The 55756-nt window shown below is 64.3% G+C and carries 57 protein-coding genes and 2 pseudogenes (2 of these 59 only partly in view); 21 read left to right on the top strand and 38 right to left on the bottom strand.

All coding sequences use genetic code 11. From position 1 onward, the window contains the following. The 9 genes from IWY39_RS19105 to IWY39_RS19065 form a co-directional block, all read right to left on the bottom strand. Window positions 1-656: the 5' portion of a cytochrome P450 gene (locus tag IWY39_RS19105; protein WP_107123863.1), read on the bottom strand. 571 nt of this gene lie to the left of the window's left edge; the window shows 656 of its 1227 coding nt (coding positions 1-656); the start codon lies at window positions 654-656; its stop codon lies beyond the left edge, outside the window. 20 nt (window positions 657-676) lie between these two features. Beyond that, window positions 677-1867 (bottom strand): epoxide hydrolase family protein, encoded by a 1191-nt coding sequence (locus IWY39_RS19100; RefSeq protein WP_107123864.1) that lies wholly within the window; start codon window positions 1865-1867, stop codon window positions 677-679. A 3-nt stretch (window positions 1868-1870) separates the two neighbouring features. Beyond that, window positions 1871-2719: an SDR family NAD(P)-dependent oxidoreductase gene (locus IWY39_RS19095; protein ID WP_107123865.1), complete on the bottom strand. Its 849-nt coding sequence runs from the start codon at window positions 2717-2719 to the stop codon at window positions 1871-1873. 30 nt (window positions 2720-2749) lie between these two features. Continuing rightward, the gene (locus tag IWY39_RS19090; RefSeq protein WP_107123866.1) at window positions 2750-3523 is read right to left on the bottom strand and encodes a tyrosine-protein phosphatase; all 774 of its coding nucleotides are present in this window, start codon (window positions 3521-3523) and stop codon (window positions 2750-2752) included. Window positions 3524-3645: 122 nt separating this feature from the next. Continuing rightward, complete coding sequence (locus tag IWY39_RS19085; protein WP_107123867.1) at window positions 3646-4785, bottom strand: phosphotransferase family protein; 1140 nt, start codon at window positions 4783-4785, stop codon at window positions 3646-3648. After that, entirely contained in the window at window positions 4763-5260 is a 498-nt protein-coding gene (locus tag IWY39_RS19080; protein ID WP_181316619.1) for a VOC family protein, read from the bottom strand. The genes IWY39_RS19085 and IWY39_RS19080 overlap by 23 nt, the downstream gene beginning before the upstream one ends. Window positions 5261-5279: 19 nt before the next feature. Next, window positions 5280-6212, bottom strand: coding sequence for an SDR family NAD(P)-dependent oxidoreductase (locus IWY39_RS19075; RefSeq protein WP_107123869.1), 933 nt, complete (start codon window positions 6210-6212; stop codon window positions 5280-5282). Between the two features lie 121 nt (window positions 6213-6333). Further along, window positions 6334-6915, bottom strand: a complete 582-nt coding sequence (locus tag IWY39_RS19070) for a TetR/AcrR family transcriptional regulator (RefSeq protein WP_181316621.1) — start codon at window positions 6913-6915, stop codon at window positions 6334-6336. A gap of 167 nt (window positions 6916-7082) precedes the next feature. Next, the gene (locus IWY39_RS19065) at window positions 7083-8231 is read right to left on the bottom strand and encodes a CaiB/BaiF CoA transferase family protein (protein WP_107123871.1); all 1149 of its coding nucleotides are present in this window, start codon (window positions 8229-8231) and stop codon (window positions 7083-7085) included. A 240-nt stretch (window positions 8232-8471) separates the two neighbouring features. Here IWY39_RS19065 and IWY39_RS19060 point away from each other — a divergent pair, with 240 nt between their 5' ends. Genes IWY39_RS19060 through IWY39_RS19050 form a run of 3 tightly spaced genes read left to right on the top strand, consistent with a single transcriptional unit; the run spans window position 8472 to window position 12284 of the window. Then, on the top strand, window positions 8472-9791 hold the full coding sequence (locus IWY39_RS19060) for an aromatic ring-hydroxylating oxygenase subunit alpha (protein ID WP_107123872.1): 1320 nt from the start codon (window positions 8472-8474) through the stop codon (window positions 9789-9791). Beyond that, entirely contained in the window at window positions 9788-11437 is a 1650-nt protein-coding gene (locus IWY39_RS19055) for an FAD-binding protein (RefSeq protein WP_107123873.1), read from the top strand. Before IWY39_RS19060 ends, IWY39_RS19055 begins: the two co-directional genes overlap by 4 nt. Window positions 11438-11465: 28 nt before the next feature. Next, a complete protein-coding gene (locus IWY39_RS19050; RefSeq protein ID WP_107123874.1) occupies window positions 11466-12284 on the top strand; it encodes a sugar phosphate isomerase/epimerase family protein in 819 nt (272 codons plus the stop codon). A gap of 104 nt (window positions 12285-12388) precedes the next feature. On the opposite strand, the gene IWY39_RS19045 is transcribed toward IWY39_RS19050, so the two are convergent. The 10 genes from IWY39_RS19045 to IWY39_RS19000 form a co-directional block, all read right to left on the bottom strand. Next, a complete protein-coding gene (locus IWY39_RS19045; RefSeq protein ID WP_107124050.1) occupies window positions 12389-13549 on the bottom strand; it encodes an oxidoreductase in 1161 nt (386 codons plus the stop codon). A 17-nt stretch (window positions 13550-13566) separates the two neighbouring features. Further along, window positions 13567-14130 (bottom strand): VOC family protein, encoded by a 564-nt coding sequence (locus tag IWY39_RS19040; protein WP_181316623.1) that lies wholly within the window; start codon window positions 14128-14130, stop codon window positions 13567-13569. 4 nt (window positions 14131-14134) lie between these two features. Further along, the gene (locus IWY39_RS19035) at window positions 14135-14893 is read right to left on the bottom strand and encodes an SDR family NAD(P)-dependent oxidoreductase (RefSeq protein ID WP_181316625.1); all 759 of its coding nucleotides are present in this window, start codon (window positions 14891-14893) and stop codon (window positions 14135-14137) included. A 19-nt stretch (window positions 14894-14912) separates the two neighbouring features. Beyond that, a complete protein-coding gene (locus tag IWY39_RS19030; RefSeq protein WP_107123877.1) occupies window positions 14913-15767 on the bottom strand; it encodes an SDR family NAD(P)-dependent oxidoreductase in 855 nt (284 codons plus the stop codon). After that, window positions 15764-16597, bottom strand: coding sequence for an SDR family NAD(P)-dependent oxidoreductase (locus IWY39_RS19025; RefSeq protein WP_107123878.1), 834 nt, complete (start codon window positions 16595-16597; stop codon window positions 15764-15766). Before IWY39_RS19025 ends, IWY39_RS19030 begins: the two co-directional genes overlap by 4 nt. A gap of 14 nt (window positions 16598-16611) precedes the next feature. Then, the gene (locus tag IWY39_RS19020; protein WP_107123879.1) at window positions 16612-17805 is read right to left on the bottom strand and encodes a sulfotransferase; all 1194 of its coding nucleotides are present in this window, start codon (window positions 17803-17805) and stop codon (window positions 16612-16614) included. Window positions 17806-17936: 131 nt separating this feature from the next. Next, complete coding sequence (locus tag IWY39_RS19015; RefSeq protein ID WP_107123880.1) at window positions 17937-18623, bottom strand: hypothetical protein; 687 nt, start codon at window positions 18621-18623, stop codon at window positions 17937-17939. Window positions 18624-18692: 69 nt separating this feature from the next. Next, complete coding sequence (locus tag IWY39_RS19010; protein ID WP_107123881.1) at window positions 18693-19247, bottom strand: GNAT family N-acetyltransferase; 555 nt, start codon at window positions 19245-19247, stop codon at window positions 18693-18695. Window positions 19248-19301: 54 nt separating this feature from the next. Then, window positions 19302-20897 (bottom strand): GMC family oxidoreductase, encoded by a 1596-nt coding sequence (locus IWY39_RS24475; RefSeq protein WP_107123882.1) that lies wholly within the window; start codon window positions 20895-20897, stop codon window positions 19302-19304. Then, on the bottom strand, window positions 20894-22075 hold the full coding sequence (locus tag IWY39_RS19000) for a serine hydrolase domain-containing protein (protein WP_107123883.1): 1182 nt from the start codon (window positions 22073-22075) through the stop codon (window positions 20894-20896). The genes IWY39_RS24475 and IWY39_RS19000 overlap by 4 nt, the downstream gene beginning before the upstream one ends. Before the next feature lie 222 nt (window positions 22076-22297). Between IWY39_RS19000 and IWY39_RS18995 the strand changes: the two genes are divergently transcribed. Beyond that, complete coding sequence (locus IWY39_RS18995) at window positions 22298-22756, top strand: MaoC family dehydratase (RefSeq protein WP_107123884.1); 459 nt, start codon at window positions 22298-22300, stop codon at window positions 22754-22756. Between the two features lie 29 nt (window positions 22757-22785). Here the strand turns inward: IWY39_RS18995 and IWY39_RS18990 are convergent, their stop codons facing one another. The 3 genes from IWY39_RS18990 to IWY39_RS18980 are packed head-to-tail and all read right to left on the bottom strand — an operon-like array spanning window position 22786 to window position 24721. Beyond that, window positions 22786-23274, bottom strand: a complete 489-nt coding sequence (locus IWY39_RS18990) for a VOC family protein (RefSeq protein WP_107123885.1) — start codon at window positions 23272-23274, stop codon at window positions 22786-22788. A gap of 11 nt (window positions 23275-23285) precedes the next feature. After that, on the bottom strand, window positions 23286-24179 hold the full coding sequence (locus IWY39_RS18985; RefSeq protein WP_107123886.1) for an SDR family NAD(P)-dependent oxidoreductase: 894 nt from the start codon (window positions 24177-24179) through the stop codon (window positions 23286-23288). Beyond that, window positions 24176-24721 (bottom strand): nuclear transport factor 2 family protein, encoded by a 546-nt coding sequence (locus IWY39_RS18980; protein WP_107123887.1) that lies wholly within the window; start codon window positions 24719-24721, stop codon window positions 24176-24178. The genes IWY39_RS18985 and IWY39_RS18980 overlap by 4 nt, the downstream gene beginning before the upstream one ends. A 186-nt stretch (window positions 24722-24907) precedes the next feature. On the opposite strand from IWY39_RS18980, the gene IWY39_RS18975 reads away from it, so the two are divergent. From IWY39_RS18975 to IWY39_RS18945, 7 genes are all read left to right on the top strand, one after another. Further along, window positions 24908-25891: a thiamine pyrophosphate-dependent dehydrogenase E1 component subunit alpha gene (locus IWY39_RS18975; RefSeq protein ID WP_107124051.1), complete on the top strand. Its 984-nt coding sequence runs from the start codon at window positions 24908-24910 to the stop codon at window positions 25889-25891. Next, window positions 25888-26904 (top strand): alpha-ketoacid dehydrogenase subunit beta, encoded by a 1017-nt coding sequence (locus tag IWY39_RS18970; RefSeq protein WP_107123888.1) that lies wholly within the window; start codon window positions 25888-25890, stop codon window positions 26902-26904. Before IWY39_RS18975 ends, IWY39_RS18970 begins: the two co-directional genes overlap by 4 nt. Window positions 26905-26910: 6 nt before the next feature. Then, window positions 26911-27141: a biotin/lipoyl-containing protein gene (locus tag IWY39_RS18965; RefSeq protein WP_107123889.1), complete on the top strand. Its 231-nt coding sequence runs from the start codon at window positions 26911-26913 to the stop codon at window positions 27139-27141. A 30-nt stretch (window positions 27142-27171) separates the two neighbouring features. Then, entirely contained in the window at window positions 27172-27477 is a 306-nt protein-coding gene (locus tag IWY39_RS18960) for a DUF4286 family protein (protein WP_107123890.1), read from the top strand. Window positions 27478-27506: 29 nt separating this feature from the next. Beyond that, the gene (locus IWY39_RS18955; RefSeq protein WP_107123891.1) at window positions 27507-28253 is read left to right on the top strand and encodes an enoyl-CoA hydratase/isomerase family protein; all 747 of its coding nucleotides are present in this window, start codon (window positions 27507-27509) and stop codon (window positions 28251-28253) included. A gap of 104 nt (window positions 28254-28357) precedes the next feature. Then, the gene (locus tag IWY39_RS18950) at window positions 28358-29368 is read left to right on the top strand and encodes a zinc-dependent alcohol dehydrogenase (RefSeq protein ID WP_107123892.1); all 1011 of its coding nucleotides are present in this window, start codon (window positions 28358-28360) and stop codon (window positions 29366-29368) included. Between the two features lie 75 nt (window positions 29369-29443). After that, the gene (locus IWY39_RS18945; protein ID WP_181316651.1) at window positions 29444-29752 is read left to right on the top strand and encodes a 2Fe-2S iron-sulfur cluster-binding protein; all 309 of its coding nucleotides are present in this window, start codon (window positions 29444-29446) and stop codon (window positions 29750-29752) included. A gap of 32 nt (window positions 29753-29784) precedes the next feature. Here the strand turns inward: IWY39_RS18945 and IWY39_RS18940 are convergent, their stop codons facing one another. After that, window positions 29785-30567, bottom strand: a complete 783-nt coding sequence (locus IWY39_RS18940) for a crotonase/enoyl-CoA hydratase family protein (protein ID WP_107123894.1) — start codon at window positions 30565-30567, stop codon at window positions 29785-29787. Between the two features lie 154 nt (window positions 30568-30721). On the opposite strand from IWY39_RS18940, the gene IWY39_RS18935 reads away from it, so the two are divergent. The 4 genes from IWY39_RS18935 to IWY39_RS18920 are packed head-to-tail and all read left to right on the top strand — an operon-like array spanning window position 30722 to window position 34586. Continuing rightward, the gene (locus tag IWY39_RS18935) at window positions 30722-31861 is read left to right on the top strand and encodes an acyl-CoA dehydrogenase family protein (RefSeq protein WP_107123895.1); all 1140 of its coding nucleotides are present in this window, start codon (window positions 30722-30724) and stop codon (window positions 31859-31861) included. A 27-nt stretch (window positions 31862-31888) separates the two neighbouring features. Continuing rightward, window positions 31889-32989 (top strand): acyl-CoA dehydrogenase family protein, encoded by a 1101-nt coding sequence (locus IWY39_RS18930; protein WP_107123896.1) that lies wholly within the window; start codon window positions 31889-31891, stop codon window positions 32987-32989. Further along, complete coding sequence (locus IWY39_RS18925; RefSeq protein ID WP_107123897.1) at window positions 32986-33783, top strand: enoyl-CoA hydratase/isomerase family protein; 798 nt, start codon at window positions 32986-32988, stop codon at window positions 33781-33783. The genes IWY39_RS18930 and IWY39_RS18925 overlap by 4 nt, the downstream gene beginning before the upstream one ends. Window positions 33784-33785: 2 nt before the next feature. Next, a complete protein-coding gene (locus tag IWY39_RS18920) occupies window positions 33786-34586 on the top strand; it encodes an enoyl-CoA hydratase/isomerase family protein (RefSeq protein ID WP_196871680.1) in 801 nt (266 codons plus the stop codon). 155 nt (window positions 34587-34741) lie between these two features. On the opposite strand, the gene IWY39_RS18915 is transcribed toward IWY39_RS18920, so the two are convergent. From IWY39_RS18915 to IWY39_RS18905, 3 genes are all read right to left on the bottom strand, one after another. Further along, the gene (locus IWY39_RS18915) at window positions 34742-35605 is read right to left on the bottom strand and encodes an enoyl-CoA hydratase-related protein (RefSeq protein ID WP_107123898.1); all 864 of its coding nucleotides are present in this window, start codon (window positions 35603-35605) and stop codon (window positions 34742-34744) included. 46 nt (window positions 35606-35651) lie between these two features. Then, entirely contained in the window at window positions 35652-36638 is a 987-nt protein-coding gene (locus IWY39_RS18910) for a phytanoyl-CoA dioxygenase family protein (RefSeq protein WP_107123899.1), read from the bottom strand. Window positions 36639-36748: 110 nt separating this feature from the next. Next, window positions 36749-37756, bottom strand: a complete 1008-nt coding sequence (locus IWY39_RS18905) for a GlxA family transcriptional regulator (RefSeq protein WP_107123900.1) — start codon at window positions 37754-37756, stop codon at window positions 36749-36751. Window positions 37757-37878: 122 nt separating this feature from the next. Between IWY39_RS18905 and IWY39_RS18900 the strand changes: the two genes are divergently transcribed. Both IWY39_RS18900 and IWY39_RS18895 read left to right on the top strand, forming a co-directional pair. After that, a complete protein-coding gene (locus IWY39_RS18900) occupies window positions 37879-38847 on the top strand; it encodes a phytanoyl-CoA dioxygenase family protein (RefSeq protein ID WP_107124053.1) in 969 nt (322 codons plus the stop codon). Between the two features lie 11 nt (window positions 38848-38858). Beyond that, window positions 38859-39683, top strand: coding sequence for an SDR family NAD(P)-dependent oxidoreductase (locus IWY39_RS18895; RefSeq protein ID WP_229380583.1), 825 nt, complete (start codon window positions 38859-38861; stop codon window positions 39681-39683). Between the two features lie 24 nt (window positions 39684-39707). Here the strand turns inward: IWY39_RS18895 and IWY39_RS18890 are convergent, their stop codons facing one another. Next, a complete protein-coding gene (locus IWY39_RS18890) occupies window positions 39708-40499 on the bottom strand; it encodes an SDR family oxidoreductase (protein WP_181316626.1) in 792 nt (263 codons plus the stop codon). Between the two features lie 173 nt (window positions 40500-40672). On the opposite strand from IWY39_RS18890, the gene IWY39_RS18885 reads away from it, so the two are divergent. Together IWY39_RS18885 and IWY39_RS18880 are read left to right on the top strand one after the other, a co-directional pair. Continuing rightward, window positions 40673-41821 carry an acyl-CoA dehydrogenase family protein gene (locus tag IWY39_RS18885; RefSeq protein WP_107124056.1) on the top strand — a complete coding sequence of 383 codons (1149 nt, stop codon included), beginning with the start codon at window positions 40673-40675 and terminating at the stop codon, window positions 41819-41821. Window positions 41822-41869: 48 nt separating this feature from the next. Continuing rightward, entirely contained in the window at window positions 41870-43093 is a 1224-nt protein-coding gene (locus tag IWY39_RS18880) for a cytochrome P450 (protein ID WP_107123901.1), read from the top strand. A gap of 30 nt (window positions 43094-43123) precedes the next feature. Here IWY39_RS18880 and IWY39_RS18875 read toward each other — a convergent pair whose 3' ends face one another. Genes IWY39_RS18875 through IWY39_RS18850 form a run of 6 tightly spaced genes read right to left on the bottom strand, consistent with a single transcriptional unit; the run spans window position 43124 to window position 47468 of the window. Next, window positions 43124-43534: a VOC family protein gene (locus IWY39_RS18875; RefSeq protein WP_181316628.1), complete on the bottom strand. Its 411-nt coding sequence runs from the start codon at window positions 43532-43534 to the stop codon at window positions 43124-43126. Next, entirely contained in the window at window positions 43534-43983 is a 450-nt protein-coding gene (locus tag IWY39_RS18870; RefSeq protein ID WP_107123903.1) for a nuclear transport factor 2 family protein, read from the bottom strand. The genes IWY39_RS18875 and IWY39_RS18870 overlap by 1 nt, the downstream gene beginning before the upstream one ends. A 12-nt stretch (window positions 43984-43995) precedes the next feature. Continuing rightward, window positions 43996-44829, bottom strand: a complete 834-nt coding sequence (locus IWY39_RS18865; RefSeq protein ID WP_107123904.1) for an SDR family NAD(P)-dependent oxidoreductase — start codon at window positions 44827-44829, stop codon at window positions 43996-43998. Between the two features lie 33 nt (window positions 44830-44862). Continuing rightward, complete coding sequence (locus tag IWY39_RS18860; RefSeq protein ID WP_107123905.1) at window positions 44863-46005, bottom strand: Gfo/Idh/MocA family protein; 1143 nt, start codon at window positions 46003-46005, stop codon at window positions 44863-44865. Between the two features lie 33 nt (window positions 46006-46038). Further along, a complete protein-coding gene (locus IWY39_RS18855) occupies window positions 46039-46809 on the bottom strand; it encodes an SDR family NAD(P)-dependent oxidoreductase (protein ID WP_107123906.1) in 771 nt (256 codons plus the stop codon). Beyond that, on the bottom strand, window positions 46806-47468 hold the full coding sequence (locus IWY39_RS18850) for an SDR family oxidoreductase (RefSeq protein ID WP_107123907.1): 663 nt from the start codon (window positions 47466-47468) through the stop codon (window positions 46806-46808). The genes IWY39_RS18855 and IWY39_RS18850 overlap by 4 nt, the downstream gene beginning before the upstream one ends. Window positions 47469-47615: 147 nt before the next feature. Between IWY39_RS18850 and IWY39_RS18845 the strand changes: the two genes are divergently transcribed. Both IWY39_RS18845 and IWY39_RS18840 read left to right on the top strand, forming a co-directional pair. Beyond that, the gene (locus IWY39_RS18845) at window positions 47616-48764 is read left to right on the top strand and encodes an NADH:flavin oxidoreductase (RefSeq protein WP_107123908.1); all 1149 of its coding nucleotides are present in this window, start codon (window positions 47616-47618) and stop codon (window positions 48762-48764) included. Next, a complete protein-coding gene (locus IWY39_RS18840; RefSeq protein ID WP_107123909.1) occupies window positions 48764-49315 on the top strand; it encodes a nuclear transport factor 2 family protein in 552 nt (183 codons plus the stop codon). The genes IWY39_RS18845 and IWY39_RS18840 overlap by 1 nt, the downstream gene beginning before the upstream one ends. 2 nt (window positions 49316-49317) lie before the next feature. Here IWY39_RS18840 and IWY39_RS18830 read toward each other — a convergent pair. From IWY39_RS18830 to IWY39_RS18810, 5 genes and pseudogenes are all read right to left on the bottom strand, one after another. Continuing rightward, window positions 49318-51624, bottom strand: a pseudogene (locus tag IWY39_RS18830) (CaiB/BaiF CoA transferase family protein). Then, window positions 51621-52691, bottom strand: coding sequence for an acyl-CoA dehydrogenase family protein (locus IWY39_RS18825; RefSeq protein WP_107123911.1), 1071 nt, complete (start codon window positions 52689-52691; stop codon window positions 51621-51623). Before IWY39_RS18825 ends, IWY39_RS18830 begins: the two are co-directional and overlap by 4 nt. Before the next feature lie 2 nt (window positions 52692-52693). Next, on the bottom strand, window positions 52694-53875 hold the full coding sequence (locus IWY39_RS18820; protein ID WP_181316630.1) for an acyl-CoA dehydrogenase family protein: 1182 nt from the start codon (window positions 53873-53875) through the stop codon (window positions 52694-52696). A 95-nt stretch (window positions 53876-53970) separates the two neighbouring features. Then, window positions 53971-54969 (bottom strand): helix-turn-helix transcriptional regulator, encoded by a 999-nt coding sequence (locus IWY39_RS18815; RefSeq protein WP_107123913.1) that lies wholly within the window; start codon window positions 54967-54969, stop codon window positions 53971-53973. Window positions 54970-55069: 100 nt separating this feature from the next. After that, window positions 55070-55756 (bottom strand): annotated as a pseudogene (locus IWY39_RS18810) (helix-turn-helix transcriptional regulator) (it continues 401 nt past the right edge of the window).

Genomic DNA, 55756 nt, shown 5'->3' with positions numbered 1-55756 from the left:
GCGGTCACGATTCGCTCGGTAAGTCCGCCCGGTGCATAACCCCCGCCGCCGATCCGCTCGTGGAAATAAGCGGCCATCTGCACATGCGCCTCGTCATGCTCCTCTTTCGATCCGCGCACCGCCGCCTCGACATAGGGCAGCAGGCGGAAACGATCTTCCTGCGGCAGCCCCATGATCTTCATGAACACGACGATCGGCAGAACCTGACCGAAATCGGCCATGAATTCGCATTCGCCCCTGGGAGCGATCTCCTCGATGATCTCGCGCGCCAGCTTGCGCACGTCGCCGCCGACGCGCTCGATCTCCTTGGGGACGAAGCGCGGCATGATCAGCCGGCGATAGGGCGCCTGATCGGGCGGATCGAGGTTGATCGGTCTTTGGTTCGCCGGGAAATAAGGGATGGCGATGCTTTCGCTCGACATATGGTCGCTGTCCTGAATCAGCGCCTTGATGTCCTCGCCGCGTGTCAGGATCCAGTGACCGCCATTATGCGGCGTCCACACGATATCCGGCCCGTCCAGCAGCCTGCGCCAGCCCAGATGGACGTCGCCGGTGTTTCCCTGGGGAAAACGAAAGTCGAAATCGACTTCCAGCTCCGGCGGGACATGGGCCGGTCGTTCAACGGTTCCGCTCGCGATCGTCGCTTGCGCTCCCATACTTCTCTTCCTTTTTCGTGTCAGTTCGCGGCCAGCCGGTCGCGGCAATATTCAGCGCCAAAGAAGGCGCGCAATTCGTTCACCACCAAGTCTGGCGCTTCGGCCGGTCCGAAATGACCGCCGCGCGGCATGACCGTCCAACGGCGCAGATCGGTGTTTTCCGCCGCGACCGCGCGGGGGACCATCGCCACGTCCTTCGGGAAGATAGCATAACCGGTCGGAACCGGGATCACCGGCTTGCGGTCATGCGACAAGGGCGAGACCAGCCCATCCTTGAACTGCTCCCAATATAGCCGCATCGACGAAGCGATCGAGCCGTTCAGCCAGTATATGGATGCGAGCGTGCACAGCGCGTCACGGTCCATCACGCGCAGCAGGTCGCCGCCGCAATCGCTCCATGCCCGCCGCCGTTCCCATATCCAGGCGGCGGTCCCGACCGGCGAGTCGACCAGGGCATAGGCCAGCGTCTGCGGGTCCAGCCGATGCGTGGTCCAGTGGCTGAGGATCAGCGGCGCCGCCTCGCCCAGCCGCGCCAGCATCCATTGCTCGTATGGCGCGAAGTTGCCGGGATCTATATGCGCGCGATCCATGCCGGGAAAAGTCACCAGCGTGGCATAGACGCCGATCAGATGTTCCTCATGCGCATGACCGAGCTGGGTCGTGACGATCGCCCCCCAGTCACCGCCCGCCGCGCCGAAGCGGGGATAGCCGAGCGCCCCCATCAGCTTGACCCACAATTGTGCGATCGCAGCCGCGTCCACGCCTGTCTTCGTGAGCGGCGTTGAGAAGCCAAAGCCGGGCAGCGAGGGGATGACTAGATCGAACGACATGGCGGGATCGCCGCCATGCGCCGCCGGGTCGGTCAGCGGCCCGATCAGGTCGCGATAGTCCCAGAAGGTCCAGGGCCAGCCATGCGTGAGGATGAGGGGCGTGGGCGAAGGACCTTTCCCCTTCACATGCAGGAAGTGGATCGGCACGCCGTCAATCTCGGTATGGAAATTGGGCAGGGCGTTGATCGCGGCCTGTTGCGCGCCCCAGTCATATTCGTCGCGCCAATATGCGACCATCTCCGCCAGCCAGCTGCGCTCGACGCCATAGCGCCAGTCGGCATTGCCGAAATCATCGGCGATGCGTGCGCGTGACAGCCGGTCGTGCAGGTCATCGAGCGTCGAGAGCGGCACATCCACGCGATAGGGTTCGATGCGGATCACGAATCAGCTTTCTGTCTGGAAACGCACCGCCGCGTCATAAGCGGCCTGGATACGGCCCAGATATTCGTCGGTCAGCGGCTTCATCCCGGCATGAGTGACGATGATCGGATCGTTCGCCTTGATCCCGGCGATCGCGCGCGCCGCGACTTCCTCCGCGTCGAGATAGCCGGGATAACCCGCCAGCGGCTTGGGCGCGTCGGCGCGCATTGCCATCGTGCCCCGCGATCCAGACGGGCCGTAGCGTTCAGGCCGGCTGCGTGCGCCTTCCCGCACATCGGTGCGCGTGGCTGCGGGTACCAGCAGCGACACCCCGACGCCATGCTCGGCTGCTTCAGGCCGCAACGCCACGGCGAGCGCATGGACGGCCGCCTTGGCCGCGACATAGGGGCCGTGGTTCAACACCCAGTCGGGCGCATAAGCGGTTTGCGACCCCGTGATCAGGATATGGCCCGAACCCCGCGCCGCCATCGCGGGATAAAATGCCTGAACGCAATGGGTGACGCCACGCAGCACCAGGTCGATCATCCAGTCCCAATCGGCATCGTCATGATCGAGATAGGAACCTGCGGTCGTCGTTCCCGCATTGGCGCACAGCAGATCGACCGGGCCGAACGCGGCTTGCGCGTCAGCGGCGAGCCGGCGCACCGCCTCCCGGTCGGTCACGTCGCACAGCAGAGCGCGAACCTCGCCGCCGGCCGTGGCGATCTCGGCGGCGGCTAGGTCAAGACGCTCGCGGCTGGTGGAAGCGATCACAACTTTCATGCCCTCGGCCGCCAGAGCGAGCGCCAGCGCTTTGCCTATGCCGGTCGCCCCGCCGGTGATCACCGCCACCTTGTCCTTCAGCCCGTCCATCCCGCTCTCCTCTTGTTTTTTCCCTGCTCTTCAGACCAGCAGCGCGTCGCAAAGCCGCGCGCGCCGCTCCCGGTCCCAGCCCGCCGCCGTGAAATAGGCGTCGGTGGAGCCATATTCTGCTTCGATCGCGGCAAAGCTCGCATCGAGATAGGCGGGATCGACGCCGGTCAGCGCCGCAAGCACGCTGTCGGCAGGCGCCCGCCCCAATCGCTTTGCCAGCAAGTCCCGTGTCATGGCGTTGACCGCCGGATTGGGTCGCGCGCCGCTTTCCAGATAATCGTCGCGCACCGCCTCAGGGGTTATGCCGATCGCCGTCAGCACCGCCGCGACCATGAAGCCGGTGCGGTCCTTGCCTGCCGCGCAGTGGATCAATATCGGTGCGCCGCCATCGACGAGGGCCGAAAACAGCGATCCGACATGCGCCAGCGCGCCGCGGGGCAACGCGCGATAGGTCGCTATCATCAGATCCGTACCGCCCTTACCGTCGGGATCGGTGAAGAAGGATTCCCAGTGCGATCCGGCGTTGCGCGCATCGGCGACCAGATCGATGTCGCGTATATCGGCGCCTTCTGCGCGCCACCATATATTGGGCGCGTCGGCACGCTCGCCCGGCCCACGCAGGTCGAATATCGTGCGGATGCCGAGCGTGCGCAGGATGCGCGCCTCTTCCTCACTGGGCGACAGCACGGCTTCCGATCGGAAGATCATGCCGCCTCGCAGGGCGCGCCCGTCCTGCGCATGAAGCCCGCGCACCTCGCGAAAATTCGGCAGCGCCGGCAGGATAGGATCGATCCGGGCGGTCATCGCGCGCGCCGGATGGGGAGCGCATCGTTCCCCCGCCGTGATGGCGGCGTCGCGGTGCGATCATCGCTATTTTCGCGCTTCACCATGCTCACCATGAATATCTCCCGCCGTCTTGCGCGCGCCTAAAGATCGTCGAACAGGCCATGATCGACCGCCGCCATGCCGAAACGGGGGGCGACAGACGCATTATTCGCCTCCACCTGGAAGGCGACCGGATTGGTCAGCCAGAAAAATAGGCCGTAGACGATGTGGATGCGGAACACCTCCATCGCGTCGGCATGGGCCGGGACATCGGGGACGCCGTGCGCGCCAAGGCGCTCCAGATAATATCCCATCAATTCCTCGACCCATTTGCGCCGGTCGACGACATCCAGCGCCGAGATCAGGAAATAGGTGACATCATGTGCCCAATGGCCACGGGACCAGGTTTGCCAGTCGAGCGCGCCGGGCTTGCCGTCGGAGGTCAGATAGAGATTGCCGATGTGGAAGTCGGCATGGACGATGCACCAGGGCTGGCGGTGGCCGAACAAGGTCACCCGTTCCAGTGCGGCGGTCATGCGGCCATGATCGTGCAGCATCTGGGGCAAGGCACGGCCGCGCGGCAGGTCCAGATAATGGCGGAAGGTCGCTTCTTTGAGCTGCCCGCGCTGATAGGCGCCACGCGGTCCGGCCGGCAGTGCTTCCCAGTGGTTGATCGTCTCGAACCGACCGCCCGCCGCAAAGGCGTCCGAGTTCCAGAAGGCGGCGTGCAGCCGGGCCAGCATGTCGAGAAAGGCTTGCGTGGCGGCGCGGTCGAAGGGCCGCTCGACGCGGCAGATCTGCGCACCGGCGAGATTGAGGTCTTCCAGCAGCACGATATATTGCCGCGCTTCGGGGTCTTCCCCCGTGCCGAAACAGGCGGGAACGCGAATGTCGATCAGCGGCGCAATCTCGCGGAAGAAGCGGGCTTCGTGCGCGTAGATATAGCTCATGCGTTCGCGGTGCGCGGAAAAGCCGCCCTTGACGATGATGCTGGCGGGTCCAGTAAATCCGGGCTTCCAGCTGAGCGCCATGCGCGCCTTCGTCGCGGTGCCCTCCATCGGTTCGGACAGGGCCGCGTGCGCCAGGCCCGGCAGACCATTTTCCGCGAGCGCGCTCGCGAGCCAATGATTGGCGATACCCTCGATATTGGTCGGGACTGGCTGCGGGCCGACGGGAAGCAGCCCCTCGCCGGCGAGCCGGAACGGCGGCGGGGTGGCTTCAGTTGACGGGGATGCGGGCATTCATCACCTCCCAATATTCGGGCGGAAACCAGACATATTCGAGATAATGGCCCAACGTCTCGCGGGTATCGACGTAGAAATAATGGACGCCGTTGGGCGAATGATAGTTGATCGGCAAGGCTAGGCCATTTGCACGCGCACGCTCGCGCAGCGCGTCGAGGTCGTCTAGCGTCGCCATACGCTGCGCAATATGGTGATGGACGATCTGCAATCCCTCGCAATCGGGGGACAGCGCGCCGCGATAGATCGCGTCGTCGCCCCCCGATGGTGCGATCAGTTCGATCTGCACGCCGCCGGCCATCGCGAAGCCGACATCCATGCGCAGCCGCCGGTCGGCGTCCAGTCCCATGTCCATGTCGCGCACTTCCAGCCAGCGCGTGACGCCATAATCGTTCGCGAACCGCGCGATCGCTTCGTCGAAGCGGTTCGTGACATAAGCGACTTGGGAAAAGCTATTGGTGAAAAATCCAATCATCGCAGAACCCTTTTTTGATTCAGTCGGTCCGAACGAAACGGTTCTTGATATCGCCCAGCAGATATTCGGTGACCCCCGGATCATCTAGGCTCTCCAAGTCAAAGCCCTGCGCGTCGAACACGGTGCGGATCATCTCCACTTCGGGGAGCAGGCCGATTTCATCGCCCTGAACAAAGAAATCGCGTCCGGACACATGCGCCGCCGTGTCGGAACATAGCCAGACGGCAAGCGCCGCGACCTGATCTGGGGTCGGCGACAAACGGCGCAGGGCCATTGGTCGGTTCCAGTTGAGTGGCTGCCCCAGTTCGGCGGTGCGTTTTACCGTTTCGGTGACACCTGGCGTGCGCGTGCCGGTGATCGCGGAGATTGGGCGCAGCGTATTGCAGCGGACGCCGAATTCTCCCAGATCGCGCGCCACCGAGCGGCTGAAGCCGGACACGCCTTCCTTGGCGGCTGAATAATTGCTCATGCCGTAATGGCCAAGGCCCGATGTCGAGCCGGTGTTGAGGATCACCCCGCTTTTCTGCCGGATGAAGTGCGGCGCGGCCGCACGCACCGTGGCAAACGTCCCTTTGAGGCTGACATTGACGACGAGGTCGAAATCCTTTTCCTCAAGCTGGTCGATCCGCCCCGCGCGAACGATGCCGGCATTGTTGATCAGGATGTCGATCCGACCCCAGGTATCGATCGCCTTCTGCACGATCGCCGCGCCGCCTTCCATCGATGCGACGCTCGATACCTCGGCGACCGCCTCGCCGCCCGCAGCGACGATCTCATCGACCACCTGCTGCGCGAAGGAGGCGTTGCCCGGCTCGTCGCCATTGGGTCCGCCGCCCAGATCGTTGACGACGACGCGCGCGCCCTCGCTGGCGAGCAGCAGCGCTTCCGCCCGCCCGATATTGCGGCCCGCGCCGGTGACGACCGCTACCTTGCCCTCGAAACGCCGTGCCATATCCTCTCCCGCTTTTATGTCGCGGCAGATGATGGGGATCGCGGTCGTATGCCAGACTAAAAAGCGTGGTGGATCATGTTCATCATGGATGTGCTGGCGTCATATATGTGATGGATCGCGGTCAGCGGGCAATGCGCGGGCTTATCCCGCCCAGGAACAGGGCGAGCACGTCATCTTCCCAGGACTGGCTGTTGGGTTCCTCGCTGCCGATCAGTTTCAGGAAGCCGCCAACGGACATGGATTGCAGAATAAGCCCGCGCCGCGTCGCTTCCTCCTTCGTCGCCGCCGCGCCGATCTGGAGAAGATAATCGGCCACTGGTTCGTTGATTTCGATCGTGTCTTGCAGCGTGGCTTCGATCATTTCGGGGAAATTATAGAATTGGGAAATGGTCAGGCGCAGGATCGCATAGCTGCTGGGATTGCTGCGCTCCTTGCTCAAACGGATGATCGCGCGCAGAACCTTCTCAGGCGGGCCGCCTTCGTCGATCGCCGCCTGATAGTCGGCACGCAGGCTTCCGACCGCATCCATCGATACTTTTCTGAACAAGGCGACCTTGCTGCCGACCTGACGATAGACCGTCATCTTGCTGATGCCGCTTCGTTGCGCGATCCGGTCGAGGTTCGCGCCTTCAAAACCCTTGGTGAGAAACTCTTCGCGGGCCGCGTTTAGCAAACGGCGTTCCCGCACCTCTGCATCTTCCATTGGCGGCCGGCCCCGCCGGAGCGGCGTCTTTCGCTGCGAGGTCATGCCCGTCATTATACCCCTGATCGGCCCCTGAAATATCCAGACGCAATCATGGCGGGGAAAAGACGGGCGCTCAAGTCAAACCATGACCGGCGCATGTCGGCGGCTTGCCCGGCGGTCGTAAGCTAACTCGAGGCGAGCGAGAGGCCCGCAATCTCCGCCGGATCGAGCCATGCAGCGAGCGCACGCAGATTGTCGGGCGTGACCGGGCCATGCGGCGCGGCGGGCGGCGTGCGGCTGAAACGCGGAGCAGGCGCGGGCTGTATCACGCCGTCAATCTCGACATAGGTATGGCGCGCGGCCAGATGCGGCTCTTCCACCGCCTCGACCAGCGTAAGGACGGGCGAGGCGCAGGCGTCCGTGCCGTCGAACGCGCGCTCCCAATATGCGCGGTCCTGCGTCAGAAAGGCGGCGGCGACGATCGCCTTGCCCCTCGGCCATTGCGCGCGATCGTCGCGGGGTGGCATGGTGGCGGGATCAATCCCCAATATGCGCAGCATGTCCGCTTCAAAGCGGCTTTCGATCGGACCGACGGCCATATAGCCGCCATCGGCGCACATATAGACGCCATAATAAGGCGCGCCGCCGTCAAGGATATTCTCACCGCGTTGCGTCAGATGGATGCCCGCGGCGTTCATGCCGTGGAAATTGGTCATGAGCGAAGCGACCCCGTCGCAGATCGCGGCATCGACCACCTGGCCTTTGCCAGATGTCCGCGCCTCGATCACGGCCGCCAATATGCCCATAGCGAGGTATAACGCGCCGCCGGCATAATCGCCGACCAGATTGAGCGGTGCGATCGGCGGGCCGGCTTGCGGTCCGATCGCATCGAGCGCGCCGGTGATCGAGATATAATTAATGTCGTGACCGGCGGTGAGCGCGCGGGGTCCGTCCTGCCCCCAACCGGTGATACGGCCATAGACAAGCCGCTGATTGCGCGCGAGGCAGTCGTCAGGGCCAAGCCCCAGCCGCTCCATCGTGCCCGGCCGAAACCCCTCGATCAACGCATCGGCGCGTTCGACCAGGGTCAGAACCAGCGCCTTTTCCGCCGGGTCTTTCAGATCGACTTCCAATATCTCGCGATTGCGATTGAGCAGATTGAACCGCGCCGGCCGCTTTATGCCCAGCTCGACCTTTTCCCGGCGATCGACGCGAATGATCGTCGCGCCCAGATCAGCGAGCAGCATCGCCGCCATCGGGCCGGGGCCGATGCCCGCCATCTCCACGATGCGCACGCCCGCCAGCGGCCCTTTACGTTTAACCTGTTCGCCCATCACATGTCTCCGATTCCCGTCCCTGCTGTGCGGCGCGCGCGCCGCTGGCAAGAGCGCAGGAGCATCGATCAGGTCCGTGCTGAAGATGAAAAGACACAGTGCGCCGGAGCACCGACCTTTTTCTGCGCCATGCCATCACATATATGGAGGGTTGCGCCGCCGCTGGCATCCTTCATGGATTCAGGGCTTAACGGATAGTCGAGACAGACATGCGCATGACGCCGGAGAGAGTGGCTCGAAATGACCGAACATAAGCTTGTTACCAAGGGCGTACGGGACGATTTCATCCCCGGCGAGGACTATGTGTCGCCGCAATTCGCCGCACTGGAGAAAGCCCGGCTGTGGCCGCGCGCCTGGCTGATGGCCGGCCGCGTCGAAGAGGTCGAGAATTCGGGTCAGTTTTTGACATTCGACATTTCCGACGAATCCATAACGGTGGTGCGCACGTCGAAGGGCGAGCTGAAAGCCTTCTACAATGTCTGCCCGCATCGCGGCCGGCGGCTGACCAGCGGCTGCGGCAAGATGGGCCGCTTCTTCTGCAAATATCACGGGTGGAACTGGACGCTGGAAGGCAAGCCGGTGGGTGTCGTCGACCGGGACGACTGGGACGGCCAGTTGCCCGACGACGAAATTTCGCTCGTGCCCGTTCGCGTGGATAGCTGGAACGGCTGGGTGTTCGTGTGCATGGACGATGCCGCGCCCGAATTGCGCTACTGGCTGTCGCCGGCGCCGGACTATCTTGACGTGTTCGATGTCGGCTCGATGCGCTATAAATGGCGCCGCCAGACCATCCTGCCCGCCAACTGGAAAGTCGCGCTCGAAGCCTTTACCGAGGGCTATCATGTGCAGACGACGCACCGGCAGGTGCTCGACTGGTCTTCGGATTACACGATCAGCGCCAAGCATGGGCTGCACGGCAATTTCGGCTATGCCGCCGGTCGTCCGCTGGGCCTGCCGTCGCCGCGCCTGGGCGAAATGGGCGACATCGACGTGCGCGAGGGCATCATCCGCTTCTATGAAGAGATGCGCGACACGCTCGACACGACGATGACCGACCATACGATGCGCGCCGCCCGGCGGCTGCGCGAGGAAACCACGGCTGAGGATAAGCCGATGGATGTCATGATGAAATTCATGCAGCTCAATCGCGAGGAGCATGAAGCGGGCGGCGTGCCGTGGCCCGCCGAGCTGACGTTGCCAACGATGTCGAAGGCGGGGACGTCCTGGCACATTTTCCCCAACATGGTTTTCCTGCAAGGGCCGGGTCATCTATTGGGCTATCGCGCGCGTCCCAACGGCGATGATCCCGATACGTGCATTTTCGACGTCTATGCGCTGGAACGCTACCCGCAAGGGCAGGAGCCCAAGCCCGAGGTCAAATTCCTGCCGGACATTCACAGCGTGGAGGATTGGGGGCTGATCCTGACTCAGGATTTCCAGAATATGGCCGATATTCAGCAGGGCATGAAGAGCCGGGGATTCAAGGGTGCTCGCCCCAATCCCAAACAGGAACTGGCAGTATCGAACTTCCACGCCGCCATTCATCAGTTCATCGCATGAGCGGTTTCGACAGGACGGTCGATTTCGTCATCGTCGGCAGCGGCGGCGGATCGATGGCCGCGGCGCTGGCGGTGAAGGAAGTGGGCCAGGAGCCGCTGGTGCTGGAAAAGACCGATATGGTCGGCGGATCGACCGCCATGTCGGGCGGCGTATTGTGGATACCGGCCAATCCGCTGCTGGCGCGCGAAGGGATCAAGGACAGCCTCGACAAGGGCTGGGAATATATGATGAACACCGTCGGCGACGGCGGCAAGGGTTCCACGCCCGAGCGCAAGCGCGCGTATCTGGAAACAGGCCCGAAACTGGTGACCTGGCTCGAGGGCAAGGGCGTCAAGTTCCGCCGCTTCGATGGCTGGTCCGATTATTATGACGACCGGCCCGGCGGCCTGCCGCAAGGGCGCTCGGTCGGCATGACGCTGTTCGACACGCGCAAGCTGGGCGAATGGGAGTCCAAGCTGCGCAAGGGGCCGTTCCCCTACCCGTTCAAGCGCAAGGAGATGCACCGCATCGGCCTCGCCAAGCGCACTTGGGAGGGGCGGCTCGCAATGATGGCGCTGATGTTCCGCATGACGCGCGCGCGCTTTACCGGCAAGCATTGGGCAAGCGCGGGCGCGGCCATTCAGGCGCAGATGCTTCATGCCGCGCTCAAGAATGACGTGGAAGTCCATGTCGATGCGCCGGTGACGCAATTGCTGGTCGAGGACGGCAAGGTCGTCGGCGTCGAGACGCGGATCGACGGCCGCGTGCAGCGTATCGGCGCGCGGCATGGCGTATTGCTGAACATCGGCGGATTCGCGCGAAACCAGGCGATGCGCGACCGCTATCACCGCACGCCGACGCAGATCGAATGGACCAATGCCAATCCCGGCGACACCGGCGAACTTCTGGAGCAGGCGATCGACCTCGGCGCGGACACCGACAATCTGGACAAGGCCGTCTGGATTCCCGGATCGCTGGCGCCCGGCGCGGCCGCGCCCTTTATGCACCCGCAATGCATCGCCAAGCCGTTCGTGATGGTCGTGGACAGCGACGGCAAGCGCTTCATGAACGAGGCCGGCAGCTACATGGAAGCCGGCGAGCGAATGCATGATGTGATCCAGAAGACGGGCAAGCCGGTCTGGGCGATCCTGGATGCGCGCCATCGCAGCCATTATGCCTGGGGCAAGCAGCCGCCGATGATGACGCCGCAAAAATGGTTCGACGAGGGCTATTTCTTCAAGGCCAACACGCTGGCGGAACTGGCCGCGAAGATCGGGGTCAATCCGGTCGGGCTGGAGGAGAGTGCCGCGCGGATGGGCCGCTTTGCGCGATCCGGCGTGGATGGGGAGTTTAACAAAGGCGGCCGTTTTTATGACCGGTTCGCTGGCGACGCCTCGGTCAAGCCCAATCCCAATCTGGGACCGATCGATCAGGCGCCCTTTTATGCCGTGCGCATGTTCCCCGGCGACGTGGGCACTTATGGCGGTCTGGTCACCGATATCGACGGGCGCGTGCTGAAGCCCGACGGATCGCCGATCGAGGGGCTTTTCGCGACCGGCAATTGCACCGCATCGGCGACCGGAGGCGTCTATCCGGGCGCTGGCGCATCGATCGCCGCTTCGTTCATTTTCGGCTGGCGCGCGGCGCAATACGCGACCGCGCATTGACGCTCCATAAGCAAGCGGGGAGGCGAGGATGGCGTTCGGGATCGATCATCTGACATTGGGGCATTTTTCGCCGCCCGATTTTGCGCGCATGGCGGGGGAGGCGGGCGCCGCGACGATCAGCCTGTTCCTGCATCCCAATCCCAGCGTCGGCGGCGATCCCGCCAATTCGCCGCTGGAGCATCTGTCCGTCCGGCGCGCGGCGATCGACGCCGTGCGGGCAGCGGGAGTGAAGGTGGCGGTGGCGGAGGGATGCCGAATCGCGCCCGACTTCTCGCTCGATGAACAAAAGCGGCGCATGGAAACGGCGGTCGATCTGGGCGCGCCGCGCCTGAACGTGCTGATCACCGATCCGGAGCAGGCGCGCGCGGACGAAAATTTCGCATTGTTCGCGGCGGAAGCGGCCAAGGCCGGGCTGGAACTGCTGATCGAGTTCACACCGCTGACCGAGGTGCATGATCTGGTGGCGGCGGATGGCTGGGCGCGGCGGCATGGCTGCGGCATCATGTTCGACACGCTCCATTATGAGCGAACCGGCGGTACGCTCGACCAGCTTGCCGCCTATGTCCGCGATCGCCCCGGCATGATTGGCTATGTTCAGGTCTGCGACGGACCGGCGGGGCGCTACGGCGATTTCAAGGCCTATGCGCGCGAAGCGGTGCGGCATCGCTTTCTCCCTGGCGCGGGCGCGATCCCGCTGCGGGAAATATTGTCGATCCTTCCCGCCGACCTGATCACCAGTGCGGAAACGCCAAATGCGGGCGTCTACAAGGGTGAGGTCGCGCCGGACGCGCATCTCGCCGCGACGGCGATAGCGATGCGCGCGCTGCTGGAGGCGTCCGGCCGCTGATCGGCGGGCAGAGTGATTTCGAGCCAGATGGAATCATCTGGCTCGAAATCAGGACAAACAGGGAAAATCAGAGTCTGTCCGGTTCGATTTGAACAGGACAGACTCTAGGGGAATTCGGCGAGATTGGCGTTGGAATAGGGACGAATCCGGTCGGTCGCGCCGCTGCGGATCAGCTGCGGCCAGTCCGGATTGGGGATCAGCATCCGGCCAAGGCCGACCAGATCATATTCGCCGCGCTCCAGCCGTTCGATGACCGGATCGAGGCTGGCCGCATCAGCGGAGCTGACCGAATGCGCGTTCGCGGTATCCCAACTCGCCTTGTCCAGCCCGACCGATCCCACCGCCATCGTCGGCCGCCCGCTCAGCTTGCGGGTCCAGCCCGCAACCGACAGATCGCTCCCGGCAAAGGCGGGTTCCCAGAAGCGTCGCGTCGAGCAGTCGAACAGGTCGACGCCGGCATCGACCAGCGGGGCAAGAAATTGTTCGAGTTCGGCAGGTGTTGCGGCGGGCCGCGCGCCATAATCCTGCTGCTTCCATTGCGAATAGCGGAAGAAGATCGGGAAGTTCGATGGCACGGCGGCGCGACATGCCGAGACGATCTCCGCCGCGAACCGTACCCGGTTGGCGATCGACCCGCCATAGCCATCGGTCCGCCGGTTCATGCGCGGCCACAGGAACTGATCGATCAGATAACCATGCGCCGCGTGAATCTCTATGCCATCCGCACCGATCGCAACCGCATCCGCGGCCGCGCGCGCGAAAGAGGCGACGACATCGGCGATATCCCGCTCCGTCATGGCAATGCCAAGCGGACCTTCCGCCTCGATCGGTGACCCGATCGGCTGGGGATGGACCAGCGGAACCGCCCAGCCGGACGGCCCCATCGATTCCAGATGTTCATTGGGAAAAGCACCCGGACGATTGGGGCCGCGCAGCAGTCCGCCATGCCAGAGCTGCGGCATGAACGCCCCGCCCGCGCCATGCACCGCATCCACCACGTCCTTCCACGCCTGCAACGCCGGGTCGCCGTGGAAGAAGGCATGTTTGTCCGAACTGCACGCCACGGCATGATCGACGGCCACCGCTTCGCCGATCAACAGGCCGACGCCGCCGGCGGCGCGCTTACGGAAATATTCGGGATAGGTCGGCCGCGGCAGATTATTGTCAGTCTGCAACCGTCCCATCGGCGCCATCACAAGCCGGTTGGGCAGCGACAGCGATCCGATGCGAAACGGTGCAAACAATGCGTCAACGGGTCGTGTCATGAGATGCGTCCTTCTGATCACAAGGTCTTGCGCGCCGGTGGCGGATACGCGCGCATAGGCCGACTGCCGTTCCATGCGGCGTGAGTCTGCCGAAACTCCTCGACCAGATCGGTGATCGCAGTGGGATAAGCGCCGAATTCGAGATAGTAGCCAAGCTGGTCCAGCGTATCGACGAAGAGCGAGCATCCGAAGTCGGCGCTCTCGCTGCGTGAGACCGTGCCGCAGCCCGCCGCCGCATAGCGCGCGGCAGCCGCGTCCGGATCGGCGGTATGGAGTTGCAGGTGATGCAGCCCTTCACCGCGTGCATCGAGATATTCGGCGTAGATGTTGCGATCGCCGCTGCGCGGCTGCACCAGTTCGATCATCATGTCGCCATGATAGCCCACGGCGAGCGATACATCAGACGTCGCCGGTCGCCCCCGAAAAATCGAGCGGACGCAAAGGTCGGCGCGGAAAAAGGGACCGGCGCCGACCGTCGCGCTCCAGTGTTGTACCGCTTTGGCAAGATCGCGCACGACGAAAGCGGTCTGGACGATCACGCCCTCCGCCTGCCTGGGGTCGCCGAACGAAAGCCCTGCCATCGCGTCAGAATATTCCGCCCGGTTCGAACACCGGGGCGGCGACATGCTGCCCGCCATCCGCCAGCACCTTATGCCCGACGATGAAGCAGGCTTCGTCCGAAGCCAGGAACAGCGCCGCGCCGCCGACATCCTCGACCGGATCGGCCATCCGGCCCATAGGCAGCATGTCGATCAGGTCATCGACGCCCGTCCCCTTATCCTTACGGAATTGCTGGAAAGCCGGAATATCGGGGGCAGCGGTCTGGAGATAATTGACGTTGATCTGATCGCGGCCCCATTCCAGGCCAACGCCGCGCGTCAGGGCGATCAGCGCGCCGTCGATTGTCGCGGCGTCGGTCACGTCGCGATGCGATGCGATGCCGTACATCGAGCCGAGATTGATGACCCGGCCTTGCCCGCGCGCCTTGAGATGGGGGTAGGCCGCCTTCATCATGTACACTGCGCGCATCACCACGGCGTCAAAGGCGCTACGGAAATCCTCCTCCGCTTTTTCCGCGAAGGGCGACCAGACCGGCGGCGGCTGGGTCGCGTTGACCAATATGTCGATTCCGCCCTCGGTTTCGGCGATGTCGTTCACTAGCGCCGTGACGGCAGCCGCGTCGTCGAGATCGGCAGCGACAAAGCGCCCCGTTTGGCCCTGTGCCGGCGCTCCGCTGCCGACCAGCACGACCTGCGCGCCCTCGGCCGCGAATTTGGTCGCGATACCCAGCGACAGGTCGTTGACGTCCGCGACGATCGCGACCTTGCCTTCCAATATGCCCATTTTCTGTCCTCCCGCCGGTTCAGGCTGCTGTCTGCGTTCGACCGGCGTGAATTTCGGTCCCCGCCTTATGCTTTTGCCGCGAAGTCGAGAGCCATGCGCCGCCATCCACGCCGAACACCTGCCCCGTGATGAAGCGGGCATGATCCGAGCACAGACCCAGAACTGCGGCGGCGACGTCGCGCTCGCAATCGCCCATCCGGCCCATCGGCCGCGCGGCGTCGCTCTTGGCGGCGAGCGCAATATTTTCAGCGCTCTGATTCTTGTAGGTCTTGTAGGCGCGGCTGTCGCCGGCGGGCAGGATGCAGTTGGCGGTGATGCCCCAGCCCCCCCATTCCTTCGCGGCCGAGCGGGTCAGCGACTCGATCGACGCCTTCGTCGTGTTGTAATCCGACGAAAGGAACTGGCCGAACAGGTTCCAGTGCGACGAGAAAGTGACGATCCGGCCATTGCCCGACTGCTTGAGATAGGGCAGCGCCTCCTTCATGCACCAGAGCGTCTGATAGAAGCCGGTGCGATGGACCATTTCATAGTCGCTATCGGGCTTGTCCTCGATCGATCGCAGCTGTGCTATGCCTTGCGCATTGCAGACCAAAATGTCGAGCTTGCCGAAGCGCGTAACTGCTTCGCGCACCACGCCGCGCACTTGATCCTCGACGCCGACATCCGCGACGATGAAATGCGCGCGCTCCGCCGCGCCGGGAATGTCGGCGACGATGATCGCTTTGTTTTCGGCGTCCGCGCCCGGTGTGCGCGAGCAATAGACGACCTTCGCGCCTTCGCGCAGGAAGCGCAGGACGATGCCCTGGCCGATGCCGGCGGTCCCGCCGGTGACGACCGCGACTTTTCCCGCCAGTCGGTTATGCGTTTTCATCATGATCCTTTCGGGCTGGGAACGACATCGTCGCGATGGGCGGCGGCATCCGTCGCCCGGCCTGCAAGGTCCGCGAAAATGCCCAGATGCGTAGTCTGGCCGCCATCGACGGTGATGAGCTGACCAGTGATGTAGCGGGCCTTGTCGGACGCCAGAAAGGCGACGGCATGGCCGATATCCTCGGGCGCGCCGATGAAGGGCAGCGCGTTGTGCTTGAGCGTGAGCGCGAAGAATTCCTCGCTCATCCGGCTGGTCGTCGGCGTTTTGATGAAGCCCGGCGCGACCGTGTTGCAGCGGATGCGGCGGGCGCCAAATTCAGTGGCGATTGACCGGCTAAGTGCGTGCAGCCCCGCCTTGGACGAGGCATAAGCGGGCAATGCGCCGAGCGACAGGATCGCGGCGGTGGACGATATGTTGACGATCGACCCGCCGCCGCGCGCGATCATGGACGGGATGGCGTATTTCGCCGCCAGCATTGGCGCGCGCAGATTGATGGCAAAGGTCCGGTCCCAGGCGTCCGCCGTCATTTCCGCGATCGATCCAGCATTGGCATGGCCGTCCCCGGTCATGGCGAGGATGTTGGCGAGGATGTCGATGCCGCCGAAGCGCGCGACCGTGCGATCGATGAGAGCGCGGATCTGCGCTTCGTCATTACCGTCGCAGGCAAAGAAGTCGGCTTGTCCACCAGCGGCGATGATCGCGTCGGCCACGGCCCGCGCGCCATCGCCATCACGGTCAGCGACCATGATCGCGGCGCCGTCCGCCGCGATCAGCCGCGCACTCGCCGCGCCGATGCCGCCAGCGCCTCCGAAGACAATTCCCACCCGCTGCATGACGGGATCTGCACTCACAGCGAGAACCGCTGGCGATAAACAGCGAAAATCTCGTCAATTTCCTCCTTCGTGATGCCGAAGGGGGCAAGATCATAGCTGTGCCGGCCATAGCGGTCGGCGCGATTGCCCGGATCGGCAAGCCAGCCCTGCATTGCCTCCTGGAACGCCGGGCGGACGGGCATGTCCCACGCCTGATAGGCTTTCGCTACCAGCGCGGCGGGATCTGCGCTCAATTCCTTGAACGAAACGTGCAGCACGCGCGGATCATCGACCATCGGACTCGCGATCGCGCGCTCCAGTCCGGCGGCGGCGCGTTCCAGCACGGTGCGGCCGACGCTCGTGAAATCCTGCGTCCAATTGGTCATGGACCCGTAATAGGATGCCACCATGTTCAGCATCGAGGGATAGACTTGCGAGGGCGCGCGGTGCGGCCAGATGCAGAGCGCGTCGGGATATTCGGCCAGCAGAGCCTCAAGTGCCCATTGATGATAGACGCCCTTGCACACCCAATGACCCGTCGGCTGCCGCCATTGCATATGTTGCAGGAACTGGCGGTGGAAGCGGTAGGCCCCGGCGGCGTCCTTCGCGCCGACCCCGGCCGTCACGCCCGGCACGCGGTAGAGCAGCGTCGGGTAGCAATTCTGAAAATCCAGCGCGAAGACTTCCTCATCCTCGATCAGTGTGTCTTCATATTTGTCCCAATAGGGGTGAAGTTTCAGCAGACCGGGCGACACCTCCAGCATCTGGATAAGGTCTTGGCGCACACGATCGATCCGCATCTGCGTGACCGGGCCGGCGCCGGGAGGCGGGGAGGGCGAGCGGGTGTGCAGCGCCAGCGGTGTGCGTGCGCCCTCGTCCAGCGCGAGCAGCGCTTGCAGGATCGTGGTGCCGGTGCGTGGTGCGCCGACCACGAAGATCGGTCGCTCGATCCGCTCCGCCTCGATTTCGGGATACGCGATGCGGTCCGCTGCCATTTCGATGCGGCTGGCGATGAGCTGGCGCACCTGGCGCATCCCTTCGATCGTCGCGTCGGCGCGGGTAGGGATGATCGCGCGGACCAGTGTCGCGATCCGCTGTTTCAGTACATCATCGACCAGACCGAAATAGCCCGCGGTCATTTCCGCCGTTTCGATCAGCCGGACAATCGCGCTGTCGGGCCATTCCTTGCCGGGATGGCGGTCACGCGCCGCAACTGCACTGGCAGACATCGATACCTCTTCCGAATGCGGACCGGTATTCGCACTGCGCGTCCGATCTGTGGAACCGGCTTACACCCTGATACCAATACAGGACAAATGTACTCTATGGATCAGTACATATGTGATGATGCTGCGAGACGCTATTCCGAAGACGATTCCAGCCTGTGCCGGACATGCCCAATCACGCGCAGCAGGCTCAATCGGTCACGAACGCCCAGCGAGTGTAACACATCCAAAGCCGGGGAGGGCGACGACGCGCGCGCCTCGGCAAGCGCGCGGCCCTTTTCCGTGAGCGTCAATGCGGGCGCATCCATGTTTGCGTCGATCAGGCCCGCCCGCACCAGCGTTGCCACGACCTTCTGGAACATGTCGGGCGAAAATCCGCCCAGGCGACGCAGCGCCTCATGTTCTCGCGATTCCGGCCGATCCAGACCGGCAAGCATGTCCAGCAGCATCAGCTCCGCAAAGCTAGGCGTTTCCGACCGGCGATCGCCCTCCTCGGCCGCACTCAGGACCGCGCCGGTGCCGGCGATCATCAATGCCAGCGCGCGCACCTCCACTGCGGTCGGCAGTGGATCGCGGGCGGTTGCGTCGTTTCCCTCGACGTCCGCAGGCTTAATGTCGAAGCAAGGGCCTGGCGCCAGCCGTCCATTGGCCCGCCTGACCAGAAATTCTGTCTCCACCAGGCGCTTGGCAACGCGATCGGCCCAGGCGCGCGACCTGTATCCCCACAGCTCGGCGAGACCTGCCCGGCTGGGGATTTCGCCAGTGTCGGAATAATAGCGCAGCAGCGCCGACATGGCGGGACGCAGGTTCAGCGAGTGCATGGCGGCACGCTATGACATGGCGATGACTGGGGCAATCGCCGGGTATTTTCTTGATCACAAGCCCGCACGTCAGGTCGCGGGCCGCGTCATTGACCAGAAATGCGGGCCGCCGTCCGCCACATCCCACTCCTCAGATACGTGAAAACCCATCGCGCGATAAAAGGGGAGGTTGGCAATATTGGCGGTTTCGAGATAAATGGACTTCCTGGCGGTGCGGGCCAAACCCGCACGGATAACGGCAGCCCCCCACCCGGCACCCTGATGGGCTGGCTCACATGCCGTTACATGCAGATACCAGAATTCTCCGAGTGGTTTATGCATGGCCAGCGCGTGAGTCAGCGCAGCGGTGCGTGAGATGTCGGCCGGTGTCTTTTCGGTTTGCGCCGGGCGATCGCCATGAGCGAAAAACTGCCAAAGACTTGTGGCTTCACAGCCCGTCGTCGTCAGTCTTATGCCTGTGACGTTCTGATCGAACAAAAAGCGGAAGCTGTTCACTGCGCTCACGCTCCGCGCGTTTCGCTCGGGGTAGAGCCACGTCATGCAGGGATCGTCGGCGAATGCTCTGCTGAACATACCCGCCAGCATGTCCCGATCAGCGTCTTCAGCGTCCCGAACATCGCGCATGGCGATCAGCTCCTATAAAGCGTGCGGGCCAAATCGTAGCGCTTCATCACGTTATCAGATGTTCCGCCCGGCCAGGATCAGATTGGCCGCGTGCCAGGCCGACGCCATGACCGGCCCATTGGTGTTGCACGACACCATCGCGGGCATGATCGACGTATCCATCACGCGCAGGCCATCGACCCCCTTCACCCGCAGGTCGGAATCGACCACCGCGTCAGGGAAATCGCCCATGCGGCAGGTGCCGCAGGCATGATAACCGGCATTGCCCTTCGCCCTGAACGCATGGATGATGTCTTCATCCGACTGCAACTGCTCGCCGGGGTCGATTTCCTTTTCGATCAACGCTGCGATCGCCGGCTGGCGCATCCATTCGCGCACATAGCGGAACATGGCGACCGTCACCTTCTGGTCGTAGGGGTCGGTCAGATAGCCCGGCCTGATCAGCGTCGGGCCGTTCGGCGCAGAAGGATCCAGTGCGATCGAACCTTCGCTCTTGGAGCGCAGCGGATAGCCGAAGACGTGAAAGCTTTCATTATCGTCCGGGACCATCGTGCCGCGCGCATCGCGCACGACCACATAGGGCGCCATCAGCACCTCTATGTCAGGGGTTTCCGCATCTGGCAGCGCTTTGGCGAATCCGCCCGCTTCATAGGCGCCCGCCGCCATCGGTCCGGTGCCGAACAGACCATAGCGCAGCACGTTGCGGATCAGGCGCGGCCCGCGGAACTGGCGGTTTTGGCTCAGGGGCCGGGTCAGGCAGTAGCGCATCATCAGCAGCCGATGCTCCAGCATGTGCCGGCCCACGCCGGGGCTGTCGGCGATGACATCAATACCCGCCGCGCGCAGATCGGCGGCCGGCCCGACGCCCGACAGCATCAGCAGGCGCGGAGACAGCAGCGCGCCCGCGCTCAGGATCGTCTCGCGCGCGTGGAAACTCTTTCTCTCTCCTTGGACGGTCGCTTCGACGCCCACGGCCCGCCGGCCCTCGAACAGGATACGCTCGACCGGGGCGTCGGTAATGACGGTCAGGTTGGCGCGCCGGCGCGCCGGCTTCAGGAACGCGCGCGCCGCGCTCATCCGCCGGCCCTTGCGGATAGTGCGGGTCGCATAGCCGACGCCAAGCTGTTCCGGCCGGTTGAGGTCGGCGACGCGGGGCAGGCCGAGTTGCTCGCCGGCGTGAATGAAAGCTTCGCTCAAGTCACTGCGGTCTGGCGCGACCTGTACGCCCAGCGGACCGCTGCCGCCGCGCACCTCGTCCTCGCCCAGTTCATGGCCTTCGATCGCCTTGAACGCCGCGCCTATCGCGTTCCAGCCCCATCCCTTGGCACCCATCGCTTCCCAGCCGTCATAATCCTGGGGCTGGCCGCGGAAATACATCATCCCGTTGACCGAGGAGGACCCGCCCAGCATCTTGCCGCGCAACCATGTTTCCTCCGGCGTGTCCCCATCGGGCTGGGTCTTGAAATACCAGACATGGCGCGGGTCGGTGAAAAGCTTCGCCGCGCCCTTGGGCATGTGGATGAAGGGTGATTTGTCCTCTGGCCCCGCTTCGATCAGCAGCACTTGGTTCGCCGGATTTTCGGACAGCCGATAGGCAAGCACGCAGCCCGCCGACCCCGCCCCGACGATGATATAATCCCATGTCTTCACTGCGCGGCGGCTTCTGGGACTTGCGCGGCCTGACCCAGCGCGGCGCGGATCGTATCGCCCACCAGCGTGCGATGGTCCTGGGCCACTTCGCGCGTGTCGAACATGCGGTTGTGGCAGAAAGCGACGGCGAGGCCGCTGTCCAGATCGGCCCAGCCGATATTGCCGCCCATGCCCGGATGGGACAGCGCGCGCGGATTGCGCGGCGCTGACACTGGGGGATTGTCGCCGCCCAGCCAATAGCCCGACCAGGCGATCGGCACCTTCATGCCGAAAAAGACGGGATCGGCATCGTCGAAATGCGGGCGCGGCTGCGTGAAGCTTTCGACGCGGTCCGCCGAGAGTAGGCGCACGCCCCCCAATGTGCCGCAATTGGCGAGCATCGCCCACAGCCGCGCGCAGGAGCGGGCATTGAAGATGCCGCCGACCGCGCCGATGGTCGCGCGGCGCACGAAGGGAAGCTCGAACACATGCGGCATCAGGTCGACCTGAAGCGGAGTTGCCTCGCGCATCGCATTGCCGTCGGGCGCGACATAGACAGATTCGGGATCAAGCGTGGCGACGCGCGGCTCGACCGCATCGTCGATGCCGACCCACAAGTCGTCGGCGCCGAGCGGCAGGGCGATCTCATCACGGATGAACTGGCCGAACGGGCGGCGCTTGGGATCGGTGCGGCGCACGATTTCGCCGGTCAGCCAGCCGAAGGTCATCGCCTGATAGGAGGACCGGCTGCCTGCCGGGTAGCTCGCCGGCATCTCGGCGATTCGCCGGCACATCCAGTCCCAGTTCGTCATCAGTTCGGGCGTGACGTCCGGCGGCATCCGATAGACGCCCGAAACATGCGACAGCACCTGGCGGACGGTGATGTCGCCCTTGCCGGCGGCGGCGAATTCTGGCCAGTAGGTCGCAACCGGCGCGTCATAGTCGACCAGCCCGCGCTCTACCTGCATGTGCACCGCGGTGGAGCACACCGCCTTGGTCACGGAAAAGACGTTGAAGAGCGTGTCCGGCGTCACGGCGACATTCCCGCCCTTTTCCGTCACGCCCGACCAAGCGTCCACAACGCAGGTTTCACCCTGATAAGCGCAAACCTGAATGCCGATTTCGCTGCCTTCGGCCACCAGCCGGTCGAGCAGGGCCTGCACCGCGTCTTGCGCGGGTCCGGTCGCGAGCGCTTCCATTCACACCTCTCCATATATAGTAGCGCTATATAGCCATGCCTGCCGGTTCCGGGCAAGGCGTGCGATCGAACAGATAGTGGGGGAATATCCCGCGAAGCGGCAGGCCCCGAAGCCAATTCGGCAGCGGATCATATATATGATCGGGCACGGCCGGACTAGCCACGCCCCCGCGCGCGCCGATAACGCCGGACATCGCAACAGGCGGCTTATTCAGGAGGCATTATGATCGAAGTAGAAGATCCAAACGCTCTGGCGGCGCATATCGGCCAATGCCTGGGCAAGAGCGAGTGGCTGACCGTCGATCAGGCGATGATTACGGGCTTTGCCGAGAATACCGGCGATGACCAGTGGATTCATGTCGATGTAGAGCGCGCCGCGCGCGAATTGCCGAGCGGCAAGACCATCGCGCACGGCTATCTATTGGTGTCGCTATTGCCGCGCCTGAACCGGCAGGTGTTCCGCGTCAAGAATCGCAAGCGCAGTCTGAATTACGGCCTCAACAAGGTCCGCTTTCTCGGCCAGGTGCAGAGCGGCGACCGGGTTCGCCTCAGCCAGGAAGTGAAATCGGTCGAGGCCACCAAAGGCGGGCAGTTGGTCACCTTTTCCGCCACCATCGAGATTGAGGGCAAGGAAAAGCCTGCGCTGATCGCCGAGACCATGACGCTGATGTTTGACAGCTGATCGCCGCCTGGGTGGGACCGGGGCAGCGATCAGGCCCCGGTCGCCAGGAAGCTGTCGATCCGGGCGTTCAGCCGCTCCACCATCGGCCGTTCCGCCAGTTCGACGAAATAGCCCAGCTGATCGACGGTATCGAGATGCACGACCGCGACTTTGCCGTCGGTCGTGGTCGATTCGAAGCAGACTTCCACGCCGGCAGGACGCTGGCCGATATCGTCGGTCACAAAGCCCAGGTGAAAAATGCCTTCGCCTCTTGTTTCAAGCCATTCGCGGGCATTGGCAAGGCCCTCACCCGGTTCGATCATCTCCAGATAAAGGTCGCCCCAGCGCGTGAAGGCGTTGCGGTTGGCGATGGTGCCGGTCCAGTCGCGATAGCGGCCCTGATAATGGGTATCGAGCCGCCAGAATGGGCCAAGGCCGAGCAGCGAACGATAATGCGCCATGCCCTGTTCGAGGTTCCGCACGACGACGCCGATCTGATAGAGTTCGGCCTTGAGGCCACAGGGTGCGGGGCTGGTCATGCTGATCTCCGTCAATCCGTGCCGAACAGCCGGGGCAGTGACCCGGCGAGCGGGGTCGGCACATGGCCATCGCCATGCGGCCAGTCGATAAAGCCCGATGCCGCGCTGGTCCCGCCATCGACATGCAGGTCGATGCCGGTCACCGCCGAAGCAAGGCCGGACGCCAGGAAGAGGACGCCGTTCGCCAGCTCCTCAGGCAGCGGCGAGCGGCGCATCGGCACGTACATGTCGCGGCCCGCCGGCTGTATTTCAGCGGGCAGATCGCGCAGGCGCGCCACCATTTCCGGACCGAGCGCCGTCATATTGCCCCGTGAAGGCGTGGTATCGGGAACGACGCAGTTGCACCTGATGCCTTCCGCGCCCAGTTCCACCGCCATCGCCTTCGTAAAATTGGTCGTGGCGGCCTTTGCGCCGGCATAGACCGAAAAGGTCGCCGCGCCGCGGTGCGCCTCGATCGTGGTGAAGCTGATGATGCTGCCACCGCGCCCGCCACGCCGGATCAAGGGGATCGCGCGTCGATAGGACTGGACGACATAGCCATAGTTACGGCGAATATCGCGGGCGTCCTCTTCCACCGGGCGATCGAGCAGCTTGCCGCGCCGGGTGCCGCCCGCCAGATTGACGACGATGTCGAGGGTGCCGCTCTGCGCCTCTACCAGCGTATAAAAGGCATCGACGTCGGCTTCGCTCAATACGTCGCAACGCTGGCCGGTGACGGTCCGACCCAGTGCGGTTGCGGCCGCGCAGGTCTCGGCGAGTGATTCCTCGTCGACATCGGCGATGAACAGATCGACGCCCGCTTCCGCCAGCGTCAGCGACACGGCGCGACCGATGCCGAACGCGCCGCCAATGACCGCTGCCGTGCGACCGCGCAGCGCCATGCGGTCTTCGAGCGATGCCATCATGCGCCGCCCTCGCGCCGGGCGAGCAACGGGCGTTCGTAAGAGGTGTCGTCAGTGTCGCGCGTGCCGGGGCCTGAGGCGTAGAAGACCTTGCTGTAATTTTCGGTCATTTCCCGCCCGGTAAAATATCCGCTGATTTCGTTGATGCAGACGCGATAGGCGATCGCCCAGCGCCCGTTGCGGCGCTCGAATTGGTCGATATAGCGGCCGAAGGCGAGGGTCGGCGGCCCTTCGATATTCTCGCCCCAGAAGCAATAATAGGATTCGACATGCGCACTGTCCCCATCCAGCTCGATCGTCTCGTTGCTGATGCGGTGCTGGTGGCGCAATTGCACGCGCTGATGATAGCTGCGCGCCCAGTCGACGAAGGTTTCGCGGTCGCCCTGGGTGACGCCATGATCGTCATACCCGTCGGGATGATAGGCCGAAAGCATCAGGTCGCGATCCATGCGGTCGATGCCCCGGCTGTAACGGAGCAGGCAATCGCGAATCGCTTCCTTGTCGAGCAACTGGCGCAATTCCGCATCACTGGGCCGTGTCGTCATATCCTGCTCCCTTAACGCTTGCGCGGCGTTCGATGCCGCGTCGTCGCATTGATATTTATCCGTGCCGGTCTGCCGCTCCGCCAGACAAACTTCGCCTGATGCGGCAAATGTTCACGTACCTGATATGCGGGGCGGGGGGCGATCCGCCATTTGAACCGGTGCATGGTCGTGAGATAGGTGATGGATATGAGCAACAGACCGATACCGGATGCCGCGACGCAGCTCGCCATCTATCGCAAAATGGCCCTTATCAAGGCGAATGACGAGCGGAGCCGCAAGGTGATCCGCGCCGGCAAGCTGGTCATGCCTTATTATAGTCCGCGCGGGCAGGAAGTGATTCCGAGCGCAGTGTCGTCCTGCCTGACCGACGACGATTATATCTGCACTATCTATCGCGGCACGCATGACATGCTGGCCAAGGGCGTTCCGCTGAAGGAACTGTGGGCCGAACTGGCGGGGCGCGTCACCGGCACCTGCAAGGGCAAGGGCGGGCCGATGCACATCACCCATCCCAAGTCGGGCGTGATGGTCACCACCGGAATCGTCGGCAGTTCGATGCCGATCGCCAACGGCCTTGCCTGGGGATCGCAGCTGCGCGGCGACGGGCGGGTGACGATCGCTTATTTCGGCGATGGCGCAGCCAATATCGGCGCGTTCCACGAGGCGCTGAACCTGGCCTCCGTCTGGAAGCTGCCGGTCATTTTCGTGTGCCAGAATAATGAATGGGGCGAGCATACCGCTTACGAGAAGACCAGCAATGTCCGGGTCGCCGATCGCGCCGCGTCATATGGCATTCCGGGTCACCGGGTCGATGGCAATGATGTGTTTGAAATGTATGCCGCGGCGCGCACCGCGTTGGATCGCGCGCGCGCCGGGGAAGGGCCGACGCTGATCGAGGCGATGACCTATCGTTTCTTCGGCCATGTGTTCGGCGATGCCGATGGCTATATGGACAAGGATCGCAAGGCGCAGGCGATGGCGAACGACCCGGTGCCGCGCTTCCGCCAGATATTGATCGAGACGGGGGTCGCGACCGAGGCGCAGCTGGCCGAGATCGAGGCCGGTTTCGAGGCCGATCTGGACGAGGCGGTCGAATATGCGATCGCCAGCGATTTCCCCGACATCAGTGAATTGCAACGCGATGTGTTCGCGCAAGGAGTGACGGTATGAGCCGCGGAGCAGCGATACCCGAGGGTAAGTCGAACATCCTCAAGTCGGTGAATGCCGCGCTGGCGGACGCGATGCGCGAGGATGAGTCGGTCCTGGTCCTGGGCGAGGATATCGGCGACACCGAAGAGGGCGGCGTGGTCGGCGTGACGCGCGGACTTTCGACCGAATTTGGTGATCATCGCGTGCGCACGACGCCGATTTCGGAGCAGGCGATCATCGGCGCGGCGATCGGCGCGTCACTGGTCGGTTTTAAGCCGGTGGCGGAGATCATGCTGATGAACTTCACCACCGTCGCGATGGACATGATCGTCAATCACGCCGCCAAGCTGCGCTTCATGTCGGGCGGGCAGACAAATGTGCCGATCGTCATCCGCACGATGACCGGCGCGGGTTTTGGTTCGGGTGGCCAGCATTGCGATTATCTGGAAGCCTGGTTCGCGCATACTGCTGGCATCAAGGTCGTCGCGCCGTCCAGTCCCGCCGATGCCTATGGCCTGATGCGCTCGGCGATCGACGATCCCGATCCGGTGCTGTTCATCGAAAATCTGCCGACCTACTGGAACCAGGACGACGCGGCCGATGCGGGCCATCGTGTGCCGATCGGCACGGCGAATGTGCTGGCTCAGGGGTCGGACGTCACGATCATCGCTTATGCCCGCATGATTCAGGAAGCACGGCCCGCGATCGCCAGGCTGGCCGAGAACGGTATCAGCGCGGAACTGATCGACCTGCGCACGATCGCGCCTTGGGATCGCGAGACCGTCATCGCCTCAGCGCGCAGCACCGGGCGCGTGCTGATCGTGCACGAAGCGGTCACGCCCTTCGGTGTGGGCGCGGAAATCGCCGCAGTGCTGAGCGAGGAACTGTTCGGTAGGCTTAAGGCGCCGGTGAAACGACTTGGGGGCGCATTTTGTCCCGTGCCGTTTTCCAAGCCGCTGGAAACCGCGTTCGCGCCGCGTACCGACACGATCGTCGAGGCCGCAACGGCGCTGATGCAAAATAGTAAGGGGTAGAATCAGATGGCCACCGAAATATTGCTGCCGAAGATCGGCTTTTCGATGAATGAAGGCGTGCTTGCCGAGTGGCTGGTTGCCGATGGCGGGCAGGCGACCGAGGGCGAGCCGCTCTATGCGTTGGAGAGCGACAAATCGACGCAGGAAGTCGAAAGCCCCGCGACCGGTACGCTGCGCATTTCAGCGGTGCCGGGCGAAACCTATCAGGTCGGCGATATTCTCGGCACGATCGAATAATAAACAGGGCATAAAATAGAGGAGAGCGGGATGCTCTATCATCTGCATGTATTTTCGTCGGCCAAGGACGGTCAGGACGAAGCGTATAACCAGTGGTATGACAGCACGCATTTGCCTGACGTCACCGGATTGGACTGGGTGAACAGCGGCAAGCGCTATCGCTTGGGTGCGGGAGACGCCGCGCGCTACCTGGCGATTTATGAGGTCGAGGCCGATGCGCCGGGCGACGTCGTGCCGAAATTGCGTGGCGCAGCTTCAAGCATGAGGATGAGCGACACGCTCGATCCGTCGACCGTGTCCTTCCGCGTGTATGAGGCGCATATGCCAGTCGCGTGAATGCGACGGGCATGAGTGGAGGGCGGGCCATGCCAGCATCGGGGACTTATGAATCGGTCGTGCTCGACCGGATCGGGGACGGCGTCGTCGTGCTGCGTATGCACACACGCGGCGGACCCGCGCTCTGGTCGTTCGTCGATGGCCTGCATCTGGAACTGGGCGACGCTTTTGCGGAGCTGGCGGCCGATCCCGATTTGCGCTGCTTGATCGTCACCGGCACGGGCGAAAGCTTTTGCGCCGGTTTCGACATGACCGGCTATCCGCCGCCGGCGCTCACGCAGGGCGCGTGGAACGAGACGGTGCGTCAGGGCCGCGCCTTGCTCGACAATCTGTTGCGTATCGAAGTGCCGGTTATCGGCGCGATCAATGGCCCTGCGACGATCCATGCCGAGATCGGCCTGCTGTCCGACATCGTGATCGCGGCCGATGACACACTTTTTCAGGACAAGCCGCATTTCCCGTCGGGCGTGGTGCCGGGCGATGGCGTGCATATCGTCTGGCCGCTGTTGCTGGGGCCGAACCGGGGGCGCTATTTCCTGCTCACCGGGGAGACGATCGACGCGGCCGAGGCGCATCGGCTGGGAATCGTCGGCGAAGTGATGGCGCGCGACGCGCTGATGCCGCGGGCGATCGAACTGGCGCGGCAGATCGCGCAGCGGCCGGCAGCGACGGCGCGCTTTGCCCGGCTGGCACTGACCCGCGACCTCAAGCGCCGCCTGTTCGAAGATCTGGAATATGGCCTGATGCTGGAGGGCATGGCGCTGCTCAGCCGCTGAACGGCGGACGAAGCGGGCGCGATACGCGAAGCATCACAGCATGTTTCGCTTTTCCCTTTGTCGCGGGCCGAGCGACCTTCACAAAGACGCTAGGGAGAGTGTCCATGCGTGCAGCGGTATTTAACGGCGTCGGTCGTCCTTTCGACATCGAGGATCGGCCCGATCCGACGCCCAATGCGGGCGAAATCATCGTGAAAGTCGAGCGCTGCGGCGTGTGCGGCAGCGACCTGCACATGACGTCGGGTCATGGTGGAATGACGTATCAGCCCGGCAGCGTGATCGGCCATGAATATGCGGGCGAAATCGTCGCGCTGGGCGCGGAGGTCGAAGGCTTCAAGGTCGGCCAGCGAGTCACATCTATCCCGCTCGCCGGATGCGGCCGGTGCGAGGCCTGCGTCGCCGGTCACCCGGCGCTCTGCCCGCAGATGAAGGGCTATTCGGGCGGCTATGCCGAATATGTGCGTTGCGCCGCGTCGGGCACGATCCTGCTGCCGCAGACGCTGTCGATGGAGGACGGCGCGCTGTGCGAGCCGCTGGCGGTCGGCCTGCATGGCGTTGCTATGGCGCAGATGCCGCCGGGCAGCCGGGTTGCGGTACTGGGCGCGGGATCGGTGGCGCTCGCAGCCATTTTCTGGGCGCGGAAACTGGGTGCCGGGCGGATCGTGGCGGTTTCGCGCTCCGATCGCCGCGCCGCGATGGCGCTGGAAATGGGCGCGAGCGCATTCGTGCAATCCGGCGAGGGTGAGATCGAACGGGTGACCGAGGCATTGGGCGGCCAGCCTGATATCGTGCTGGAATGTGTGGGCGTACCGGGGATGCTTGATCTGGGCGTGAAGATGGCGCGGCGCAACGGAAAGGTAGTGTCGCTTGGTTTCTGCACCGCGCCCGATCCGATCAATCCGGCAATGGCGACGTTCAAGCAGGTGAGCCTGCATTTTTCGATGCATTTCACGCTTCGCGAGTTCCAGCATGTGGCCGACACGCTGGATGCCGGCCATGTCGAACCGCGGTCGATGATCACGACGCGCGTCGGTCTGGACGAACTGCCGGCAGCGATCGAGCGGCTGCGCGGGGCAAATGAGGACACGAAGGTTCACGTCGCGCCCGGCCAGTAATTGACAGGAGCGTAGATGCGTTCCTAATTATGATATTTGCATTAACATTATTCGGAAGGTCCGACCGTGGTAGACATGACGATCATCAATCGCGCAGGCGACGAGACCGCGATTTCGGTGAATGAAGGCATCACCCTGATGGAAGCCATTCGCGATAATGGCTTTGACGAACTGATGGCGCTGTGCGGCGGCTGCTGTTCTTGCGCGACCTGTCATGTGCACGTCGATCCCGCCTTTGCCGACCGGTTGCCGGCGATGAGCGAGGATGAGAATGACCTCCTGGACAGTTCGGACCATCGCGACGCCAATTCCCGCCTGAGCTGCCAGTTGCCGGTGACAGAGGAAATCGACGGCATCCGCGTCACGATCGCGCAGGAAGACTGACAACTCCCGCCGGAAAGTCTCGGCAAACCCGGTTAGCGCCCGCTGAAGCGGGCCGGACGGCGCTCCTGAAAACTCGCCAGTCCTTCCTTCGCGTCGTCAGAGGCGCGAAGGAAGCTGCGCACTTCGTCGAGCCGGGCCACGGCGGCCTCGAAGCCCTCCATCTGCGCGAGACGGGCGTTGGCGCGAGTTTCGATGACCGCGAGCGGGGCCGCCGCGGCGATGCGTGCCGCGATTGTCATTGCGCGTTCACCCTGCGCGCCAGGCGCCACGACTTCCTGCACCAGTCCCATCCGATATGCTTCCTCGGCGCCGAACTCGTCACCGGTCAGCAGCCAGCGCATCGCATTGCTCCAGCCGGCTGCCGCCGGCAGGCGGAAGGTCGCACCCGCCGACGCCATGATCCCGCGCGTCGTTTCGAGCACGGCAAAACGGCAGTCGCTCGCTGCAATCACCACATCGGCCGCAAGCATCATTTCGACGCCGAAGGTGAAGCTGATCCCCTGAACCGCCATGACCAGCGGCTTGCGCCGATAAGGCGGGCGAATGTCGCAAATATGCGGCAGATGCGCGGGATAAAGCGTACCGCCCGCGTCCCACAGCGCCGCCGCCTTTGCGAGGTCGAGACCGGCGGTGAAATGGTCGCCCTCCGCCACGACCAGCGCGCAGCACGCTTCGTCGTCGGCGTCATAATCCGCCAGCGCCTGGCTGTAATCGGCGATCATCGCGGGGGTGAGCGCATTGCGTTTCGCCGCGCGCGCGATGCGGATGACCATGACGCCCGCGTCGCGCTCGATCAATATCCGGCCGTCGTCCATCGCGATCCCCTTCAGACACTATGCGCCGACGAACTAGCACATCCTGCACCGGACCGGGGCTTACGACCAACGATTTCATATTCCTGATGATGTCGGTGCGGCTGTTCGGTTTGCCGCCCAACCCATCTAAGGCAGGGGCAGGAGATTGAAGTAGATGCGTGACTGGAATGCGATGAGCGATGAGGCGTTTCGCCAGGCGGCGATCGACTTCATCGAAGCGGAATGTCCTCCCTCGATCCGGTATCGGGAAGAGCGGCCGCCGTGGACCGAGCTGGATCCGTGGTATCAGGCGATGTCGCGGCATGGTTGGCTCGCGCCGGGCTGGCCGGTCGAGCATGGCGGCATGGGCCTGTCGCCATCCAAGCGTATCATCCATATGGAAGAATGGCTCAAACAGGGCGTGCCGCGCGCAATGGAGCAGGGCGTGCTGCTAGCTGGGCCGGCGCTGATCGCGCGCGGAACGCAGGAGCAGCGCGACTATTTCCTGCCGCGAATCCTGTCCGGCGAACATCTGTGGTGCCAGGGCTATTCGGAGCCGGGCGCGGGGTCAGACCTTGCCGGGCTGCGTACCGAAGCGCGGATCGAGGGCGACGAGTTCGTAATCAGCGGTCACAAGGTGTGGACGTCCGGCGCGCTCGACGCCAATTATATCTATGTGCTGGCGCGCACTGACAAATCGGTGCCCAAGCAAAAGGGCATCAGCTTCATTCTGGTCGATATGAAGCAGCCCGGCTTCACCGTGCGGCCGATCCCGACGATCGACGGTGGCGCGGAATTCGGCGAAGTCTTCATGGACGAAGTGCGTGCGCCGCTCAAAAATCTCGTCGGCGAACTCAACAAGGGCTGGGGCGTCGCCAAGGGGCTGCTGGGGTTCGAGCGCATGTGGGCGGGATCGCCGCATATGGGGCGAACCGCTTACGCCTATCTGCTCAAGATCGTGCGGGCGCGCGGGCTTGAGGATGATCCCGTGGTGCTGGACCGCGTGGCCGAACTGAAGCTGGAGCTGGAAGATAATAGCGCCATGTATGAAGCGCTGTCGAAGGAGGTGGGCGGCGGCGCGGCGATCGGCCTGGAAGCGTCGGTGCTGAAGATTGCGTCGACCGAAACCTATGCCCGCATCGCCGAACTGACGGTTGAGCTGGCGGAGGAATATGGCGGCATGGACGGCGAACCGATCGGCGGGGTTCGCCTGTTGCACAATTATCTGAATTCGCGTCCACCCACCATTTATGGCGGCACCGTGCAGATTCAGCGGAACATCCTCGCCAAGGGCGCGCTCGGCTTGCCCAGCTGATCACATTGACGAAAGCGGAAGATTTCGATGTCCAATGCCGATAATTCACTGGCCAACGAACTGCGCGCAAGCGCGGAACGTTTCGTCGCCGACAAGTCCGATCATGCCCGCAACCGCGCTCTGCGCAAGTCACTGCCGGGCCATGACGCCGCCCTGTGGGACGAGATCGTCGCGATGGGATGGCTGGGCATCGTCGTGCCCGAAGCGGATGGCGGCATCGGTCTGGGGCTGCCGGAAATGGCCGCGATCGTCGGCAGCCTGGAAAAGGGGCTGTTGTCCGGCCCGTTGATCGAACTGGCGGTTCTTGGTCCCCGCGCGTTGGTCCATGCGCCGACCGGCGACATGCGATCCACTTTGCTGTCCGGCGTCGGCGACGGTTCGGTGCGCATCGCACTGGCGATGGGAAGCAATGGCGCGCTTCCCGTCGTTACGGGCGACGAGGGCACGCATATTTCGGGACAATGCGCAGAAGTCGCCGGTGGCGCGGCGGCGACCCATTTCCTGATCCCGGCGAAAATCGGCGACGTGCTGCGCCTGGTCGCCGTGTCGGCGGATGCGCCCGGCCTGTCGCTGGCACCGCACTGGCGCGCGGACGGCACGCCTTTGGCGGCGCTCAGCCTGGATGGCGTAGTGATCGACGATGCCATGCTGATCGCGCGCGGGGCGGATGCGCACGCGGCGATTGCGCGCGCGCTGGACGAGACACGGATCGTCGCGGCGGCGGGCCTCACCGGCCTCAGTGAACATATGCTCGCCATGACCATCGATTATATCAAGGTCCGCCAGCAGTTCGACGCGGTGATCGGCAGTTTTCAGGCGATCCAGCATAAATCGGTCGATCTCTATATCCAGAAGGAACTGGCGATCGCGACGCTGGGCCAGGCGCTGGGAGCGGACGCCGGCGATGCTGCCGCGCTGTCGCTCGCCGCGATCCGCGCCAAGGGCAGGGCGAGCGCCGCAGCCATGCGGATTGGCCGTGAAGCGATCCAGTTGCATGGCGCGATCGGCTTTACCGAGGAGCATGATCTCGGACTCTTTGTGAAGCGGGCAATGGTCTTGTCCGCATGGCTGGGCAATGCGACGGTCCAACGTCGCCGCTATATCGAAAAAGGGCAGGTCTTCGCATGAACATAGAGAACCCCATCCTCGTCGAACGGGACGGCCATATCGCGATCGTCACGCTCAATCGGCCCGACCGCCTGAACGCGGTCGATCACGAGTTGCACATCAAGCTTGCCGACGAGCTGCTGGCATTGTCCGACGACCTGTCGGTGCGCGCGATCATCCTGACCGGCGCGGGCAAGGCCTTTTCCGCCGGCGGCGACATCAAGGCGATGGCCGCGCGCGCGGGGACGGAGCAGGGCATCCGGCACGCGCTGGGCGTCCCGGCGCTGGGGCGGCGGTTGATCCACGCGATTTTCGACGTGGAGACGCCGATCATCGCGGCGGTCAATGGCGACGCGATGGGTCTGGGCGCGACGATCGCGGTGTGCTGCGACGTCAGCGTGATCGCCGAGGACGCCAAGTTCGGCGATACCCATGTCCGCGTCGGGCTGGTCGCGGGCGATGGCGGTGCGGCGATCTGGCCGCTGCTGATCGGGGCGAACAAGGCGAAGGATTTCCTGATGCGCGGGCGCGTGATCGACGGCACGGAAGCCGAGCGGCAGGGCATCATCAATTATGTCGCACCGCGCGACGGCGTGATGGACAAGGCGATGGAGATCGCCCGCGACATCGCCAAACTGCCGCCGCTCGCCGTGCGCTGGAGCAAGGCGTCGGTCAACAAGAGCGTGCGCGCGCAGATCAATCAGGTGTTCGACCTCTCGATCGCTTATGAAGCGCTCACGATGGTCAGCGCCGACCATTGTGAGGCCGCCAACGCCTTTGCCGAAAAGCGCAAGCCCAGTTTCGAGGGGCGCTGATTATGGGCGAAGCGATGGGCGCCGCCGCGATCGGTCAGGTGCTGGTCGAGGATCATGGCGATGGCGTGCGCGCGATCGTCCTCAACCGACCGGAAAGGCGCAACGCCTTTACCAGCGGCATGACCAACCGGCTCCACGACCTGCTGGTCGAGGCGGTCAATGACGACGACGTGCGGGTGATCGTGCTGCGCGCCAATGGCGATCATTTCTGCGCCGGCGGCGACCTTGACGAGATGCTGGCGCGCGGCGCGAAGGACGGGCTGGGCCGCAAGAATAATGTGTGGAAGGAAATCGAGCGCATTCCGCTGCTGCTTGAACGATCTGACAAGCCGATGATCGCCGCCATGCAGGGCGCCTGCCGGGGCGCGGGCGTCGACCTGGGGCTGATGTGCGACATTCGCATCGCCGGCAAGTCGGTTGAATTTGCCGAAACCTACGTCAATCTGGGCATGTTGTCGGGGGCTGGCGGCGGCTGGTTCCTGCCGCGTATCATCGGCGCGGCGCGGGCGCTCGAAATGTTCTGGACCGGCGCCTCTGTTCACGCCGAGGAGGCCGAGAAAATCGGTCTGGTCAGCCATGTCGTAGACGACGCGGAACTGGCCGATCGCGCGATAAAATTGGCGCGCAAGATCGCGCGGCAACCGGTTGAATCGGTGCGTTTCTTCCGCCGATCGGTCTATCAGGCGCTCACCATGCCGCTCTATGGTTATCTCGATATGGTATCGTCGCATATGTCGGTGTTGCGCGACACCGACGATCATCGCGCCTGCATAGAGGCGCTGATGAAGAAGATTGGCCGCTGAAGGACAAGGAAGCAACATGACGGGGATAGTCGGCAGACGATAGGCCGACAGGGGGGCTGGCAGTTGACGCGCAGAGGCTGCTGGGCGCATAACGTGACCGATGCGATGGTCACCGCGCTTTCGCCGCCGTCGGCTGTGCCTGACGGGCGTTATGTTTACTCACCTTTGAATTGCGGTTTGCGCTTTTCGCCGCGCGCCGCCAGCGCTTCCTTATAGTCGAAAGTGGCGTGGGTAGCATTGTTCATCTCAACTTCCGCCTGAAGCTGGCGATCATAGCCATTTTCAAGACCTTCCCACAGGAATCTGCGAACGCCTGACAAGGCGACGGTCGGGCCGGTGGCGAGATCGCGGGCGATCGCTTCGGACTTTGCCCGCAACTCGTCATCCTCGAACATGTCGTAGAGCATACCCCATTGCAGCGCGGTTTCCGCTGTGACGCGGGTGCCGAACAGCAGCATATGCTTGGCCCGCGCCCATCCGATGATGCGCGGCAAAATCCAGGAAATGCCGCCATCGCCCAGCGCCGCGAGATTCTTGGTGAAAGGCAGGACGAAGAAAGCCGAGCGCGCGGCAATCGTGACGTCGCACATCAGCGCCAGCGTCACGCCGATCCCGGCCGCCGGGCCGTTGACTGCGCAGACGGTGGGGAAGGGGGCTTCCTTCAAATGCCGCAGCATCGGGAAGAAATGGCTGTTCATCAACGACACGGCGGGCCGCTTTTTCGTCACCATGTCGGCGCGCTGCTTGAGATTGAGGCCGCCGCAGAAGCCGCGTCCTTCGGCGCGGATCAGCAGCGCCCGGATATGCCGGCTGCGCAATGCATCGATCGCTTCGCTGATGCCGAGCACCATCGGCAGGCTGAGCGAATTGAGATTGTCCGGATCATCGAGGGTCAGCGTGGCGAAACCGCCGTCGTCGATGTCCACCATGATGCGGTCGAATTCGAGATGTTCCATCGCTGCCGCTCCCGCCGTGATTGCCGGGGAACTTTCGCCCGCCTTCGCCATGAAATCCAGCATGACAGGGCGCAGTCAGACACCCATCATCCCTATGATATCGCCGCATTCAGCCCTCGGCAGCCTTGCGCAGCATGACCGCCCGATCGCCATCGCGCACCACGACCAGCCGCATTCCGGCCTTGGTGTAATCGGCAAAGCTGTCGAACGGCTCACGGCGGCCGGGATGAAGCACGCGGATGAAGGTATCGGCATCGACGCTGAACGTCCGCTCGCCCTGACCCTCCACGTCCACAGTAACCGATGCGGGCGTCACTGCCTTCACCGTCGCAGCGATCGCGCTGGGGTTGCGGGCCGACTGCACGCGGGAATCGAAGGTCACGCGCAGGCGATCGGAGCGGTTGGCAAGGCCGCAATGCGGGGTGTGGGGATGCACGATCAGCACGTCGCCGGGCATGTAATCGGTGGTCGCCCAGCTATCGTCGGGCACAGCATCGCGTGGAAAGGGATAAGGCGCGGGCTTTCCGAGATTATGGAAATAGCCGCGATGATTCTGACCGACGGCGACCGCCAAGCCGCCCATCTCGCGCGCGCAGGGGGTCAGCGCCACCCAGACCGGCTTGTAATCCTGGATGCCCGGGCTGTAGAAACCGTCCTGATGCACCGCGCCGACCGCGCCGCCGGGGGGATAAGTGCGATATTGCACGAGCGGCACGGCGCAGGCGGGTTCGCCCAGCACCTTTTCCAGCAGCGCCTGATTGGCGGAATGCTCAAGCAGGCGGCGCGCTATACCTTCATATAGCGGGCTTTCCTCAAGACCGCCCTGCGACGGCTTGCCCGTCCATTTACCGGTGATGTCGCCGGCTTCGACAAGCCCTAGCGTCGCGGCGGCGGACAGCATCGCGTCTCGCGCTTCGGCCACCGATGCGGGATCGAGTACGCCCCGAAGCAGGATATAGCCATTCGCCTTATAGAATTTCTCGAGCGCGGCATGGTCGTCGAGCAGATGATTGCACGCCTGCAACTCGCCGGCGGGATTTACGTCCGTAGGGGACAGATCCTGCGCGTCGGGGCGATTAATGACCTGGCTTATCATATGTTCTCTCCATCGGCCGCAAAAAGCGCGGCGTCTTGGTGAATATGATAATCCCGGCCGCGCACCGAGTCAGGGATGAAATCGATCGAACAGCGGATGGAAATACGCGATCAGGCCGGGTTGCCGTTGTCCGGGGTCGCGCGCGCGGCGGGACCATCCTCGCGGGCCTGCCTGCGCCACTGCATGGGCGACATGCCAGTCTGCCGTCGGAACATCGCGCGAAAGAGCCGGCTGTCGGAATAGCCGACCAGTTCGGCGATCCGATCGACCGATCGCGGCGTCCGCTCCAGCATCCGGGTCGCGGTTTCAAGGCGTAACTTTTGCTGGAAAGCCTTGGGCGACATGCCCAGCGCAGCGCGGAAGCGGCGGTTCACCGTCGCGGTGCTGCACGCCATGATCGCCGCCAGCCGGTCCATACGCACCGGCTCGGTAAAATGCTGTTCCAGCCAGAGCTGGGCCTGCGCGACCGAAGGCTCGGCGGCCTCCAGCCGCTGTTCTTCCTTGTCGATACCGACAACCGAGCGCAGCCAACGGGCGATTTCCGGCGAGAGCGCGCGCTCCATGACGCGAATGATCAATTGAAGATCGTTGCCCAAGCCATTGGCGATCAATATGTCGCCGCTGTCGCCCAGACCCAGCCGGTCATCGAACGCCTGCCGTGGAAATAGCGAGCGGAGCAGCGGATGCAGCGCGCGTGCGATCGGCACGGTCAGCCCACGGGTCAGGCCGGCGGCCATCAGCAGGGTGGACGCCGCGCCGCTGGCCCCGATCACCGCGCCAGCCTGTTGCTGCCGCTTCAGCCAGTCGACCAGTGGCTGATTGTCGGCAAGCCGTTGCTTGAGCTGGCGAAGGCCGCCAACCCGGAAGGCGGGCAGCCAGATGAAGCCGAAAAGCACTTCACCATCGGTCGCGCCATCGGCCTTCAGGCTGGTGCCGTCGCTGAGCATGACCGGTCCGCCATCGATTGACAGGATGCGCAGCCGCGTCTCCATGCCGCCCTTCACCTGGTCGCGATAGATATGGTCCACCCTGTCGCGCGCGAGCAAATAGCTGTCGGAAAAGGCGCCGACGCTGCTGAGATAGGCGCCGGGAAGCGCGATAAGGGCAAAATCGGGCATCGGACGAGCTGGATGAGAAAAAACAACCGATAATGGCGCGTAAATATCCTGTCAACGTGCCGGGAGCGGGGCCAAGATGGCGGCCAACAGGTGCCTGGCTTCCTGACGAAATGGAGAGCGGGATGAGCGCGATCGCTGAGCCACTGCTGCCGGTCATGGGCGAATATCATTGTTCCAACCATCTGATCGGCGATCACGATGCGCTGCGGGCGGCCTGGGCGCGGGACGGCTATTGGTTTTTCCGCGACGTGTTGGACCGGCACGCGATAGCGGACGTGCGGCAGGTCTATATGGATTTCCTGGGCGAAGCGGGAGTGGCCGATCCCGCCGATCCGGAAGGGCGCTATAATGGCGCGGATGTTGAGGGACGCGCCATCCATCATCTGGAGACGCCCCTGAGCGAACGGCGGATCGACCGGATGATCCACGATCATCCGCGCATCAACGCCTTCTTCGACACGCTGTTCGGCTGCGCACCTTGCTGGATTCCCTTCACCTCCCACCGCCATGTCGCCCCAGAACCGGACCGGACGAAGCGCCGTCTGGAATTCATCCATCAGGACGCGACCTATAATGACGGCTTGGACTTCATGGTCTGCTGGATTCCGCTTGCCGAGATTGACGAGGATATCGGCGGTCTCGCCTTGATTGAAGGCGTGCATTGCAACGGCGATCTGCATCGGCATGAAGGCATGAAGATCCTGCCGATTCCTGAAGCCGAAGTCGCGATGGCATCCTGGAAACGCACCCATTACCGCCCCGGCGACGTCCTGCTGATGGACCCGGGTACGCCCCATTCGGGCGTGCGCAACCATTCGGATCGCTTTCGCCTGTCGATGGATACGCGCGTAATTCCATCGAATGGCAATATTCCTGTCATGGGGACAGTCGAAGCGGCCGATGTGGACGGCATATTGTTGAACATCGGTGCCGAACAACGCCGCTTCCGCTTTGACGATCGAAGCTTCGTTCGGGGGCAGAAGGGCGATCAGATGCCGCTGTCCGACGTGCCCGCACGCTATGGTCGCGGGATCGAAGTGATCGCTACCACCGATGGCGACACCATCCGCAACTTGCGCCCGTTGCGCTGACCCAAGGATCAATGCCTGTGACTGAACCGACCCTTCACTGGAACCGCCTGGCCGACAAGGTTGCGATTGTAACCGGCGCGGGGGCCGAAGCCAGCGACATCGGCATCGGCAGGGCGATCGCTTACATCATGGGACGCGAAGGCGCGTCGGTGGTGTGCGCGGACTTGGACCTCAGCCGCGCGCAGGCGACCGCCGCGATGATCGAAGAAGCGGGCGGGACGGCGATTGCGCTCGCCGGGGACGTGAGCAGGCCCGGCGACTGCGAAGCCCTGGTCAAGGCGGCGATCGAGCGGTTCGGTAACCTCGACATCTTGATCAATAATGTCGGCGTGTCGGTCAGCGTCAAGCTCGCCGAGGTGACACTGGAGCAGTGGAACCGGACGCTGGAGATCAACCTGACCAGCGTCATGCTGATGAGCAAATTCGCGATTCCGCAAATGGCGCGTCACGGCGGCGGCGCGATCGTCAATATCTCGTCGATCGCGGGGATGCGCGCGATGGGATCGCTGGTCTATGGCCCGTCCAAGGCGGCAATGGCGCAATTGTCGCGCGAACTGGGCGTGCTGCACGGGCGTCAGGGTATCAGGGTGAACACGGTCGCCCCCGGCCATGTCATGACGCCCCATGCGATGGCGAAAGTGCCCGCGCCGATGCGCGAGGCGCGGCGCAAGGTCGGTCCGCTCGGCATCGAAGGCGACGCCTGGGACATTGCGCAGGCGGTGCTGTTCCTCGCGAGTGACGAAGCGCGGTTCATCAACGGCGTCCATCTGGCCGTCGACGGCGGGGTGGAGGGGATCGGACCGCTCACCGGCCACGCTTTCGTCACCGAAGCCTGACCCCCCGCGCTGGCGCCGGCCCTTCTATCCTGAACCGAGCGCGGCGAAGGCCACGGCCTTGGCCGCGACGGACGCACGCACATCATCGCCCACGACCAGGCGCAACGGCGGATCATCGCTCTCGATCGCGGCAATGATCGCCTGCGCGACCGTTTCGGGGGGTGCGCCGGCCGTGGCATAATAAGCGTCCAGCGCGTCCTTCCCCGCGCCAGAGAGAAAATCATATTCGGGCAGGCGGCGCGTGGTGGCGCGCGTGCCATGACTGATGAAGCGGGTGTTGATCGCACCCGGTTCTACCAGCATGGCCTTGATGCCGAAGCGCGCGACTTCGCGCACCAGCGCCTCGGTAAAGCCTTCGATCGCGAACTTGCTGGCGCTGTACGCGCTCAATCCCGGCGTGCCGTTGATGCCGCAGCCCGACGAGACATGCACCAATATGCCGCCGCCCTGCGCGCGCAGCCGGGGCAGCACCGCTTCCGCCACGGCCCATGTGCCAAAGACGTTGACGTCGAACAGCGCCTTCACTTCGTCCAGCGCGGTTTCCTCGAATGCACCAAACAGGCTTCGGCCGGCATTGCTGACCACGATGTCGATCGGCCCGCCGTCGAAGGCGCGAGCGATCGCGCCGGGAATGTCGGCATGGATGGCAATGTCGAGCCGCAACGCGATCGCCCGCCCCGGTGCGATCGCCTCGAAAGCGGCGCAGGCCGCCTCGTCGCGCGCGGTGCCGATGACCGCATCGCCCCGATCGAGCGCCGCGCGCGCCAGCGCCGCGCCGATGCCGCTGGAAATGCCCGTGATCAGCCAGCGCTTCATAATCGTCTCCTCAGTTCCCGAAGAAGCGGTCGCCTGTTCCACCGACGCCCCCGAACGAATTGTGACGAATTCCGGCGACGCTGGCGACATTGGGACAAATTGGGACAATGAGCGATCACATGGATGATGGCATGGCCGTTTCCGCCGCGCCGGGGCGGTGCTATGCAAGGGCCATGTCTATTCAGCCGCACACATTGGACGATGACGCATTTCGCGCCCTTGTCCGCGACTTTCTCGCCCGCAATTATCCCATTGATCTGCACTTTCCGAAATATCGGCTGCACTGGGACGAAGTGAAGCCGTGGTACATGATCCTGTCGCGCGAAGGCTGGCTCGCGCCGAACTGGCCGCGCGAGCATGGGGGCCTCGGCCTCTCGCCTTCGCAACAGCTGATCCTGATCGACGAATATGAGAATTATGGCGTCGCGCGCGCGCCCGACCACGGCATAACCCTGCTTGGCCCGCTGCTGATCCGCTATGGATCGGAAGCGCAGAAGGCGGAATTTCTGCCGAAGATCCTGTCGGGCGAACATATCTGGTGCCAGGGCTATAGCGAACCCAATGCAGGGTCGGATCTGGCCAATGTGCGTACCGAAGCCGTGCGCGACGGCGACGAATGGGTGATCAACGGCCAGAAGACGTGGACGACGCTCGCCACCGACGCCAACTGGATGTTCGTCCTGTGCCGTACCGACAAGAGCGTGAAGAAACAGCTCGGCATGTCCTTCCTGCTGGTGCCGATGGACCTGCCCGGCGTCACCGTGCGGCCGATCATCAACCTGGAAATGCATGACGAGTTTTGCGAGGTATTTCTCGACAATGTCCGGGTGCCCGCGGAAAATCTGGTCGGCGAGGTCAATCAGGGTTGGTCGATGGCCAAGGCGCTGCTAGGGTTCGAGCGCATCTTCTTTGGATCGCCGCGCCAGTCGGCGAGCGCGCTGGTCAAGCTGCGCGAGATGATCAAGACGCTGGGACTGGGCGACGATCCGCTGGTGCGCGACCGTTATGTCCGGTTCGAGCTGGACCTGGAGGATCACAAGGCGTTGTTTGAAAGCTTCGCCGACCGCGTCCGGCGCGGCGAGACGCTGGGTGCGGACGTGTCGATGCTCAAGCTGAACCAGACCGATCTTTACCAGCGGATCACCGATTTCATGCTGGAGCTGGCCGGCGAGCAGGCGGCGCTGACCGGATCGATCGCGGGCAATGCCGACATCGCGCCGGGGCATAGTTTCCTCCAGTCGCGGCCCACCACCATTTATGGCGGCACGAGCGAAATTCAGCGCGGCATCATCGCGCGCGAGGTTCTGCGCCTGCCCAGTTGAAAGCCGGTTCGGATAGGACGGCACAGATTGCAGGAGAGAGTAACCATCATGTCGTCAGCAAGTGTCGGACTCGCGGAAAAGCCCGCCCATGTACCCACCGAACGGGTGGTCGATTTCGATTTCGGCGCGCCGGCTGGCGCCGGGGACGGCCCGATCGCGGCGTTCAACCGCCTGCATGACGGTCCCGACCTGTTCTGGACGCCGCGCAATGGTGGCCACTGGATCGCGACCCGCGCCTCCGACATCGAGTTCGTGCAGAAACATAGCGATCCGTTTTCGATGCGTCGGGTAACATTGCCAGAGGAGGGGCGTCCGCCGGTGCTTCCGCTCGAACTCGATCCGCCAGTGCACAGTCGCTATCGCACCATCATCAACAGCTTCTTCACGCCGCGCGCGGTCAAGGGGTTGCAGGATGAAGCGCGGATATTGGCGATCGACCTGATTGAAGGCTTCAAGCATAGCGGCCAATGCGAATTCATCGGTGAATTCGCGCAGCGGCTGCCGATCACTATCTTCATGAAGATGGTCGACCAGCCTGCGGACGACACGGCGGAATTGCTCGGCTGGGCCGAGGCCGCCGTCCGCCCCAAGGCACCGGGCGACCGGGTGGCGGCGCATCAGAAAATGCAGGCCTATCTTCGCAACGTCATCCAGGAGCGGCGGAGCAATCCGCGCGACGACCTGCTGAGCGCGGTGATCGCGGCGGAAGTGAACGGCGAGCCGATCGCCGAGAATGAACTGATGGGAATGCTCACGACCATCATGTTCGGCGGCCTGGATACCGTCGCATCGTCGCTGGGGGTCGCCGCGCAATATCTGGCCGAACATCCCGACCAGCGCCGGCAGTTGATCGCGCGGCCCGAATTGATCGCCAATGCCGCCGACGAACTGATCCGGCTTGCCTCCCCGTCTTCGACCGCGCGAACGCTCACCAGCGACATCGAGTTGAGCGGCGTGCTGTTAAAAGCCGGCGACAAACTGTGGGTGAAGCCGCTGCTGCACGCACTGGACAAGCGCAAGTTCGATAATCCGCTCGAGGCGGATTGGGAACGGCCCGCGCTGGAGCGCAATTATGCCGCCTTTGGCAACGGCCCGCATCGCTGCCCCGGCGCGACGCTGGCGCGAAGCGAAATACGCATCTTCCTGGAAGAATGGCTGACGCGCATCCCCGACTTCCGCGTCGATCCCGATCAGTCCTGCACTTATGGCTTTGGCATGGTCACGGCGTTGCTGAAGCTGCCGTTGATCTGGGATCCCGCTTCGGTTCGCTGATCCGGGCGGGCGCAGGGCCCCGCACGCCGATCATCGGGCTTCGCGGAAATTCAGTTCGAACAGGACGCCATCGACCTGCGCGACGAAGATTTGCCGCAGGCTGATTTGCGGCACCTCGGCTTCGCGAAACTCCAGCCCCGCCTGTGCCAGGCGATCGCGCACTTGCGCATAATCCTCACAGGTGAGCGCGATGTGATGAATGGCGCCGCTGCCCGTCATCGTGGGGGCCGGCAATGTCTCGCCGGGTTCGTAACGCGCGAAGGTGCCGGCTACATGGATGACCGCCACCCGGTTCCGGTCGAGCACCCAACCGCTTTGCTCGGTCGAGGTCCGGCCCGGCGGTGGCACGACTTGCATTTGCAGGATGTCGCGGAAGAATGCGAGCGACGCGGATGGGTCGGGCACGCGCAGATTGACATGTTCAAGCCCCACGACAGCCATTAGTCCCCCTCCCATACGCCATGATCAACGCGCAGGCGCACCAGCTTCAAACTCTGGATGCGCCAGCCGCCGTCCTGCTTGACATAGGTTTCGTGATAATGGCCGTAGCCGTGGAGCGTGCGGTTCGGTCGCGCCGATTGCGCATCCCAGCGCAGCATGTCCTCCATCGCCCAGATGCCGGTCGCCGTCGTTTCGGATATGACCTCGATCTCAGGGCAATGGCCATGATGGATGCTGATGCAGCCCGTGAGCGGGGTGCTGGCGGCTTCGGCGATGCTGTCCGGCCCGATCAGGATGCAGCCGGGCCGGTCATTGCTGATGTCAAACGCGGCATCGGCCGCGAAGACGGCCCGGAATCCATCCCAATCCTTGCCGTCCACGCACCGGAAATAGCGCGCCTTGAGCTGCTTGATCTCCTCGATCGCGACCAGCCTGTCGATCGGCGTCACCGTCGGCGCGTCCTAGTTGATCGAGCGGACGAAGCCGCCATCGACGCGATAATTGGCGCCGGTCATGTAGGAAGAAAGCGGCGAGGCGAGAAGGGCGACCATGCGACCGATATCCTCCGGCCGACCGAAATGATCGACGGCGAGGCCGTGGATTTCGCGCGCGAATTTCGTCTCGATGGCGTCCCAATCATCCGGGTCCATACCCATTTTCCCGGCCATGTCGGTGAAGGTGCGCTTTACCGCGGGCGTCAGGATGGTGCCGGGCGTTACCGTATTCACGGTAATGCCGGTAAAGCTCAATGTGCGCGCCAGCGACGTCGTCATATTGACCATCGCGGCTTTCACCGCCTGATATTCCGCAAGGTCCGGACCGGTCTGGGTCGCCGAACTGCTGCCGATATTGATGATGCGTCCCCAGCCGCGCGCCTTCATGGCCGGCGTCAGATGCTGGATCAGGCGGACGGCTGCGCCGATATTCTGTTCAAAGGTCCAGAGCCAGTCGGACCAGGGCGTTTCCAGCCAGGGCGGGTTGAGTTTCGCGCCGCCGCGCTGCGAGCTGGCCCGCCCGCCGGTATTATTGACCAGGATGTCGATCCCGCCAAGCCACGCGGCAACCGCCTCTGCGACAGCGGTCGTGCCATCTTCGAGGGCAAGATCGCCCAGGATGAAATCGGCTGTCCCGCCTGCTGCGCGTATCTCGGCGGCGACCGCCTCGCAGCGTTCGCGATTGCGTCCCTGCACCATGACGTTCGCGCCTTCTGCGGCCAGGATGCGCGCGATGCCCGCGCCAATGCCCGAACTGCTGCCGGTTACGAGTGCGCGCTTGCCGCTGAGCTGCAAATCCATCGCTTATCCTTTCTCGTCGCTTGTCGTGCGGCTCTATTCGGAAAGACGGACGTGCCGGCCTTCGCGCGCCGAGACGAACAGCGCCTCGACCGCGCGATGCACGGCAGCGGCTTCGGCAAAGCTTGGCGAGGCTTGTTCAGCGCCCTTGACCGCCTGGAGCATGTGGTAGAACATCCAGTCCATCGCGACGTAGGGCTGATCGGCGCCGGCCTGGCTGTCCGGCACCGCCTGATAGTGCGTATCGAGCGGCACGGGCGCGCAGATGCGCTGTCCATAAGGCATCAGGCGGCTGTCGCCGGCATAGAGGGTCTGGCCGATGCCGTTGCCGAAGCTTGGGTCAGTCAGCAACAGACGCCCCTTGTCACCCCAGATCTCGATGCGCATCCCTTCGGTGTCGGGCACGCACCATCCCGCCTGCACGCTGCCGATCGCGCCGTTGGCGAGACGGATGGTCGCCGATCCCAGATCTTCATTTTGCGGGTTCAGCGTCTTGCCGTTGGGCAAATCCCAGACGTCCACGCCCTTCGCCACCATGCCGCTGACGGTATCGATCGGTCCGAGAAGATGAGTGAGATAGAGCAGCGAATGGGTCGCGAAATTGCGCCATCCGCCCGCGCCTGTACCCGCGTCGGCCAGCCAGTAATAGGGATCGACCGAAGGCGAAAAGGCACTGAAAGCATAGGTTTTGCCTTCCTGGCTCACAAGCGGCAAGAACAGCTGGACATTGAAGCCGAGCGGCTTGCCGATGAAGCCATCGTCGATCATCGCCTTCATCTGCTGCGCGGCGGGCACCCAGCGGAACTGCGCATCGACGACACCGACCACGCCTTTTTCCTGCCGCAGCGCGTTCAGCTCGTCCGCCTGTTCGGTGCTGCACGCAAAGGGCAGGGCTGAATAGACATGTTTGCCGGCCGCCAGCGCATCGCGCACGATCGGTACGCGGATCGAGGGGCGGGTGCCGACGTCGACGATGTCGATGTCGGGATCGGCGCAGAGTTCGCGATGATCCCAATAGGCCTTGGCGATGCCATGCGCTTGCGCCGCCGCGCACGCGGTTTCCTCATGCGCGGTGCAGATCGCCACGACTTCGACATCCGGACGGCGACGCCACGCGCCGCCATGCACCTTGAGGCTCCAGTTGGCGCTAACGATGCCTACGCGCAGGGGCTTTGCCATATTGTCTCCGATGCTGTGACTGACTGCCCTGCTTCAAAGGGCGGTGTAGTTTCCGCCGTCCAGACAGACTGTCTGGCCGCTCATATATTGAAACTGGTCGCCCGCGATCGCGAGCACGCCGGGCGCGATGTCGACATAGGGGTCGCCCATGCGGCGCAGCGGAATGGTCGGCCGGAACCCCTCCCACGCTTCGGGATGGATCTCGAAATAGGTCTTCGTGCTCTCGCTCATGCTGGCCGGCGAGAAGAGATTGACGGTGATGCCGTCATCGCCCCATTCCTTGGCGAGCGACTTGGCGAAACCGCGCAACGCGCCCTTTACCGCCGCATAGATCGGGTTGCTGCCGTCGCCCGACAGGCCGTAATTGGAGGTGATTGCGATGTAGCGGCCATGACCGCTGCGCGCGAGCAGCGGATGGCAGGCCCGCGCCAGATTATAGCAGCCGCGTAGCGTTACCGCCGATTGCGCATCCCATTCGGCAAGGTCGAGGGTCGCAAGGTCGATTGGCCGGTTGGAACGGCCGTGCGCCGCGACCTGGATGGCGATGCCGACGCCCCCGAAAGCGTCGTCCGCCGCCGCGACCGCCGCCTGCACGTCGACCATGCTGGTCACGTCGCCCTGCACCGTCACGGCCTTGCCGCCGGCGCTGCGAATGGCTTCAGCCGTCGCCTCCTGCACGTCCCTGCTGCGTGCCATCGTGACGATATTGGCGCCCTCGCGCGCGAATATGGTGGCGAGCGCGCTGCCGATTCCGGTTCCCGCGCCGGTGATGAGCGCGGTGCGCCCGGCAAGCAATCCAGTCATGGCGTCATCCAATCTCCGCCATCGGCGACCAATGTCTGACCCGCGAGCGCCTGACCCGCCGGTCCGGCAAGCGCCATCACGAGCGGGGCGATGCTGTCGGCGGTGATAAGGTTGCGGCCAAAGCCGCCCACCTCGAAGCGGGTGAGGTAAGGCACCTCCGCCAGCTGCGGCGTCAGAAAGGCGGGATGGACCGCGATCCAGTTGACCGCGATGCCCTGGCGCAGCGACTGGCGCGCCGCTGCCTTGACGAAGCTGCGCTGCCCTTCGACCGCCGTGGCCAGCGCCGCCACTTGCGCGCCGCCGACCAGCGACAGCGCCGGGCCGAGGCCGATGATCGCGCCGCCCTTGCCGGTCGCGATCATCGCCTTGCGCGCGGCGAGCAACGTGGCGACGGTGCGGCGCAGCGGCGCTTCGCACTGCGCCTGCCAGAGATCGTCGTTGACGTGCGCGAACAGGCGTGGCGCGATCGCCGGGGTCGGCATATGCGCATGGACCAGAGCGCAATGGCCCTTGTCTGCGATCAGCCGGGAAAGCGCTTCGCCTTCGTCGTCATGAGGGACATAAGCGATCTCCGCCCCTGCCGCCGCGAGCGCATCGCCAAGCGGACCAAGGTCGCATCCGGTGGCGACCAATAAAATATGTGTAGCACGCCCTGTCATGGCGGTTGGCTTCCTCCCCGATCGGGACAGGATAACGAGGGAAGGATGGTACGCAATCGCCCGGCGGCCTCATCCGCGCCAAGTCACATATGCGATGGATGACCCGTCCTGTCGCCAGACCACGAGAGAGCGCTTAAGCCCTAAGCCATGCCCGACATTCTCTATCAGCCGCTCGCGCTCCGCGCCGTCACCCTCGCCAACCGCGCGGTGATGTCGCCCATGTCCCGCTATTTCGCGAAGGAAGGCGTGCCGGGCGCGGACGTCGCGGGCTATTATGCGCGACGGGCTGAGGCGGGCGTGGGCCTGATCATGACCGAGGGCGTCAGCATCGCGCATCCGGTCGCCACCGACAATCCCGGCGTGCCACACCTGCACGGCGATGCCGCACTGGCTGGCTGGAAAGCGGTCGTGGATCAGGTCCATGCACATGGCTGCCCGATCTTTCCGCAGCTCTGGCATCAGGGGCCGATGTGGAATGTCGAGCATACCGCCGGCGGCGACGATGTCGCGGCACTGTCGGCGCTGCGCCCGTCGGGTATCTGGGGACCAGCCGATGGCACCATCTCGCTGCGGCCCAACGCGCGGGAAAAGTCGCTGGAGCCGACCAGGGCGATGAGCGAGGAGGAGATTGCCGACGTAATCGCCGCTTATGCGACATCGGCGGCGAATGCGAAGGCGGTCGGTTTCGACGGTATCGCCATTCATGGCGCGCACGGCTATCTGATCGACAGCTTCCTGTGGAGCTACACCAATCGCCGCACTGACCGCTGGGGTGGCGATCATCGCCAGCGGGCGAGCTTCGGCGCGGAAGTGGTGCGCGCCATCCGCCGCGCGATCGGCGACGACATGCCGATCATGCTGCGCATTTCCCAGTTCAAGATGCAGGATTACAAAGCGCGGCTGGCCGACACGCCCGACGAGCTGGCGATGCTGCTGCAACCGCTGGTCGAAGCCGGGGTCGATGCCTTCGATTGCAGCCAGCGCTTTTTCGACACGCCGCTGTTCGCAGGCAGCACGCTGAATCTCGCCGGATGGGTCAGAAAGTTGGGCGGGGTGCCGAGCATGGCGGTGGGGGGGGTCGGCCTGGACAAAGGCGCTGGCACCGCGCTGCATATCGACCAGTCGCAGCACGCCGCGAACAATATCGGTCCCGCACTCGCCCGGATGGAGCGGGGCGAGTTCGACCTGCTCGCCATCGGCCGGTCGCTGCTGAACGATCCGCGCTGGTTCGCGCGGCTGCGATCGGGAGAGGGCTTTCTGCCGTTCGACCCGGAAAATCTGAAGAGGCTGACCTGATGACCGAGGAACTGCTGCGCCGGATCGACCGGCTGGAATCGCATCAGGCGATCCAGCAACTGCCGATCCGCTATGCGCTCGCCGTCGATTCCCGCAATATCGACGCATGGGTGTCGCTGTTCGTCGAGGATGTGAATTGCGGCAAGGCCGGCACCGGGCGGGAAGCACTGCGCGGGATCATCACGCCGGGTCTCAAGACTTTCTATCGATCGGTCCACCAGATTTGCGGGCATGAGGTCACGTTCATCGACGATGACCATGCGACCGGCCATGTCTATTGCCGGGCCGAGCATGAGGATCGCGGCCAGTGGATCGTGATGGCGATCTGCTATTTCGATCAGTATGAGCGCCGTGACGGAGCGTGGTATTTCACCCGGCGGCGCGAGCGGCACTGGTATTCCAACGATGTCACGGAACGGCCCGGCGTCCCGTTCCAGCGCTGGCCGGGTCATGAGACGCAGCCAAGCTTGCCCGCTGCTTTCCCGAGCTGGGCGGGCTTCTGGCAGGACAGCGATCCTGCCTATATCGCCGAGCTTACCGCGCAGCCCTAGACCTACGCCTTCAAGGCTGCACGCTTGCGTGATGGTCGGATCGTGATCACGCCCGACGCGGCATAGGCTTCGACCTGTTCGGCGAGGCCGATGTCCGCCATGATGTCAGGCGCATCCATCGTCGCGCGCAGCGGGCGACCGGGTTGCAAGGGCGTGCGCGAGAGGCGCGGCACCGGGCCGATCGTCGCAACCGTCCCGCCGTCGGGATGATCCCGATTGAGGAACAGGCCCCGTTCGCGCGCATAGGGATGCGCCATCACCTGATCGATCGCCGATACCGGGTGGACGCCGATGTCGGCCGCGCGCAGCCGGTCGATCTACTCCGCGACGGTCGCTTGCGCGAACGCCTGTTCCAGCGCGATTGCCCGCCGCCCCGGCGGGTGGCTGGCGATGCCGCCCAGCCCCGCGATCTGATCCAGCGCCTGCCAATCGCCGTCGCGCGCGCCCAGGAACAGCCAGCCGTCCACCGCCTGATAGGCACGATGCAGCGCGCTGGTGCCCAGCGCCTTCTGCCCGCGCGGCTGGCGGACCTGCCCGTCAGGTGAAGCGATCAGCATGGCGCTCTGCATCATCGTCGCGGAGAAAGTGAGGGCGGCTTCTACATGCTGGCCGCTGGCCGCGCCGCCCTTGCCGCGCTCATACAGCGCCAGCGCGATGCCGAACGTGCCGAGCAGCGCCGTGCCATAGTCATTGATCGGCAGCGCTTCCTTGGCCGGGCCATAGCCGCCGCCGAACCGCTCCTGAATGCCCGACGCGGCCTGCGCCTGATTCTCGAAGCCCGGCCGCGCCGCCCAGGGGCCGTTACGTCCATAGAGGTTCAACGACATGTAGATGAGCGCCGGGTTGCGCGCGCGCAGCGCCGCATCGCCAAAGCCCAGCCCCTCCGCCACGCCGAAGCGGAAATTCTGGATAAATATGTCCGCCTGGTCGGACAGGCGCAGCAGCATGTCCAGACCCGCAGGATTGGTGAGATCGGCCACCATGCTGCGCTTGCCGCGGTTGAGGTCGGGGTCCGGCCGCTGGCCGAAGGGATTTTCGATCTTCACGACCTTCGCCCCGAATTCGGCCAGCGTGCGGCCGCAGGTCGGACCGACCAGCACCGTGCCGAGATCGACCACCTTGAGGCCGGCGAGCGGCGGGCGATTGTCTTCGGGCGGAAGGGCGCGCGGCTCGCGCGGGGGCAGCGCGGCCAGTTCCGCCAATATCTCCGCGCGATGCTGATCGGGCAGCGGGGCACGCCGGCCCGGCGCGCCCGGCGTGTTGCCGAGCGTCACCAGCAAGCCGGGCTGGACCGTGCGGCCAAAACGCGGATCGTCGCGCTCTATGACCGCTCCGGCCTGCCGCGCCGCCGGAAGCGCGCACCATTCGGTGGTCGTGCGGCACATCGCCACCGGCACCCCGGCGGCGTTGAGGCTGCTTTCCCATTCCAGCGCCGTGCGCGTGCGGAACAACGCCTCCATCTCTTCTAGCAGCGCGGTCGCCTGCTCCGGCGTGGTCAGGAAGGGCTTGCGGATATCGCCAGCGAACGGCGCGTCGAGCCAATGGTCGACGTCGGCCTCATGCACGAACGCGCGCACGAATTTCTCGTGGAAGCAGATCAGATCGACGAAGCGTCCGTCCGCACATTCATAGCTGCGGGTCCAGGGGGTGCCGGGCTTGCCAACCCAGTGTGGCATCCCGATCGCGGTGAAGGTCGCGTCGAACAGCGGCGCCTCGATCCGCTGGCCGCGCCCGTCGCGCTGGCGCGCGATCAGTGCCATCGCGATGCTCATCGCGCCGGTGCAAGCGGCGAACATCGAGGAGACGGGAATCGCGCTGTAGATCGGCCTATCCTCATCGACCTTGGGCAGGGACCGCCCGGCATCGTCGCGCTCCGCCTGAACCTTGAGCAGATAATAGCCAGTCGCTGCGCCCAGCACGCCTTCCCAGGCGGGCATCGCGGCGCGCGGATCGGCGGCGGCGAAGCCGGGGAGCGCGCACCAGATGAGGCCGGGATGGTCTTGGCACAGCTTCTCGGCGTCCAACCCGAGCCGGGTCATCACACCGGGCCGGAAATTTTCGATAACCACATCGGCCGAGGCGATCAGCGCCCGCGCGACCGCCAGATCGTCCGGGTTCTTGAGGTCGAGCGAAATCGCGCGCTTACCGCGATTCCAGATCGCATTGGCGGGCATATCCCAGCGCGGCCCGCCGGGCGGATCGATGCGGATCACATCCGCGCCCTGATCGGCGAGCAGCATCGCAGCGAGCGGCCCGGCAATATATTGCCCAAAGTCGATGACCCGCAGGCCGTCAAGCACACCCGTCATCGCGCGTCCTGCTCCATTCCGATGCGATCCCGCAGCATCCGTGCAATCTCCGCACGATGCGCGCGCACCGTCCCGCCGCTCGCGGCGAGGCGCAGGATGCGGCGCATATAGAGCTGGAGGTCATAGTCCCAGGTAAAGCCGATCGCGCCATGACATTGCAGCGCATCCTCGGCGACGCGCCGCGCATGGTCGGACGCATAGGATTTGGCGATCGATGCCGACATCGCCGCGTCCGCATCATCCTGATCATGCGCCCAGGCGGCATAGTCGATCGCCGCCTTCATGCTCTCTATGCCGAGCGCGCCATTGGCGGCGATATGCTTGAGCGCCTGAAACTTGCCAATCTCATGCCCGAACTGTCGCCGCACCTTCATATAATCGACCGCCAGGTTCAGGCAGACCTGCGCCGCGGCCATCAGCTCGCCCGCCATCAGGATCACACGCAGCCTGTCCCACCGGGGATCGACCGGGCCGACCTCATCCTCCGCGCCGGTTTCCACGCCCTCCAGCAGCAGGTCACCCAGCGGAAAGCTCGGGTCGATGCCCGTCTGGCGGGTGCAGGTCACCCCCGGCCGTGCAAGATCGATCAGCCGGTGACCAGTACCGTCGGGTCCATCCGTCGCGATCACGACCGCATCAGCGGCAAGCGCATAGGGGAGGGCGGCGATCCAGCCAGAAACGCGCCCGGCCGCATCGACAGGCAACGGTTCTCCCGGTGCGATGACGATCAGACGCCTGCCCGCGATCACATCGCGCGCCGCATCGGTATGCGACTGCGCCAGCATGGCAGCCGCCACGATCGCGTCCGCGACGGGGAAGGGGGCGAGGTGCGTGGCGGCGGCGGTCACGACCTGAAGCGCCGCGGCCGCGCCAAGCGCCGCTCCATCCGCATCGGCGGTTGCGACCACGCCGAGCAGGCCGCTCTGGCCCAGCGCCTCTGCGCCGAGCGGCGATTGCGCGCCGGACTCGATGAAGTCGCGTATGGCGGTCATCGGACAATGTTGGTCGAACAGCGCCTGCGCCGCTTCGCCGATCATCCGTTCGTCTTCGGTATATGTGTGATCCATGCTCATCTCGGCAGGCCGAGAATACGCTCGGCGACAATATTGCGTTGAATCTGGGCGGTGCCAGCGACGATCGTATCGGCCCGCGACGAGAAATAGACGTCCTGAAAGCGTCCCTCCCCACAGGTTTCGCCATCGTTCAGCACGGCGTCCTCGCCCAGTACGTCAAGACCAAGCTGGCCGATCTTCTGCCGCGCCTCGGTCCATAGCAGCCGCAGGAAGCTGGCTTCCGCGCCCACCGTCTCACCCGCTTCCAGACGGCTGAGCAGGCGCAGATTCTGGATGCGAAAGATGCGCAGCATCGCGAAGATTTCCGCCGCCTGCTGTTGGAAATCGGCGTCATCCGCGACAACGCCCGCGCCGCGCCGCCGCGTCATGGCCGCGCGAAAGACATGCTCGAACTCGTTTTGAAAGCGCGCCTGACGATAAAGCCGGATCAATGTGCGTTCCCGCGCGACCGACTGGTTGGCGACACGCCACCCGTCATTGACCGCGCCGATCGGGCTGTCGGCGGGGATACGGGCGTTGTCGAACAAAATCTCGTTGAAATCAGCGCGGCCGGTGATCTGCCGAAGCGGCCGGACCTCGATGCCCGGCGTGTGCATCGGCACGGCGAAGACCGTCAGCGCGCCGCTGGTGCGCGCGTCGGGATCGGTGCGGGCGAGCAGGACGCACCAGTCCGCTTCCCGCGCATGGCTGGTCCATATCTTGCGCCCTTCGATCACCCACGCATCACCGTCACGCACCGCGCGCGTCTTGAGCGAGGACAGGTCCGAACCTGCCTCCGGCTCGGTAAAGCCCTGGCACCAGATATCCTCCACCGCCGCGATCCGGGGCAGAAAGCGCGCTTTCTGCGCGTCGGTGCCCGCGCCCATCAGCAGCGGCCCCGCCGTTTCGGTGCCGGCGGTGTTGAACGGTTCAGGCGCGGCGACGCGGCCCAGTTCCTCGCTGACGATCAGCGTGTGAAATATCGATAGTTCCCGACCGCCATATTCCTTGGGCCAATGCACCGCATTATAGCCGGCTTCATAGATTTTGCGGTCCCAGGCGCGGCGGAACTCGGCATTTTCATGCGGGTCTTCCGGCCCCTGAAACGTGCCGCCCCAGCCGGCGGGCAGATTGTCCCGCAGCCACGCGCGCAATTCCATGCGGAACGCGGTCTGCTCGGGTGTGAATGCGAAATCCATGCCTGCTCCCATGACGGATGCGTCCGCCTGTCACGTAGCTTTAGGATCATTGGACCCGGCCCTCACCCTCCAAACGGGGGGTCGCCGGTAGGGGATCAGGCGATCGTGCCGATGCTACGCAGAATGAGCCGAACAAGCTCCGCCTGCCGGTGGACGCCGGTTTTCGCGAACAGCGACTTGAGGTAGCCGCGCGTCGTGTTCTGGGTGATGCCCAGCCGTTCGGCGACCGCGCGCACCGATTGCCCCTGCGCGAGCAGCGCGGCGATCTCGCTCTCCAGCGGGGTCAGGTCGAACAATTCGCGCAGCCGCGCCGGCAAGGCCGCGATGCTGGTAGGATGGTCCGCCGCGCGGTGGATATAAAGGATCACCGCGGGCGCGACCGCCGTATAGACGCGAAAGGAGGGGGCGGGCACTACCAGCAGTTCCGACGGCGGATCCTGTGACAAAGCGAAGGCGCGCGGCGGCGCTTGCGGATAAGCGATGCAGCGCTGAATCGCCATCTCCAGCGCCCGACCCGACACACGGTCGGTCAGGCGAAGCTTGCCATGATGAATGTCGATCCCGGCGATCGAGGCGATGATCCGCTGCGCCTGCGGACCGAAGCCGAGCACGCGCCCGTCTCCACCTAGCGTCAGGATGCCGATGTCCAGCCGCTCGATGACCCGTCGGTTGGCGATGAGCGCGATGCGTCGTTCTTCAAGACGGGTCAGCGTGCGCAGCGCAATCGCGAAATGCGGGACTAGGGTGCGGATGAGCTCGTTCATTGCGCCGGATGCGTCCTGACCGGCGGTGATCAACCACGCGCCCTTGCCCATTTCGACCCAGGGGAGGATGCGCACGCCCTCCAACCTCGCATCCGCGCGCGCCGGTTCCTGCGTCGCGACGTGGCGGCGAAGCCGGTCGGCATCCCATTGAGTGATGGCGTCGAATGGGAAGGGCAGCCCCGGGTCGGCCTTCAGCCAGGCCAGCGAACCATCGGAAGCCTCGACAGCGATCGTAGACGGACAAGCGAGCGCACGATCCATGCGCGTCAGAAATTCCTTCCAGGGCGGCGATTCATGGACGCCTCGATGGATCGCCAGAATATAGTCCATCGGGTTCACAGCAGCTCATCTCTCTCCATGCATCGGCTCGGCGCTCAAAGACGACCCATAAGCCTCTCTGCGCGGTACGCCAGTGGCGCGTTTGCGGGGCTCATGCCAGCGCCAGCACGCTCGTCAGCACGTTGCGCACCAGCTCGACTGGCCCCGCGATCCGGTCTTCGCGTAGATTTTCTTTGAATAGTTGCGCGCGGTTTCGATGGTCAGTCCCAGTTCGACCGCCGCCTCGGCGATCGAGCGACCCTGCGCGATCGACCAGGCGAGTCTCGCTTCGCTGGGCAGCAAACCGAACATGTCCACCAACTGATCGCAGCGGTCGGCCTGCGACCAGCGATCCCCGCTGACATAGGCAATGGCGACCGGCGGCGACGGGGAAACGACCGACCCGTCGCGCAGGGGCCGCAACAGCATGTCCATCAACGGATCGCGCGCCAGGTTGATCGCGCGCGGCGGCAGGTCGGGATCCTGCGCGAATTGCTTGACCAATGCCGTCACCTGACGATCCACCGTCGGCGATTCCGGCGTGAGCCGACCATAGCGGCCGCGCCGCAGGACGGTCGATCGCCGGAACATCTGCTCCATATGCTCGGTCATGTCGATGATCCGGCAACGCGCATCAAGTGTCAGCCATCCGAAATCCAGCCGCCTGAACGCCTCCGATGTCAGAGTTGATCGGGCGCGCTCGCGCTCCAGCGTTGCAAAGGTGCGCAAAGCAATCCGCAGATGCGGCGCCAGAGCGGACATCAGCGCGCTGACCGACGAGCCGATATCCGCTCTACCC

The sequence above is a fragment of the Sphingobium sp. JAI105 genome (assembly GCF_015752145.1).
Classification (GTDB): domain Bacteria; phylum Pseudomonadota; class Alphaproteobacteria; order Sphingomonadales; family Sphingomonadaceae; genus Sphingobium; species Sphingobium xenophagum.
The sequence above is the reverse complement of the archived record's forward strand: the minus strand, read 5'-3'. Positions and strand labels throughout refer to the sequence as shown.

Coding starts and splice junctions, on each gene's coding strand:
- IWY39_RS18980 (WP_107123887.1), bottom strand. CDS start 24,721: ATGACGACACGGCCCAGTGATGCGGAATTGCGCCAGTTGCTCGACAAG.
- IWY39_RS19060 (WP_107123872.1), top strand. CDS start 8,472: ATGACCGAACATAAGCTTGTTACCAAGGGCGTACGGGACGATTTCATC.
- IWY39_RS19065 (WP_107123871.1), bottom strand. CDS start 8,231: ATGGGCGAACAGGTTAAACGTAAAGGGCCGCTGGCGGGCGTGCGCATC.
- IWY39_RS18960 (WP_107123890.1), top strand. CDS start 27,172: ATGCTCTATCATCTGCATGTATTTTCGTCGGCCAAGGACGGTCAGGAC.
- IWY39_RS19075 (WP_107123869.1), bottom strand. CDS start 6,212: ATGGCACGGCGTTTCGAGGGCAAGGTAGCGGTCGTCACCGGCGCGGGC.
- IWY39_RS19070 (WP_181316621.1), bottom strand. CDS start 6,915: ATGGAAGATGCAGAGGTGCGGGAACGCCGTTTGCTAAACGCGGCCCGC.
- IWY39_RS18965 (WP_107123889.1), top strand. CDS start 26,911: ATGGCCACCGAAATATTGCTGCCGAAGATCGGCTTTTCGATGAATGAA.
- IWY39_RS19090 (WP_107123866.1), bottom strand. CDS start 3,523: ATGACCGCCCGGATCGATCCTATCCTGCCGGCGCTGCCGAATTTTCGC.
- IWY39_RS19050 (WP_107123874.1), top strand. CDS start 11,466: ATGGCGTTCGGGATCGATCATCTGACATTGGGGCATTTTTCGCCGCCC.
- IWY39_RS18880 (WP_107123901.1), top strand. CDS start 41,870: ATGTCGTCAGCAAGTGTCGGACTCGCGGAAAAGCCCGCCCATGTACCC.
- IWY39_RS18930 (WP_107123896.1), top strand. CDS start 31,889: ATGTCCAATGCCGATAATTCACTGGCCAACGAACTGCGCGCAAGCGCG.
- IWY39_RS18940 (WP_107123894.1), bottom strand. CDS start 30,567: ATGGACGACGGCCGGATATTGATCGAGCGCGACGCGGGCGTCATGGTC.
- IWY39_RS19095 (WP_107123865.1), bottom strand. CDS start 2,719: ATGGACGGGCTGAAGGACAAGGTGGCGGTGATCACCGGCGGGGCGACC.
- IWY39_RS18860 (WP_107123905.1), bottom strand. CDS start 46,005: ATGGCAAAGCCCCTGCGCGTAGGCATCGTTAGCGCCAACTGGAGCCTC.
- IWY39_RS18990 (WP_107123885.1), bottom strand. CDS start 23,274: ATGACCAGCCCCGCACCCTGTGGCCTCAAGGCCGAACTCTATCAGATC.
- IWY39_RS19085 (WP_107123867.1), bottom strand. CDS start 4,785: ATGCCCGCATCCCCGTCAACTGAAGCCACCCCGCCGCCGTTCCGGCTC.
- IWY39_RS18920 (WP_196871680.1), top strand. CDS start 33,786: ATGGGCGAAGCGATGGGCGCCGCCGCGATCGGTCAGGTGCTGGTCGAG.
- IWY39_RS18875 (WP_181316628.1), bottom strand. CDS start 43,534: ATGGCTGTCGTGGGGCTTGAACATGTCAATCTGCGCGTGCCCGACCCA.
- IWY39_RS19080 (WP_181316619.1), bottom strand. CDS start 5,260: ATGATTGGATTTTTCACCAATAGCTTTTCCCAAGTCGCTTATGTCACG.
- IWY39_RS18895 (WP_229380583.1), top strand. CDS start 38,859: ATGCCTGTGACTGAACCGACCCTTCACTGGAACCGCCTGGCCGACAAG.
- IWY39_RS19010 (WP_107123881.1), bottom strand. CDS start 19,247: ATGCGCGATGTTCGGGACGCTGAAGACGCTGATCGGGACATGCTGGCG.
- IWY39_RS18900 (WP_107124053.1), top strand. CDS start 37,879: ATGAGCGCGATCGCTGAGCCACTGCTGCCGGTCATGGGCGAATATCAT.
- IWY39_RS18850 (WP_107123907.1), bottom strand. CDS start 47,468: ATGACAGGGCGTGCTACACATATTTTATTGGTCGCCACCGGATGCGAC.
- IWY39_RS19040 (WP_181316623.1), bottom strand. CDS start 14,130: ATGGCAGGGCTTTCGTTCGGCGACCCCAGGCAGGCGGAGGGCGTGATC.
- IWY39_RS18925 (WP_107123897.1), top strand. CDS start 32,986: ATGAACATAGAGAACCCCATCCTCGTCGAACGGGACGGCCATATCGCG.
- IWY39_RS18975 (WP_107124051.1), top strand. CDS start 24,908: ATGAGCAACAGACCGATACCGGATGCCGCGACGCAGCTCGCCATCTAT.
- IWY39_RS18855 (WP_107123906.1), bottom strand. CDS start 46,809: ATGACTGGATTGCTTGCCGGGCGCACCGCGCTCATCACCGGCGCGGGA.
- IWY39_RS18905 (WP_107123900.1), bottom strand. CDS start 37,756: ATGCCCGATTTTGCCCTTATCGCGCTTCCCGGCGCCTATCTCAGCAGC.
- IWY39_RS18935 (WP_107123895.1), top strand. CDS start 30,722: ATGCGTGACTGGAATGCGATGAGCGATGAGGCGTTTCGCCAGGCGGCG.
- IWY39_RS19025 (WP_107123878.1), bottom strand. CDS start 16,597: ATGCAGCGGGTGGGAATTGTCTTCGGAGGCGCTGGCGGCATCGGCGCG.
- IWY39_RS18885 (WP_107124056.1), top strand. CDS start 40,673: ATGTCTATTCAGCCGCACACATTGGACGATGACGCATTTCGCGCCCTT.
- IWY39_RS18845 (WP_107123908.1), top strand. CDS start 47,616: ATGCCCGACATTCTCTATCAGCCGCTCGCGCTCCGCGCCGTCACCCTC.
- IWY39_RS18825 (WP_107123911.1), bottom strand. CDS start 52,691: ATGGATCACACATATACCGAAGACGAACGGATGATCGGCGAAGCGGCG.
- IWY39_RS19035 (WP_181316625.1), bottom strand. CDS start 14,893: ATGGGCATATTGGAAGGCAAGGTCGCGATCGTCGCGGACGTCAACGAC.
- IWY39_RS18995 (WP_107123884.1), top strand. CDS start 22,298: ATGATCGAAGTAGAAGATCCAAACGCTCTGGCGGCGCATATCGGCCAA.
- IWY39_RS18950 (WP_107123892.1), top strand. CDS start 28,358: ATGCGTGCAGCGGTATTTAACGGCGTCGGTCGTCCTTTCGACATCGAG.
- IWY39_RS18985 (WP_107123886.1), bottom strand. CDS start 24,179: ATGATGGCATCGCTCGAAGACCGCATGGCGCTGCGCGGTCGCACGGCA.
- IWY39_RS18945 (WP_181316651.1), top strand. CDS start 29,444: ATGACGATCATCAATCGCGCAGGCGACGAGACCGCGATTTCGGTGAAT.
- IWY39_RS18910 (WP_107123899.1), bottom strand. CDS start 36,638: ATGATAAGCCAGGTCATTAATCGCCCCGACGCGCAGGATCTGTCCCCT.
- IWY39_RS18955 (WP_107123891.1), top strand. CDS start 27,507: ATGCCAGCATCGGGGACTTATGAATCGGTCGTGCTCGACCGGATCGGG.
- IWY39_RS18820 (WP_181316630.1), bottom strand. CDS start 53,875: ATGGATTTCGCATTCACACCCGAGCAGACCGCGTTCCGCATGGAATTG.
- IWY39_RS18970 (WP_107123888.1), top strand. CDS start 25,888: ATGAGCCGCGGAGCAGCGATACCCGAGGGTAAGTCGAACATCCTCAAG.
- IWY39_RS19045 (WP_107124050.1), bottom strand. CDS start 13,549: ATGACACGACCCGTTGACGCATTGTTTGCACCGTTTCGCATCGGATCG.
- IWY39_RS19030 (WP_107123877.1), bottom strand. CDS start 15,767: ATGATGAAAACGCATAACCGACTGGCGGGAAAAGTCGCGGTCGTCACC.
- IWY39_RS19055 (WP_107123873.1), top strand. CDS start 9,788: ATGAGCGGTTTCGACAGGACGGTCGATTTCGTCATCGTCGGCAGCGGC.
- IWY39_RS18890 (WP_181316626.1), bottom strand. CDS start 40,499: ATGAAGCGCTGGCTGATCACGGGCATTTCCAGCGGCATCGGCGCGGCG.
- IWY39_RS19015 (WP_107123880.1), bottom strand. CDS start 18,623: ATGCACTCGCTGAACCTGCGTCCCGCCATGTCGGCGCTGCTGCGCTAT.
- IWY39_RS19020 (WP_107123879.1), bottom strand. CDS start 17,805: ATGTCTGCCAGTGCAGTTGCGGCGCGTGACCGCCATCCCGGCAAGGAA.
- IWY39_RS18840 (WP_107123909.1), top strand. CDS start 48,764: ATGACCGAGGAACTGCTGCGCCGGATCGACCGGCTGGAATCGCATCAG.
- IWY39_RS18915 (WP_107123898.1), bottom strand. CDS start 35,605: ATGCTGGATTTCATGGCGAAGGCGGGCGAAAGTTCCCCGGCAATCACG.
- IWY39_RS18815 (WP_107123913.1), bottom strand. CDS start 54,969: ATGGACTATATTCTGGCGATCCATCGAGGCGTCCATGAATCGCCGCCC.
- IWY39_RS18865 (WP_107123904.1), bottom strand. CDS start 44,829: ATGGATTTGCAGCTCAGCGGCAAGCGCGCACTCGTAACCGGCAGCAGT.
- IWY39_RS19000 (WP_107123883.1), bottom strand. CDS start 22,075: ATGGAAGCGCTCGCGACCGGACCCGCGCAAGACGCGGTGCAGGCCCTG.